The organism is Bacteroides bouchesdurhonensis, from assembly GCF_900155865.1.
GTDB classification, from domain to species: domain Bacteria; phylum Bacteroidota; class Bacteroidia; order Bacteroidales; family Bacteroidaceae; genus Bacteroides; species Bacteroides bouchesdurhonensis.
On sequence record NZ_LT707006.1, the window covers coordinates 2,729,618 to 2,787,288 of the forward strand.

Here is a 57,671-nt window from a genome sequence, read left to right on the forward strand (position 1 = left end):
TTTGGTAATTAATTAGTTCCTGATTGAGACGTCCGTTCTGTCCCATAATGCGAGTATCATTATTGGCATTATTGTAGAATAGAAGAAGAGTATCTCCGGGTTCTGCTATAGTGTGTATAGATAATTCGCAACCCTCGCTGTCTATGAATAAGGAATTAGTGTTAATGATGGGTATGATGATATGAAACCGTCCGGAAGAATCAGTTTTAATCTTATAGATATCTTCATTTTCATTAAAGAAATTAGGTATAGTAATTTCTACAGAAGTATTTTCAGGTGTATTACTTATATATCCGATAACTGTGACAGAATCCTGATGATATCCATTATCAATAAATGTATCATGATCTTCTATCGTAAAATCGGGTGCTGAAGAAAAACGTATAAATTTTCTTTTTCCTTTTTGAGTAGATGAGGTAATTGTACAGATACTATCTGCCTTACTATCAAAAGAAATATTTAATTTTAAAACATCTTCTCCTTTATTTAATGTAATTTCGGCTTTGTTCTTTATGAAGTTTAGGGATTGGTATTCCCAGAAATCGTTATTATATATAGCGAACTTCTCGAAGAAACCATATCTCCATTCTTTGCTTTCAGAATCATTCCAACACCCGATTAAACGTTTCATTTGAGGGGTTCCAAGAGTAAATGTGTTTTTCTGCGCTAATGTATTGCTGGTCAGGATAAAAACACAGATCAGCATATTTAGGATGTATTTCATATAGTAATGTTTGTAATGCTGACAAATATAGGATAAATATCTAACATATTTCTTGCTATACACGATTTATTGTCTTTTCTTTCTCTGTTATGAAAGAAATATTATAACTTTGCCGCGTTTTTATTAAACTGAATTCTATTTAATAACTTAAAATTAGAAGAAATGGCTGGTTATATATCAGATGACACAAGAAAAGTGACAACTCATCGCTTGGTAGAAATGAAACAAAGAGGTGAAAAGATTTCAATGCTTACTTCGTATGATTACACAATGGCACAGATCGTAGACGGTGCTGGAATGGATGTAATTTTGGTAGGTGATTCAGCTTCTAATGTGATGGCTGGTAATGTAACCACTTTACCTATCACTCTTGATCAGATGATTTATCATGCGAAGTCTGTAGTACGTGGTGTGAAACGTGCTATGGTAGTAGTTGATATGCCATTCGGCTCTTATCAAGGAAATGAAATGGGAGGATTGGCTTCTGCTATCCGCATCATGAAGGAAAGCCATGCCGATGCGTTGAAACTGGAAGGTGGAGAAGAAATCATTGATACAGTAAAACGTATTATTAGTGCTGGAATTCCTGTGATGGGACACTTGGGGCTGATGCCTCAATCTATTAATAAATACGGAACGTATACAGTACGTGCAAAGGATGATAGTGAGGCAGAGAAACTGATTCGTGATGCTCATTTGCTTGAAGAGGCAGGGTGTTTTGCCATTGTTCTTGAAAAGATTCCCGCTGCTTTGGCTGCTCGTGTCGCCTCTGAATTGACTATTCCTATTATTGGTATTGGTGCCGGTGGTGATGTAGACGGCCAGGTACTTGTTATTCAGGATATGCTGGGAATGAATAACGGTTTTCGTCCTCGTTTCTTACGTCGTTATGCAGACTTGTTTACAGTGATGACTGATGCAATCAGCCACTATATTTCTGACGTTAAGAATTGCGACTTCCCTAATGAGAAGGAACAATATTAAGATATATGGCAATAAAATTATGGACAGCTCATTTTATGCGGATCTGTATAGCTAATTTGCTATTGTTTGTGTCATTGTACGTGTTATTTCCCGTGCTTTCCATAGAAATGGCAGAACGTTTGGGGGTACCAGTGGCACAAACAGGAGTCATCTTTCTCTTTTTGACGTTAGGAATGCTTCTGATTGGTCCGTTTCATGCCTATCTGGTAGATGCTTACAAACGAAAATATGTGTGCATGTTTTCTTTTGCTGTGATGGTAGCAGCAACAGTAGGATATGCTTTCGTCACAAATATGACGGAGCTTATTTTGCTGAGTATGGTACAAGGAGTTGCTTTTGGGATGGCTTCCACTGCCGGAATTACATTAGCTATTGATATTACCAGTTCCTCTCTCCGAAGTACCGGAAATGTCAGCTTTTCGTGGATGGCACGATTGGGGATGATTATTGGAATTGCATTAGGAGTCTGGTTCAATCAAAACTATTCGTTTATCAATTTGCTTACTGTATCGGTTATTATTGGGATAGTTGGAATTTTAGTTACAGCAGGGGTATACGTACCATTTCGTGCGCCCATTGTTACGAAGTTATATTCATTTGACCGATTCTTGTTGCTTCGCGGATGGGTTCCAGTTATCAATCTGATTCTTATAACTTTTGTTCCGGGGTTATTGATTTCATTGGCGCATCCTTTTTTAAACGATTCCATACTAAGGCACATTGGTATATCCCTGCCATTCTTTACAGGTGTCGGAGCAGGCTTTATAGTATCTTTATTGTTTGCACGTTTGTTTTTCCTAAAAGAAAAAACTTTGCGGTTAGTTATCATTGGATTGGGATTGGAGACTCTTGCTTTTTCTTTGTTAGGAGCAGATAGAACTATTGGTATATCTTCAGTGCTGATGGGATTAGGACTAGGCTTTGTAATGCCGGAGTTTTTGGTTATATTCGTGAAGCTGTCTCATCATTGCCAACGAGGAACAGCAAACACTACGCATCTCTTGGCAAGTGAAATAGGAATTGCCTTAGGAATTGCTGCTTCTTGCGATATGAGTACAGATGAGATGCTTTTTATCGGGCAAATTGTTGCTGCAATAGCATTATTGTTCTTTGTTTTAATTACTTATCCTTATTACAAGAAGATGAAAGTAAGATAGGATCAAGATTTATATGTTGTCAAACCTATGCAAAGTATAAAAGCGGATGTAGATAACTGAATCTTCTTATTCATTAAATATAATAGACCTACAACTAAATAAAGGAATCGACGCGAATATAGTTGTGCCATCCTATTGTCACAAGTAATAGATATCAAGTTCCCGGAATTAACTCCTTAGATTTAGTTTCTACTTACTTGTTTTACTCCCTTAACGGTTCGTAATTTCTTGATAAGTGTTTCCAGACGTCCGATGTCACTTACCATAACCGTAAGAGTTCCGGAAAACAGTCCGTCATTCGAGTCAATACCAATTGAACGTAGGCTGATACCGTTTTCTTTGGAAATAATAGAAGTAATGTTGGTAACAATACCAATATCATCATGCCCTACAACACGTAGCGTAATAGGATATTGAGTACCTACTGATTTACCCGCCCAACGAGCTTTTACAATCCTGTATCCGAAACGTTCCCGCATTTGTGTTGCATTCGGGCAATCAGACCGATGTATCTTAATACCACCCGATACAGTCACAAACCCGAATACATCATCCCCATAAATAGGATTACAACATTTCGCCAATTTAAACTCAAGCCCTTTCAGATTCTGATCGATGACAAGCACGTCTTCTTTTGAGACCGTTTCTTCCTGAGCCGTTTGTAGGTTATAGCCCTCGGCACTACGGTAAACTATATCGTCATGTGAATCATTGTCCCGTTTCTGTTGTTCAATGTACTTATCAAGAATCTCATTAACATCCAGAGTCTCATCCGCTATCTGCTGATAGAACTCTGTCACATTTTTGAAACCTAACCGTTTGATAAGGCGCATCATCGTTGCCTCATCATATTCCATTTTACGATTCTTGAACTTACGTTCCAGCGTTTCTTTGGCAAAGTCATGCTGGCGTGCCACCATCTCTTTGAGTGCCTGACGTATCTTGGTACGTGCTTTGGAAGTAGTTACAATCGTCAGCCAGCCTTGTTTGGGCGTTTGGGTATTTGAAGTCATGATCTCTACCTGGTCACCACTATTCAGCTTTTGCTTTAATTGAACATTTTTACCATTTACTTTTGCACCAATACATTTACAGCCAAGTTTGCTATGGATATGGAAGGCAAAATCGAGTACTGTAGCTCCTTTGGCAAGTTTGAATAAATCCCCTTTGGGCGTAAATACAAAAACTTCATCCTCATAAAGATCCATTTTGAATTGGTCCATAACTTTCAGAGAGTCATTGTCGGCACTTTCCAAAGCTTCCCTTACAGAAGTCAGCCATTCATCCAGACCAGTCTCACCCTTGATACCTTTGTATCTCCAGTGTGCAGCAAGTCCCCGTTCTGCAATCTCGTCCATTCTGCGGGTACGGATTTGTACTTCCACCCATTTCCCTTCAGGTCCCATAACGGTGATATGCAATGACTCATAACCATTGCTTTTCGGAATAGAAAGCCAGTCACGCAGACGTTTCGGGTTTGGTTGATACATATCGGTAACAATGGAATATACTTGCCAACATTCCTGTTTTTCTTTTGCCGGATCCGGTTCCGAGTCCAGAATGATGCGAATAGCAAACAAGTCATAAATCCCTTCAAAAGGTGTTTTCTGCTTTTGAATTTTGTGCCAGATGGAATGAATTGATTTTGTTCTTCCTTTGATCTCAAAGTTCAGTCCTGCTGCTGATACCTTCTTTTTGATCGGTTCGATGAAAGAAGCAATGTATCTATCGCGTGAAGACTTCGTCTCGTTTAGCTTTTCCTTGATGAAATAGTAAGTATCCCGTTCCGTATATTTCAATGACAAATCCTCCAATTCGGATTTTAGCTTATACAGTCCCAGCTTATGGGCTAGGGGAGCATATAGATATGCTGCCTCATTGGCCACTTTGATACGGTCGTCCTCGTTTTTCGAATCTTTAATTTGGCGCATGATATTCACACGATCTGCTATCATGATAAGAATCACGCGCATATCTTCTGCAAAAGAAAGGAGGAGATTACGGAAATTCTCTGATTCAATAGCCGGACTTTTGGAATAAAGTTCGTTTGTTTTCACCAGTCCCTTGATGATACTTCCCACATCTTCTCCATATTCCGCATTGATTTCTTTCAACGTCAGAATATTACTTTTTACAATTTCGTGAAGCATGATACCAATCAGACACGAACCTTTCATGCCGATCTCTTCAGCTACGATGACTGCCGTTTGTAAATCTCTGATGATGGGATTCATCCCGAAGTTATTGCGTTGCAACCCGTTACATTGGACCGCTTTGATGAGATGTTTCTTTAGTTTTTGACAATCCTTCCAGGAAATACTATCTCCGGCAGATTGCAGCAATTGTCTGTAGAGTGAAAAAAGCTCCTTTCTTTCCTCTGGTGTAAAAAAGTCGTTCATATTCAATCCTGTTAATTCGACGTAAAATTAGTTTTTTTATTGGTTAATCGGTAAGAAGTAAATAACATTTTGTATTTTTGGGCATCAATTAATAAAATTAGGTATTATGATAACGACACAGGACAAAGAGTTGCTAGCCAAGAAAGGTATCACAGAAGAGCAGATAGCCGAGCAACTGGCTTGCTTTCGCAAAGGTTTCCCATATTTGAAATTGGATGCAGCAGCTTCCATAGAGAAAGGTATACTGGCTCCCGATGCAGAAGAGCGGAAGAAATATTTGTCAGCCTGGGACGAATATAAGAATGCTGATAAGACGATTGTGAAATTTGTTCCGGCTTCGGGTGCGGCAAGCCGTATGTTCAAGAATCTTTTTGAGTTTTTGTCCGCCGACTATGACGAACCTACTACTAAGTTTGAACAAACTTTCTTTAACGATATTAAGAACTTCGCTTTTTACGATGATCTGAATGTAGCCTGTCAGCGTACAGCCGGAAAAGATATCCCCGCTTTACTGGAAGCCGGAGAGTATAAGCCAATTGTAACTGCTTTGCTTGATGTTTCCGGATTGAATTACGGAGCATTACCTAAAGGACTGCTCAAATTCCACAAATATCCCGAAGGTGCACGTACTCCGCTGGAAGAACACCTTGCCGAAGGAGCCATGTACGCAGCCGGAAAGAGCGGCAAGGTCAATGTGCACTTCACCGTATCTGCAGAGCACCGCGAACTTTTCAAAATGCTGGTAGACGAGAAGGCTGAAGAATTTGCGAAACGTTACGGAGTGGATTATTACATTACTTTCTCCGAACAGAAACCCTCTACAGATACTATCGCAGCCGATATGGACAATCAACCTTTTCGTGAGAACGATAAACTATTGTTCCGTCCGGGGGGACATGGCGCATTGATTGAAAACCTCAACGATTTGGATGCAGATATTATTTTTATAAAAAATATCGATAACGTTGTTCCCGATAAACTGAAAGCTGATACTGTCACTTACAAAAAGCTGATTGCCGGTGTTTTGGTTACTCTTCAAAAGCAAACTTTCGAATATCTCAAATTACTCGATAGTGGTAAATATACCCACGAACAGGTAGTGGAAATTCTTCAATTCCTGCAAAAGAAACTCTTCTGCAAGAATCCGGAAGTGAAGAATCTTGAAGATTCTGAATTGGCTATTTACTTAAAAGAGAAATTGAACCGTCCAATGCGTGTCTGCGGTATGGTGAAGAACGTAGGCGAACCAGGTGGTGGCCCGTTCCTTGCATATAACAGCGATGGTACAATCTCTCTTCAGATTCTTGAAAGTTCCCAAATTGATATGGATGATCCTCAGAAGAAGGAAATGTTCGAGAAGGGTACACACTTCAATCCGGTAGATCTGGTATGTGCTGTTCGTGATTATAAAGGACATAAATTCGATCTGGTGAAATATGTAGATAAAGCTACGGGATTTATCTCTTATAAATCAAAAAATGGTAAAGAGTTGAAAGCCCTTGAACTTCCCGGTTTGTGGAATGGTGCGATGAGCGATTGGAATACCATATTTGTAGAAGTACCCCTTTCTACCTTTAATCCGGTAAAAACAGTCAATGATCTGTTACGCGAACAACATCAATAAAATGAATAATCAGCAGGGGAAGTGCACCCTGCTTAATTTGTTTATTCAAGTTTTACAAGTTATATTAGCCATCGATAAACTGTAATATATAACTGTATATTAGCAAAAGCAACTGTTGTACTGAACTTCGTAAGGGATCTCTTTTCTTTAAATGCAGAGAGAAATCATCAATAAGAGAGGAGATTCTTCGACAGGTTGAATGACATATAGGGCAACTTATGAAGCTTAAATTAGTTTATATTCAACGACATCAGCATATTAAAAGAGTATTATAGGATGAATCAAATAGAAAAGATCATTGATATTTCGACTTGGAACAGAAGAGAACATTTTGAGCACTTCAGTGCTTTCGATGATCCCTTTTTCGGAGTGACCGTTCATGTTGATTGCACCCGTTCTTATCAAGAGGCAAAAAACAAGGGTGTTTCATTTTCCTTGTTAATTCTACATCGAATTATAACGGCTGCCTATAAAGTAGAGGAATTCCGTTATCGTATTGAAGGAAACCGGGTGGTGTGTTATGATAGCCTTGTTCCTGAAGCAACGGTAGGTCGTGCCGACCACACATTTTCTTTCGCTTCTTTTGAGTATGATGTGGATGAACAAATCTTTATACGTAAAGCAAAAGCTGAGATGGAGCGATTGCAACAGACTACAGGACTCAATAAGGGCGGCACATTTCATCCGAATGCTATTCATTATTCTGCTGTTCCTTGGCTTATTTTTACGGATATGAAGCATCCTACCAATATGCGTTCGGGAGATAGTGTCCCCAAAATATCCACCGGAAAGTACTTTCGGCAAGGAGAAAGACTGATGTTGCCAATTTCTGTTACATGCCATCATGGGTTGATGGATGGCTATCATGTTGCACGATTTATTGAGATTCTCGATTTGTAAACTCTCAAGATTAAACTAGATGAGACACAAGATGTCAAGTTGGAAGGGCATTGCCCTTCGTTCTATACTTTGTTTTTTACCGGGTGCTGCTTTGTGGGGGAACGAAGTTCTTCACGATAGTTTGCCTGAATCTCCCGTACGTTCAGAAGTTTCTAATGTATGTTCGGAATCCTCGCATGATGGAAGTGGGCATTCTTTTGTATGTTGGGAACATTCGAAAGGTAAAAACTTTATCCATCGTTTGGGGATAGAAGCGCGTCCTTCGTATGTTATCCCGACCAATCCTTTCTTAGAAGGAGAGAATGAACGTTGGAAACCTATACAGAGTTCCATTGCCGCCCATTTGAAATACTCTTTCCAGTTTCGTCCCAATACTTGTGCCGATCGCATCTATGGAGGAGCCTATCAAGGTTTGGGAGTAGCCTACTATTCTTTCGGTGATAAGAAGCAACTTGGAGACCCCATTACATTCTACTTGTTTCAGGGTGCGCGGATAGCACATATTACTCCCAGACTTTCTCTTAATTATGAATGGAATTTCGGCCTATCTACCGGCTGGCAACCTTATGATAATAATTATAACTTCTATAATGGAGCAGTCGGTTCCCGGATGAATGCCTACATCAATGCAGGTATCTATCTAAATTGGACGCTTTCCCGTTATTTTGATCTGAATATTGGAGGAGATTTTACTCACTTCTCTAACGGTAATACTAAATTTCCGAATGCCGGTATTAACACGACAGGTGCTAAAATCGGACTTGTTTATAACTTTAACAGAGAAGAAGCTGACCTTACCCAATCATTGCCAAAGCCATCTATAGCCAGATTCCCGCGTCACATTAGTTATGATTTGGTTTTGTTTGGTTCGTGGCGTCGGAAAGGAGTGTATCTGGACGATGATAGGCAAATCGCTTCTCCAGGTGTCTATCCGGTAGCCGGATTTAATTTTGCCCCGATGTATAATGTTAGTTATAAATTCCGTACGGGAGTATCTTTAGACGGAGTATACGATAGCAGTGCAAATGTATATACAAAAGATGTCATCGTGGAATATGGAAGCAGTGCTTCTCCCCGTCGATTTTATAAACCGGGAATTCATCAGCAGCTTGCTTTGGGAGTTTCGGGAAGATTTGAATATGTAATGCCATACTTTACAATTGGTATCGGTTTGGGTACTAATGTTCTTGGCAGAGGAGACTTGAGAGGACTATATCAGGTATTGGCTTTGAAGATAGCTATTACTCGTAGTTCTTTCCTTCATATCGGTTATAATCTTCAGGACTTCCAGACACCTAATTATCTGATGCTGGGATTGGGTTTCCGTTTCCATAATAAATATCCCAAAGTACGCCATTAAGGAGATTGGGCAGTATATTAGTAAATGCTGTTTTTAACGGTAAAAGGAAATAATCTCATCGAAATATACTAATTTTGTAGCACTAATATAAAACACTCAAAATGATGAAGAAAATACTGTTACTCGGTTCCGGAGAACTAGGAAAAGAGTTTGTAATCTCTGCTCAACGTAAAGGGCAACATATCATTGCCTGTGATTCGTATGCTGGAGCACCTGCTATGCAGGTAGCTGACGAATGTGAGGTCTTTGACATGCTGAATGGCGAGGAGTTGGAACGTGTCGTAAAGAAACATCAGCCCGATATTATTGTACCGGAAATTGAAGCCATTCGCACAGAACGTTTGTATGATTTTGAAAAAGATGGCATTCAGGTTGTTCCTAGTGCTCGTGCCGTAAACTTTACCATGAATCGTAAAGCCATTCGTGACTTGGCTGCCAAAGAACTCGGACTGAAAACAGCTAAATATTTCTATGCTAAAACATTAGAAGAGCTGAAAGAAGCTGCAACAAAAGTTGGTTTTCCTTGTGTGGTTAAGCCCTTGATGTCATCTTCTGGCAAAGGACAATCATTGGTAAAGAGTGCTGACGAGCTTGAACATGCTTGGGAATACGGATGTAGTGGTAGTCGTGGTGATATCCGCGAATTGATTATTGAAGAGTTTATCAACTTTGATAGTGAAATTACTTTACTGACCGTTACTCAAAAGAACGGTCCTACCTTGTTCTGTCCCCCTATTGGACATGTACAGAAAGGCGGTGACTATCGTGAAAGCTTCCAACCTGCACACATTGATCCTGCACATTTGAAAGAAGCCGAAGAAATGGCAGAAAAAGTGACTCGTTCTTTGACAGGAGCTGGATTATGGGGGGTAGAATTCTTCCTGAATCATGAAAATGGAGTCTATTTCTCTGAACTTTCTCCCCGTCCGCATGATACCGGTATGGTGACTCTGGCCGGAACACAGAATTTGAATGAATTTGAACTTCATCTGCGTGCTGTACTCGGACTTCCCATTCCGAACATCAAACAGGAACGTATCGGAGCAAGTGCAGTAATTCTGTCTCCGATTGCCAGTCAGGAACGTCCTCAATATCGTGGGCTGGAAGAGGTAACAAAGGAAGAAGACACATATCTCCGTATCTTTGGCAAACCGTTTACTCGGATAAATCGCCGGATGGGAGTAGTACTTTGCTATGCTCCTCTAGGTGCCGATCTGGATGTTTTACGTGATAAGGCAAAAGGGATTGCTGAGAAAGTGGAGGTATATTAATACCTTACTATTTGACAGATACAGAACTTACGTTGCCAATTATTTCCAACCAGCAGGGTAATTCTTGTTATTTAATAACAACGATATTTTTACAAGTGTAACAGAAACGAAAAAGTGTTTCTGTTACACACATAAACAAAACGAAGAAGATATGATTATGGGAAAGTTGATCTTAACTCTTTGTATGATGTTTTTTATTAGTTCGATGTCTGCTCAACGCGCAGACATGAGAATTAAGGAGTTGTTAGATAAGGCTGATTATTTTACTCTGGAAGAAGAATATCCGTCTTTGAAAGATTCAGTGCAGACGGTTATTTTAAAACTTTTTGCTAAGACAATGATAGATTACAATTTCAATCTTATGCAACTAACACTTGAGGATATCAGAGAATTAGTAATCAATCATCAAAGGGAGCTAGGATTTGAAAATACAGCCAATCTTGTTTCTCTAACCAGTCTTTGTTACGGACGACTAGGTAATTACGCGAATGCAGCTGATAATCTGAAGAATTTTCTGGACCAAGTAAAATCAATGGGACTTAAAGACGGTTTATCATCTTTTGAAGAAATGTATGTCGGGTTTGATGAATTGCAAAAGTTTCCGGCTCCCAACATTTCTCGTCCCGAAAGAGATGTTGAAATCCCTATTTCCATAGAGCCATTCAAAGTCTCGAAATCTGTTGAGCCTACCGGAGTTCGTGGCACGCATTTATACCTTCCTGTAACTATACATGGCAAAGAATATAAGTTTATATTAGACACAGGCTCCTCCCATAGTTTCATTCCTGAACGGCTTGCAAAAGACATGAAATTGCACGTATTCAAAGACTCTGTTATTATTAACAAAAATACTGAAAATATCAGTTATGGTATGAATGCTTATTTGGACAGTATGCAAATAGGCGATATTACGTACAGAAATGTCATTGTATGTATTCCTAAGACTACTGTCGCAGTGGATAATATTGCTCAAGTAGATGCTATTTTAGGCTTGGATTTCATCCTGTTGATGAAAGAACTCCAGATATATCCAAAGGAAAAGAAGATTATTTTTCCTGTTAAATATACGTCACTCCCTGAAACTGGTCGGAATTTGATGCTGAGGATAGATAATCATTTGATACTAAAAGTATACGGAAGCAATAACGAACGTTTATTATTTCATTTAGATACGGGAAATACAAAAGCCGATTTATTCTATTCATATTATTCAGAACATAAAGCTGAGATTGACAGCAAAGCCGTAAAAAGTACAATTACCGGTGGTGGATTAGGTTATGTGGAGACAAAAGAAATACTCCATATCCCTTCCATATCCCTTAAGATTGGAGATATACCGGCTGAAATAAAAGACATTCGAGTAAATCCGGTAGCTGGTAACAATAAAATGCAAGATAGTGATATCATGCTACTGGACGGTGCTATGGGAATGGATCTAATTAATATTTTTCCAAAAATTGTCATTAATCTAAAGGATATGTTTATGTCATTTTGATTTCATTGATTTTTGATTTATATCTTCCCAGGCATTTCTATATCTTTGAAGGCAACGCACATTACATTATCAGTCGTTCCGTTGAATATATAAGGCCTCACAGAAGTTACATGCTGGGCATTCCCCGAACCGGATAAGTTGATGCGAGTTCAAAAAGCACAGGCATGCAACATACCTGATTTGTATAATGAACTAACACTATAAAAGTTTAAAGCGCATGATTAATTCATTGACATCTTTGCGATTTATATTCGCTATGATGGTTTTTCTGGCACATTGCTATGTAATTGACAGTTGTTTTGATATTCATTTTTTTAAAGAGGGATTTGTTGGAGTCAGTTTCTTTTTTGTACTAAGTGGTTTTATTATAGCCTACAACTATCAAAAGAGACTTGGTGAGAGAAAGATAATTAAACGTACTTTTTGGGTGGCACGTATAGCACGTATTTATCCTTTGCATTGGCTGACTCTGTTTATAGCTGCCATTATGGGTAATTATGCAATGGAATCAGGGGCTATGGACTGGTGCAAACATTTCTTTACTTCACTCATCTTGGTAAACGCTTACATACCCCAAGACAATTATTTTTTCTACCTCAACAGTCCTTCGTGGAGTTTATGTTGCGAACAGCTTTTTTACATTTGTTTTCCCTTTCTTGTACCATTGACCAAAAACTATAGAAAACTATTATGCATTTTTTTGATTAGTGCGATACTAGTTGTAGTCGGTATGTATTATACCCCAATAGAAAGCATCAAAGGATTTTGGTATGTTAATCCGATTACCCGGCTTCCGGATTTTATGGTTGGTATCTTATTGTTTCGGTTATACAGCTATTTAAAAAACAAAAATATCACTTCTTTTCAAGGGAGTATCATTGAATTTGTATCAATAGCTTTATTTTTTGTATTTTATCTCTATGCGGTTGAGATTCCTAAAGTGTATCGATATTCCTGTTACTATTGGCTTCCAGTTGCATTTATCCTGATTAGTTTTTCTTTGCAAAAAGGGGTTATTTCACATCTTTTGTCCAATCGCTTTTTAGTAATTGGCGGAGAAATAAGTTACAGTTTCTATCTAATTCACCTTTTGGTATTGTTGCCTTATGCAGAATGGCAAGAAGAAAGTGGCTTGCATATAGACTGGTATATTGCCGTTCCGGTTCTATTCTGTATCATTCTCTTATTGAGCCTACTTTCTTACTACTATTTTGAAAAGCCGATGAATAAACTAGTTAAAAAACTGTTGGATATACAACCGGTAAAATAACTTGTAGATCTTGCAATACTTTCCAATGTTTATTTGCAGATAGTTTTAGAGTAAGGATATACATCGGATATACTTGCGGTATGATAAGTCAAAAGAACATCTCAACTACTCTTTGCACGAAAAAAAAAAGAAAAGTGCCCAATAAACCTTTTGTGCCTAGATACAAAACTAGTTGCCTATCTTACTATTATTTCTATTAGCTAACTGATTAAACATGACCTATTCTGATGGAAACTAAATTCATGCTTATAGTTTCGTCTGTTATTTTAGTAGAAAAATAAAGTGTTAACTTTATAAGTGTAATATACATATGCTGTTTTTGGTCATTTTGTAGTATTTGTTGGGCTAACAATTGTTATTGAAGGACAATTTTTGAAAAAGAGAGGACAATGATTGAATTTTGTTCCTACATTTGCGAAGTTGTTTATCTAACTATTTTCTTAAGAAAGAAAATGGATAAATTGAACAAAAGCCATTTTCGGCTGTTTATTATTATAGTAAAAACAGGTAAAACGCGAAATGCATCGCTTGTCACGCTATACTTTAAAATAGTAAAACAGGAAAGAATAATATAAATAATAAGATTGCTTATGTCACAGATTATCGGACATATCTCTCAGGTCATCGGACCGGTGGTCGATGTGTACTTTGAAGGCACAGATGCGGAGCTAATGTTGCCAAGCATCCACGACGCATTGGAGATAAAGAGGCCTAACGGCAAAATACTGGTTGTAGAAGTTCAGCAACACATCGGTGAAAATACAGTACGCACTGTGGCAATGGACAGTACCGACGGTCTCCAAAGAGGTATGAAAGTACATCCTACGGGAGGACCGATCACCATGCCGGTAGGCGAACAAATCAAAGGTCGGCTGATGAATGTTGTCGGCGACTCTATCGATGGTATGAAAGATTTAAGTCGCGAAGGTGCATATTCTATTCACCGCGATCCACCTAAATTTGAAGATCTGACTACTGTACAAGAAGTACTTTTTACAGGTATCAAGGTGATCGACTTGCTGGAACCGTATGCCAAAGGTGGTAAGATCGGTTTGTTTGGTGGTGCAGGAGTAGGAAAAACCGTATTGATCCAGGAACTTATCAACAATATTGCCAAGAAACATAACGGTTTCTCCGTTTTCGCAGGAGTGGGTGAGCGTACGCGTGAAGGTAACGACTTGCTTCGTGAAATGATTGAGTCCGGAGTTATCCGTTATGGTGAAGCGTTTAAAGAGGGAATGGAGAAAGGTGACTGGGATCTCTCTAAAGTAGATTATAACGAATTGGAGAAATCGCAGGTATCACTAGTGTTCGGTCAGATGAACGAACCTCCGGGGGCACGTGCTTCGGTAGCATTGTCGGGACTGACGGTAGCGGAGTCTTTTCGTGACGCAGGAACTGAAGGCGAGAAGCGGGATATTCTGTTTTTTATTGATAATATTTTCCGTTTCACACAGGCAGGTTCGGAGGTTTCGGCTTTGTTAGGGCGTATGCCTTCTGCTGTTGGTTATCAACCTACACTGGCTACGGAAATGGGTGCTATGCAGGAACGTATCACTTCTACACGAAAAGGTTCTATCACTTCCGTACAGGCTGTGTATGTGCCTGCCGACGACTTAACCGACCCAGCTCCGGCAACTACTTTCAGTCATTTGGATGCAACGACTGTACTCGACCGTAAAATTACCGAACTTGGTATTTATCCGGCTGTAGATCCGTTGGCATCTACCTCTCGTATCCTCGATCCGCATATCGTCGGTCAAGAACATTACGACATAGCCCAGCGTGTGAAACAGATTCTTCAGCGCAACAAAGAATTGCAGGATATCATCTCCATCCTCGGTATGGAAGAACTTTCTGATGAAGATAAGATGGTCGTGAATCGTGCCCGTCGTGTGCAACGTTTTCTTTCGCAGCCGTTTGCCGTTGCCGAACAGTTTACGGGAGTTCCTGGCGTAATGGTGTCTATTGAAGATACCATCAAAGGTTTCCGGATGATTCTGGACGGTGGAGTGGACAATCTGCCCGAACAGGCATTCCTGAATGTAGGAACCATTGAGGAAGCGATAGAGAAAGGTAAGAAAATACTTGGGCAAGCAAAGAAGTAATTGAAATGTAGCTACGGACGACATGTTTCCTGTTATTCCGGTTCGTGTAGTCTGTGACTGCCTAAATAAAAAGATATGTTGAAGAAACTGCATTTGAGTATAGTGTCGCCCGAAAAGAGCATATTCGACGGAGATGTAAGTATTGTTACTTTACCGGGAACGCTCGGTTCGTTTTCTATTTTACCGGGGCACGCGCCTATCGTCTCGTCGTTACAGGCGGGGAGGTTAACTTATACTCTGGAGGAAGGCGGAGAAGAGTACACACTTGACATTCAGGGTGGTTTTGTGGAGATGAGCGATAATACGGCTTCAGTTTGTATTTCGTAAAAGGAGAAAACCCCAGTTGGGAAATGCTTCATTTTGAAGAGATGGCTCTTATGAGAACCAATCTTTTATAAAGAAAGTGTTGCATCACAGGAATGGAAAAGACGAGATGATAATTAGTACAGAAACATTAATTAATACTGCTTATATAGCTTTTACAGCTTATAATGCGAAAAACACAATGGCATGATGAATATTAGTAAGACTAAACGGAACTTTATAGGCTCTCTCACTTTGTTTACCGTACTTAGTGGAGGGATTGGAGCACTTATTTTGCATAAAGCTTTACCGGGACATTATTTCGGAGGTTATCCGTTAATACCGGTTTATTTTTATTTTTTTGGTTTGTTCTCTATCTTTATGTTCGATGCATGCCGGCGTCACGCTCCGCAGAAATTGGTGTTACTGTATTTGGCAATGAAGGTGATGAAAATAATTCTTTCGGTGATACTGCTATTGATTTACTGTATCGTGGTACGCCAGGAAGCAAAAGCCTTTATGCTAACGTTTATCTCGTTCTATCTGTTGTATCTGATATACGAAACATGGTTCTTCTTCTCATTTGAGGTAAACCTGAAACAGAAAAAGAAAAATAAAAAAGAAAATGAAACAGTTGGGTAATATAATAGCTCCGTTGATTCTGTTCTGCCTGATGACGGCGGGAATATCTGCCTTTGCACAGGCACAGGTCGGAACAGCTTTGCAAACACAAAGTGAAGTGAGTTCACAAGAGCAGAAAGAAAATACCGTCGATGTGAAAGGTATCGTATTCGGACATATAGGAGACTCTTACGAATGGCATATTACGACATGGGGTAAAACTCAGATAATAATGCCATTACCTATTATTGTTTATAGTAAAAATTCAGGTTGGCATATCTTCCTATCTTCTCGTCTTGAAGAAAACGGAGGTACTTACGAAGGACTTTCCATTGCTCCTGCAGGCAGTAAATATGAAGGTAAATTGGTAGAGTATAATGCAGCCGGAGACGAAGTCCGTCCATGGGATATTTCCATTACGAAGGTAACGTTTGCACTGTTGTTCAACAGTTTGCTGCTGCTGGTCATCATACTGTGTGTAGCTCACTGGTACCGTAAGCGTCCACGCGGTTCACTTGCACCGGGCGGTTTCATCGGATTAATGGAAATGTTTATCATGATGGTGAATGATGATATCATCAAGAGTTGTGCGGGTCCCAACTATCGCAAATTTGCCCCTTATCTGCTCACAGCGTTTTTCTTCATCTTCATCAACAATATAATGGGATTGATTCCCTTCTTTCCCGGAGGCGCGAATGTGACAGGAAACATTGCTATCACAATGGTACTTGCTGTTTGTACATTCTTGATGGTCAATATCTTTGGTACGAAACACTACTGGAAAGATATCTTCTGGCCAGATGTACCTTGGTGGTTGAAAGTGCCTGTTCCGATGATGCCATTCATCGAGTTTTTCGGTATCTTTACGAAACCGTTCGCCTTGATGATCCGTCTTTTTGCCAATATGCTGGCAGGACATATGGCAATGCTGGTACTTACCTGCCTGATCTTTATTTCGGCAAGCATGGGGCCTGCGCTGAATGGCACACTGACGGTAGCTTCCGTACTCTTCAACATCTTTATGAATGCACTCGAACTGTTGGTAGCTTTCATTCAGGCGTATGTGTTTACAATGCTTTCGGCAGTATTCATCGGGCTTGCCCAGGAAGGTGCGAAAGTGAAAGAAAATAAATAATAAACGAGAAAATAAACCATTTTAAAACAGAAAATTATGTTATTATCAGTATTGTTACAAGCAACTGCAGCAGCAGTAGGAGTAAGTAAATTAGGTGCAGCTATCGGTGCAGGTCTTGCAGTAATCGGAGCTGGTTTGGGTATTGGTAAAATTGGTAGTTCGGCTATGGAAGCTATTGCCCGTCAGCCGGAAGCGTCGGGAGACATCCGTATGAACATGATTATCGCGGCGGCTCTGATCGAAGGTGTGGCTTTGCTAGCTGTAGTAGTTTGTCTGTTGGTATTCTTCCTTTAAAAAATACAACAAATGTCATTACTATTACCCGATAGTGGCCTGTTGTTCTGGATGGTTGTCGCATTCGGAATTGTGTTTGTGATATTGGCCAAATACGGCTTTCCCATCATTATCAAGATGGTGGAAGACCGTAAGATCTATATCGACCAATCTTTAGAGGTGGCAAGGGAAGCCAATGCTCAGTTGTCTAAACTCAAAGAGGAAGGCGACGCTTTGGTAGCTGCTGCTAACAAGGAACAGGGACACATCTTGAAGGAGGCAATGGAAGAGCGTGACAAGATTATTCACGAGGCCCGTAAACAAGCTGAGAAAGCTGCTCAAAAGGAGTTGGAGTTGGTGAAAAAACAAATTCAGATTGAGAAAGAAGAAGCTATCCGCGATATTCGTAAGCAGGTAGCTATCCTTTCGGTCGATATTGCCGAGAAAGTACTCCGCAAAAACCTTGATGACAAAGAGGAACAAATGGGCATGATAGACCGTATGCTGGATGAAGTATTAACAAGAAATAAGAACTAAAAGATGGATGTCGGAATACTTTCAATGCGATATGCCAAGGCTATGATTGAATATGCACAGGAAAAAGATGTTGAGGACAGGGTCTATCAGGAGTTTGTCACGCTGTCGTACTGTTTCAGGAAACAGCCGGCATTGAGCGAGGCACTTGACAATCCTATTATCCCGTTCGAAGAGAAAGTGTCGTTGATCTGTACGGCTGCCGATGGAGAGGGTGAATCAAGCAGTGAGTTTGTCCGCTTCATCACAATGGTATTGAAAAACAAGCGTGAAGGTTATTTGCAGTTTATCGCTTTGATGTATATGGATTTGTACAGGAAACTGAAACATATCGGAATAGGAAGACTCATAACGGCTGTCCCTGTAAACAAGGAGACGGAGCACCGTATCCGTTCTACTGCAGCGCATATATTGCATTCAAAAATGGAACTGGAAACGGTAGTAGACCCGACGATCGAAGGTGGATTTATCTTCGATATTAATGATTACCGGTTGGACGCTAGCATTGCTACGCAGTTGAAACGAGTGAAACAACAGTTTATAGATAAGAATAGGAGAATTGTATAATGGCTGATAATATAAAAGTAAGCGAAGTATCCGAAATATTGCGCAAGCAGCTTGAAGGAATCAACACCAGCGTGCAGCTTGATGAAATAGGCACAGTGCTACAGGTGAGCGACGGCGTGGTGCGTATCTACGGACTTCGGAACGCTGAAGCGAATGAATTGCTGGAATTTGACAACGGTATCAAAGCAATCGTGATGAACCTCGAAGAGGATAATGTGGGTGCTGTATTGCTTGGTCCTACCGATCGTATCAAAGAGGGATTTATCGTGAAACGTACCAAGCGTATTGCCTCCATTCGCGTGGGTGAAGGAATGTTGGGACGTGTCATTGACCCGTTGGGTGAAGCGCTCGATGGTAAGGGAATGATAGGCGGTGAGCTCTACGAAATGCCGTTGGAACGTAAAGCACCGGGAGTAATTTACCGTCAGCCCGTAAACCAACCGTTGCAAACTGGATTGAAAGCGGTGGATGCCATGATTCCTATCGGTCGCGGACAGCGTGAGTTGGTTATTGGTGACCGTCAGACAGGAAAGACTTCCATTGCCATTGATACGATTATCAATCAGCGTAGCAATTTTCTGGCAGGTGATCCTGTGTATTGTATTTATGTTGCTATCGGTCAGAAAGGTTCTACAGTAGCTTCTATCGTGAATACACTCCGCGAATATGGAGCGATGGATTATACCATTGTCGTAGCTGCTACGGCGGGTGATCCGGCTGCTTTGCAGTATTATGCTCCGTTTGCAGGTGCCGCTATTGGAGAATACTTCCGTGATACCGGTCGTCATGCATTGGTAGTTTATGATGACCTTTCCAAACAGGCAGTCGCATATCGTGAGGTGTCATTGATCCTTCGTCGTCCTTCCGGGCGTGAAGCCTATCCGGGTGATATCTTCTATCTGCATTCCCGTCTGTTGGAACGTGCGGCAAAGATCATCAATCAGGAAGAGGTAGCACGCGAAATGAATGACTTACCTGAGTCACTGAAAGGGATAATAAAAGGAGGTGGTTCGTTGACTGCATTGCCAATCATTGAAACACAAGCAGGTGACGTTTCTGCTTATATCCCAACAAACGTGATCTCTATCACAGACGGACAGATATTCCTCGAAACGGATCTGTTTAATCAGGGCGTGCGCCCAGCTATTAATGTCGGTATCTCTGTATCTCGTGTGGGGGGAAATGCCCAGATCAAGGCAATGAAGAAAGTAGCCGGAACGTTAAAAATAGACCAAGCACAGTATCGTGAATTGGAGGCCTTCTCTAAGTTCAGTAGTGACATGGATCCTATTACGGCATTGACTATCGACAAGGGACGTAAAAATTCCCAATTGCTGATTCAGCCTCAATATAGTCCGATGCCGGTAGAACAGCAGATCGCTATTCTGTATTGTGGTACGCATGGATTGCTTCATAGTGTGCCTTTGGATAAGGTGCAGGACTTTGAAAGTAGTTTCATCGAATCTCTACAACTGAATCATCAGAAAGATGTGTTGGATGTTCTGAAAACAGGAGTGATCAACGATGATGTGACGAATGCGATTGAAGCAACAGCCGCTATGGTTGCCAAACAATATTTGTAATACGAAAAACTTTTAAATTAAAAAGTCTATGGCTTCACTGAAAGAGGTAAAAACAAGAATAAATTCGGTACAGAGTACCCGGAAAATCACTTCAGCAATGAAGATGGTTGCTTCTGCCAAGTTGCATAAAGCGCAAGCAGCTATCGAGAATATGTTGCCTTATCAGAAGAAGTTGAACAAGATACTGGCTAACTTCCTGAGTGCTGACCTTCCGGTGAAATCACCTTATGTGAATAAGCATGAGGTGAAGCGTGTTGCAATCGTTGTCTTTTCTTCGAATACTTCCCTTTGCGGCGCTTTCAATGCGAATGTTATCAAGATGTTGATGCAGACAATAGGCGAATTCCGTACGTTGGGACAGGATAATATTCTAATATTTCCGATAGGAAAAAAGGTGGAGGAAGCAGCAAAACGGATGGGTTTCTCTACACAGGAAACGCCTCCTATGCTCTCAGACAAACCATCGTATCAGGATGCTGCTGATCTGGCACATCATTTGATGGAAATGTACGTGTCAGGGGAAGTGGATTGTGTAGAATTGATCTATCATCATTTCAAATCGATGGGTGTACAGATCCTGTTGCGCGAAACATATCTGCCTATTGACCTTACTCGTGTGGTAGATCAGGATGAACAGCTGGAAGCGGAACGTGTGATTGTAAACGATTATATCATTGAACCGTCTGCTGAACAACTGATTGCCGACCTGATTCCGACTGTGTTGAGTCAGAAGATTTTTACTGCTGCTACGGATTCTAATGCCTCGGAACATGCTGCCCGTACACTTGCCATGCAGGTCGCTACGGACAATGCTAATGATTTGATACAGGATTTGACGAAGCAGTATAATAAGTCTCGCCAACAGGCTATTACAAATGAATTGCTTGATATTGTGGGAGGCTCTATGAAATAGACTCATTAGGTGTTATTCCGAATAAGGGCTTAGAGTGCTATTATTATATCTGGTGCTTATTCATTGAAAATAATAGTTTTTGTTCTTAAAAATCAAGGAGGTGTGTCAAAACTCAGGCACATCTCCTTTTTTTGATCTAAAACATTCATTTTCCTTTTTTGTCTATGCGGCTATTTTTTGCCTCATTAAACGATAAGTCGTTACATTCCCCGCATTTTGAGCCACACATGGTCTGAGAGCGATAAATATAGCGTGTACATTCTTTCCCTTTCTCGCTTTTAGCAGTTTTGCACACATTTTTTTGATATTAAATGCTATAGCAAAGAAGGCAAAGTCCATTGTAACCTTGTCTTGTCCCACATGCCGGAACCTTCTGTATGCCATGTTGTGTTTCATTTGTCCAAAAACTGCTTCCGGTTCTATACATCGCCTTCCCCTATGCCTGATGCCTTCTTCCGAGAGCAACCTTTCCCGTGCCTGCCGTTTGTATTGGTTTAACCGGTGGTTTACTTCTATAATACGGTTCCCCCGGGCTTTAAAGCAACTGCCACGCAAAGGGCACCCTTCACATCTTTGTGCTTTATACCGGGCACTTTCGGTGATGTATCCGCTCGCAGTCTTGTCACATCTGGTTCCTATACGGTTCATGTGCTGCCCCATAGGACAAACGTAATAATCCTCTTCCGCATTGTAATGGAGACTCTCCGTATGGAATGGATTGGGGGTATAACGGGGACGCCGTTCTTTATGGAAGTAGTTGTACTTGACAAAGGCTTCTATCCCATTATCTTGCATGAACCGGTAATTTTCTTCCGAGCCGTAACCGGAGTCTGCCACACCGACAGTTGGTAAGCGGTTATAGCGTTGCTCAAAGGAGTGGAAGAAAGGTATGAGGGTCAGTGTATCGGTTGGGTTTGGAAACAGTCGGAAGTCTATGAGGAATTGGTTCTCGGTACCTATTTGCAGATTATATCCGGGCTTTGTCTGCCCGTTTCTCATGGCGTCTTCTTTCATGCGCATGAAGGTGGCATCAGGATCGGTCTTGGAATAGGAGTTGCGTTCTCCAAGAGTATCAAGATGGTTGTCGTATTCCATCAACTTGTCACGGTACTCCTCAAGTTCCCGGACCTGTTTCTTCTTTTCCCGGATGACTTTCTTTTGTTCCTTGTCCTTTGTTACAGGTTGGTGTTCCAGTACCTCTTTAAGTTCATCCACTATATCTGAGAGCATGGCGGGAGTGAACTCTACGGGGGTGTCTTTGACGGAGTTCTCTTGGGCTATGGCTTCATCCACCTGCTCCAGGAGAATGCGGATCTTATCCATCAGCTTTGTACGGTTCTTTTCGACTGTCTTGCGCCAGACAAAAGTATATTTGTTGGCCCTGGACTCAATCTTGGTACCGTCGATATACTCTACGTCAAGGCTGATGAAACCTTTGTCGGCAAGGACAAGGACCAACTGCGTGAAGACGTTGTTGATTTCCTCCTTGACACGGTTACGGAAACGGTTGATGGTAATAAAATCCGGATGTTCATTACCGGAAAGCCAGATATAATGAATGTCACGTAGGAGAAGCTTCTCTATTTTGCGGCACGAATAGATATTGTTCATGTAGGCGTAAATAATCACCTTGAGCATCATTTTAGGATGATAAGGACAACGACCGGTTGCTTTATAAAGCTTCTTGAAATTGTCAAGATTGAGATTATCAACAACAGTATTAACTATGCGAACCGGATCGTTCGCTGCTATGTTTTCATCAATTCTTTGGGGAAAAAGAACTGTTTGGTTGGGAATGTAAGGACGAAAATGTAACTTTGCCATAACGAAAAACTTTATGCCTAAAGATACAAAAACTTTGGGTAATAACAAAGCCCGGGCTTGGGAAAGTCTGGGCTTTGTGCATAAAAAAAGGTTGGGCCAGCGTTTTGACACAACCTCTTGATTTTTTTGAGTTAAAATGAAGGAGAACTATCAATTGATAGATATTCTTATTAAAACAATTCTGTTTTTTTAATCTATTTTAAAAGGAGTACTTTTTTTACTTTTACCTCCTTCATTGAATGCTTCAATAGTAACGTAGTAAGGTGAATCGCGATCAAAAAAACCGAATTCAGCGTGATTGCCATATACCATTACAGCATTATTAATCTGTTTGGGAGTGCTTCCCCAACGTATTACATATCCCGTAGTAGATTGCTGTGAATCCCAAGAAAAGACAATACGGCGGCGATCCTTTTGGCGTTTAGCTTGAAAGTTGGATACTTTTTCAGGTTTTTTATAATTTGCCTCTCCAAACAAACGCATGTCTGCTATAGAAAAACGTCCTACCTGAAAGTCTTTGGTATTTCTTACTCGTACGAAACGTCCTTGTACACTGTTTTTTAGTGTGATAAGTTCATAAATTTGATCTTTAGTGTTTTTAGAACGATCAGTTAGCATTTCCCATTGGTTGCCATCTGTAGAATATTCAACAATGTACTGATATACAGGTGTATTTACATCGTGGCGATAGGACTGAAAACCTTCATCGGCAAAACATATCTGCAAAGCTGAAATTTTCATAATTTGTCCTAGATCCATTTGTAACCATTCATCTTTTTTACCGGTTGCAGCAGACCAGCTTGTTTTTATATTCTCGTCACTTGCTTTATCGGGCTCATAAGATGGATAAGAGGAAGAGGCCTTGGTAGGTTTGTTATATGAAAGTAGATTCATATTGGCGGATAAACTCTTTTTACTAAAATCAACTTTCTTATTGGGAAGAATGAACGGAAAGTCTGTATAGTCAGTGACACCGTGTGAATATCCATTGTTGTAAAAAGCAGGAAAAATACCAATTCGGCGTTCAAAGTGATCTTTAGCGGATATAATCATGGTTCCTACATACCAATCATTGCCATAACGATCTTTGAATGGATGACCATGTCCTGCACCAGTTATAAAACCTCCTGGTTTAATAGAAAAAGGAGCACCTTCTGCACATGTATAAGGACCTAACGGATTTTTGGAAATATAGACTCCTGTGCAATAAGTGGTGAATTCTGTTCCCGGAGCTGAATACTGCAAATAATAATAATCTCCATCTCGGGTAATACATGGAGCTTCGTTCCAGCCTTTTTTGTCTGTCATTTCATTCTTCTCGCCCGGCACTTCCCAACCTAAACGATTTGCATTGTGTGGAATTAGTTCGACTTCAGGAGTAATAGCCTTGAAACCATCTTCAGGGTCAATTTCAAAGCCTTTGATAGGAGCATTGTCCGAACATCCATAATAGAGGTATACTTCTCCCGTCATAGTCTTGGAAGAATGCCGGATCTCCGTAATCTTTAGATTTGGATTCGATCTCTTCCCATTGGTCATGTATTGGATCTGTGCTTTTAAAAATACGTTTTTCACCCATTCCAAGATAGTAGATGGCATCTTTGTAGACCAGAACAGCCGGTGCCCATGCTTCTACCGTTTTTAGATTCTTGCTCGCTACATAATCCCAGTTCTTCAGATCGGATGAATACCAATAGCCGGAAGAATGTGATGCAAATAGAAAATAACGATCTTTGTATAATACAATCACTGGATCAGCTGCTTCACGTCGGGAAACTCCATCTATTTGAAATCGATAACTTAAATTAAGAGGATTGGTAGTGATTCGACTATTCTGCATTTCTTGTGCCGATAAGTGATTACTTACAATTAAAATGGCTAAAAATATTATACTCTTTATCATATTTGTATTTTATGTGTTATATTCATAATTATTTGGATTCTCGGCAAAGTTACTTATCTCTGATAAATATTCTTTATATATTTATGACATTTATGTATTTTTGAAGGATAAAGGCATGAATAGATATAAAAATGTCTTGTAGTCGTACAATTGAAAGGTCATCAAAGGATTTAGTATTGCCACTTAGTTTACCCCTTATTATTTATTTCGTGACTGTATATACCTTGTGTTATCATTTTCCTATGCTATTTGATATGTAAATATAGCGGAGCACTCTCTTTTTGAATGTAGGGTGAGAGATTCTTCAATCTGAGCAGAATGACAGTTGCTATTATGTTATAAGTAAATAGTGAAGCTGTTTTCGTATAATTATTTACGTCCAAATTAGCACATGAAGACCTGTTTTCTTGTCTTTGATTTTATTGATTGGAATCTATTCTGTACCTTTACAGAAAATTTGAAATCATTATGGAAGATAATTCGGAACTGCAACTAGCTTGGCAGTTTATCGAAAACACAGGTACACATCTGTTTCTTACTGGGAAAGCAGGAACTGGAAAAACTACTTTTTTAAGAAGATTGAGAGAAAAGACCCCCAAACGTATGGTTGTATTAGCACCAACGGGGATCGCTGCGATTAATGCAGGAGGGGTGACAATTCATTCATTCTTTCAGCTTTCTTTTGCACCATTCGTACCGGAAACAACGTTTAATTCAGCTCAAATGCATTATCGTTTCAGTAAGGAGAAACGGAATATTATCCGAAGCATGGATTTACTCGTTATCGACGAGATTAGTATGGTACGTGCAGATTTATTGGATGCAGTAGATGCCGCATTAAGGCGTTATCGCGATAGAGAAAAGCCTTTTGGGGGCGTACAACTTTTGATGATAGGTGATCTACAGCAGCTAGCTCCTGTGGTGAAAGATAATGAGTGGGAATTGCTAAAAAAGCACTATGAGACTCCTTATTTTTTTGCGAGTCGTGCTTTGAGAGAGACAACTTATATGACGATTGAACTGAAAAAGGTATATAGGCAAACTGATTCCTTTTTTCTTTCTCTTCTGAATAGAATTCGTGAAAACAAAGCAGACGATGAAGTGCTGAACGAATTGAACCGCCGTTATCAACCCCATTTTCAACCCCGGAAAGAGGAAGGATATATTCGACTGACAACTCATAATTATCAGGCACAACAAGTGAACGACCGTGAACTGGCTTCACTTCCGGGACGTGCATATAGTTTTCGAGCTGAAATAGAGAATAATTTTCCCGAATATTCTTATCCTACGGACGAGATATTGACTATCAAGGATGGGGCGCAGATTATGTTCCTAAAAAATGATGCCTCTTTTGAAAAACGATATTATAATGGTATGCTTGGTGAAGTGGTAAAAGTCAATGACAAGGGAATACGAGTGCGTAGTAAAGAGAGTGACAACGAGTTTGATCTTTTACAGGAGGAATGGGCAAATTGCAAGTATGTGCTGGATGAGAATACGAAAGAGATTACAGAAGTGATTGAAGGAGTTTTCCGTCAATATCCTATCCGTTTGGCATGGGCAATCACAATTCATAAAAGTCAGGGCTTGACGTTTGAACGGGCTATAATCGATGCACGTAATTCGTTTGCGCATGGGCAGACGTATGTGGCTTTGAGCCGTTGTAAAACTCTGGAAGGTATGGTTTTGGAATCTCCGATCCGAAGAGATGCGATTATCAGTGATAGTGTTGTCGATAATTTTACAAGAGAGGTGAAACAGAATGTACCGGGAACGGCACAGTTGCATGATATGCAGAAAGCTTATTTTTACGATCTGGTAAGTGATTTGTTTAATTTCTATTCGTTAGAGCAGGCTTATAATCGCTTGCTTCGTTTGATAGATGAAGACTTGTATAAACTCTTTCCGAAGCAGTTGGCGGAGTACAAGGCGTTAGTTCCGCATATTAAGGAAAGGATTATGGACGTATCTCTCCGTTTTCGGAATCAATATACCCGTTTGATTCAAGAAAAAGATGATTACGCCACAGATGAGGAGTTACAACAACGCCTACGCTCCGGTGCTGTGTACTTTAAGAAAGAGATAGAGCCCGTTCTTGATTTATTTGAAAAGACAAATATGCCTCTTGATAATAAAGAATTGCGTAAGCAGTTGAACGAACGTTTGCAAGCGTTGGAAGATGCTTTATGGATCAAATTACCTTTGTTGGAGTATCTGTTTGAAAAACCATTTACAGTGACAGGCTATTTAAAACAAAAAGCGATAGTTATGTTAGATATAGAAGGAGATTCGTCCTCTTCCGGTTCTTCTTATGGTTCTTCTTTCAGAGCAGCGAAAGCTCCGAAGGAAAAGAGGGAAAGAAAAGAACGTATCCGCAACAATGCTGGAAAGGTTAAAGTGGACGTACCTACGGATATTTTGCATCCGGAGTTATATCGTTCTCTCGCGGAATGGAGAACGGCAAAAACGCGGGAGGTAAATTTACCAGCGTATATTATCATGCAACAAAAGGCATTGATGGGGATTGTCAATTTGTTGCCGGACACTCCGCAAGCGTTGGAAGCCGTACCATATTTCGGTGCGAAAGGTGTAGAAAAGTATGGGCTCGAGATTCTGGGTATTGTACGTAACTATATGAAGGAGCATCAACTGAAACGACCGGAAATCAAGTTTGTGACTGTAGACAATGAGACTAAGACCAATGAACAAGGAACTACTGGATCAGTGATGGCTGTGAAAAGTACAGAAGTTACGAGGGGAGAAAAAGGAGAGGGAAGAGCTGCCAAGAAGGATAAAGAAAAGGATGAAATGAAAGACACCAAGGAAATCAGTTACGAAATGTTCTGTCAAGGATTAAGTCTTGAGGAAATCGCTCAAATACGTGAATTGGTTCCGGGAACGATTGCCAACCATTTGGAATATTATGTCCGTTTAGGTAAAATCAAGGTGGAAGAGATTGTGGCAGAGGATCACATTCAGAAAATCCGTCATTATTTGGAGGCACATGGGTTCAATGGACTGGTGGCAATCAAGGCTGCTATGGGGGATGATGTTTCTTATTCGGATATTAAGTTTGTGTTGGCTGTTACTTCTTCTGATTAAATAAAGTTGATAAGGATTTGGCATGATAGTTTGTAAACGATGATGAAGTTTAATACTTAGAGGAGGTTTATAATATAGTCGTTTCACAAACTACCATACATTGTATAAGATAAGCTGTCATAGATAACAGAAGAAAACCAAGTATTGGGGCTATGTGTGTCAAATTAGAACTTATTAAAGACTCCAAGTGCAACCTGCACAAAAGAAGAGTAGAACGATCCGGCTACTTTTCATTATTTACCCCTTTCTTAGGGTATATGATACTGATGTTATATATACTTATTCAATGAGCAAATGCTACCATTCCCTAAGAATCTGTTTTAATTTTCGCGGTTGATAGTTAAGTAGTTTTTGAGCCTTTTCAATACTCATTCCGCTATTACGAGGACGTGGAGTGGACTCATTCATTTCTTTCGTTGTGACGGGATGAATAAGGTTATTATTCAGATTCATAGCTTCAGCTACTTGAAAGGCAATATCTGAAATTGCCAGATATTCGTCACCACAGATATGAAATATACCATTGTGAGTGCTTTCCATCAGCTTTTGAATTCCTACAGAAACATCTCCAACATAGGTTGGTGTCCGCCACTGATCGGATACCACACGAATTTCTTGTCCGGCTTTCAAACGATTCATTACTAGCTGAACGATATTACCATGTTGCCCAGGTAGTGTTTTTCCATACACGATCTCTACTCGGACGATGGCATAGTCCTGACATATCTCGCTTACTCTTTCTTCGCCTTTCCATTTGGTATATCCGTAATAATTTACAGGAGCCGGTGTGTCGTCTTCAGTATATAAATATTGGGGAGATAGGGATTCAGCTTGGTTTTCATAAGGATTAGTATCCTTTTTTGTTTTGAAATGCTTAGGTGTTTCGTATGTTTCTCCATCAAAAACAAAATCTGTTGAAAGATGGATGAAACGGCATTTATGATTTCTGCAAAGCTGTGCTAATTGTGCCACTGCTGTAACATTCATAAGAAAAGCTTCTTCATGATGAATTTCGCAATAGTCGGGAACAGATAATGCGGAGCAGTTGATGACTAGATCAGGGGATACTTCTTTAAAAAGATTACCTACAATTTCTTTGTTACGTATATCTATTACTTTGAAATGGTAATTTCGGGATGATTCATAATTTCCCTTATTATTGGCACAAATATCTGGGTGCAGGGAACATCCTGTAATTTTATATCTTGTCTGCTTCGATAAATCATTGAGTATCTGCCGTCCGGTGAACCCATTAGCACCGATGATTAATATATTCTTCATGGCTACTTCTTTTAGGGCAAAGATAGTGATTTGGGATCAACGTAAAAATCTGAGGGGTTAAAATTCTAAATTGTTATCTTTGCCTCCAAATTAATTGATTATGGAATTAAACGGTTATCGCCTTCTTCTTCCTGAAGGCACTTTGGATTACTTTGACCTTGTTGATGTGAAGGAAAGCGTGAATGAAGTTGTTATTTACCTTGAAGAGAAGAATATTGTTCCCCAGAAGTATTCCGATCAGGATACAGAAAGCAAAGGTTTCTATGATCCTGTTGTCGTTCAAGACTTCCCCCTTCGTGGCAAGAAGGTCTTCCTTAACATTCGTCGCCGTCGCTGGATATTAAAAAAGAGTAATGAGTATATCTGCCGTAACTGGCGTATGGTAGCCGAAGGCACTCGTTTGACGCAAGATTTTGCGTCTTTTTTAAAAGAACTATATTGATAACTATCCGATCAGTTGCAAGCTATTAGGGATTTTATATGGAGTTGACGGAGAATTATTGGAGCGTCAATACCGTAACCATCTAAGCGATTACCTTAATTGGGATCAACTAGTCCATGCAGAGGATTGGTTGTTGTTCGAAAAGAATATCGGTGCTTATATCTGCATTGACGAGGTGGCTCTCTCGCGTGGAGAACTCTATACTGTACTGATCAATAAAGAAGCTCACGGTGGTAAAGGTAGTATTATCGCTATCATTAAGGGTACGGATGTCTGTACAGTCACCTCTGTTTTGCTTAAGTTATCCCGTCGTCGCCGTTACCAGGTGCGTGAGATAACCTTGGATATGGCTCCTAATATGGAACAGATTGCCCGGACTTGCTTTCCTGCGGCCAAGCGTGTTACCGATCGTTTTCATGTACAGAAATTAGCTTATGAAGCCGTTCAGGAGATGCGTGTGAAAGCTCGCTGGGAGGCTTTGGATGAAGAATCCACTCAGATTGCTTATGCAAAGGCCTGCGGAAAGATGTATCATGCCCCTGTTTTCGCTAATGGAGATACAAGGAAGCAATTGCTGGCAAGAAGTATTTATCTGCTTTACAAGAAGGAGTCATTATGGACCCAGTCTCAAAGAATACGAGCTGAAATTCTCTTCAAGGAATATCCCGATATAAAGAAAGGATATTATCTGGCTATGCGGTTAGGTTTAATCTATCATCAGTGTAAGTTTAAGGATATTGCTTTGACAAGGCTTGCAAGGTGGTATGATGAAGTGGATAAGTCAGGTTTCCTCACATTTGGAAGGGTGGCACGTTCTATACAAACACACTATCTGAATATTATCAACTTCTTTGAAAGGAGAGCAACCAATGCTGCAGCAGAGTCGTTCAATGCTAAGATCAAAGCATTCAGAGCACAGTTTAGAGGAGTTAGGGATAAGGCTTTCTTTTTATACAGACTAACTAGGTTATATGCATAAAATGAAAATCCCTCAGGTTTTTACGTTGATCCGTGATTTGAATGTTTCTACAAACGTATGGACATAAAAAAAGGAGCAACGCCTTGCTCCAACCTTTGTTAACCTTAAATCTAATACTATGAAAAACACATTGCAAATGTACGGACTTTTGAGGTATTTGCAAATAATCCAAGAAAAAAAGTATGTTTGATAACATAGATTAAGAATTTGATTGGTCAATTCAATTTTTATTAAGATATTTTGCCTTGAATGTAATTCATTATACATGGAAGTGAGATCTGTAAAATAGGTATTTCTATCAGTAAAATATGTACAGCATATGTTATTGAAGTCGAGTAATTTTGTTTTGGCTTGGGAGAATCAATTAGTGCTAATTTTACAGGAGAGGCATGGCTTCAGCCTTTATCTTCAGGTGCAGAATATGATTGTAGTCTTTATAATGTTACTTTTGCACCTGGTACACGAAATAATTGGCATAGTCATGCAGTTGGTCAGATTCTGCTTTGTGCCGAAGGGGTAGTATTACTCTAAAGGTTGGTGAGAACAGTGCAGAATGGGGAGATCCTTTGACAGGTGAAGAGTATAATGTGGCTGTGAAATTGTCTTTCAAACATCCGGTATTCTAGCCGGAACCATGATATTAGTAAATAATGCTGCTCATATAAGTTGATTCTTTTACAAGAATCAGTCAATCTTATGTTTTTTATGGTTAGTTATGCCGTTTTCAAAGAGGAATACATCATTATTTACCGGAGTTTTGCTATATTTGCTCGGAAAAAGAATCAAAGGACTTATTTGTATGAAGGCATTATTTATTGGTGGAACAGGTACAATCAGTACTGATGTTGTAGCATTGGCACAGCAAAGAGGCTGGGAGATAACTTTACTTAACCGAGGATCAAAAAAAGTACCGGAAGGGGCAAGAAGTGTTGTTGCGGATATCCATGACGAGTTGGCTGTAGCAAAAGCTATTGAGGATGAAAATTACGATGTGGTAGCACAATTTATCGGTTATACGGCTGAGGATGTAGAACGTGATATTCGTTTGTTCCGGAATAAAACTAAGCAATATATTTTTATAAGTAGTGCCTCTGCCTATCAGAAGCCATTGGCTGATTATCATATTACAGAAAGTACTCCTCTAATGAATCCCTATTGGCAGTATTCGAGGGATAAGATTGCAGCAGAAGAAGTGCTATTATCTGCTTATCGGAAGAACGGTTTTCCTATAACTATAGTTCGTCCCAGCCATACGTATAATGGTGAAAAACCTCTTGTATGTATGCATGGTAATAAAGGGAACTGGCAGATTGTCAAGCGTATCCTTGAGGGAAAAACGGTGATTATTCCCGGAGACGGTACTTCGCTTTGGACATTAACTCATTCAAAAGACTTTGCTAAAGGATACGTAGGGTTGATGGGAAATCCTCATGCTATTGGAAATGCATTTCATATCACAAGTGATGAAAGTATGACCTGGAACCAGATTTATGAGACAATTGCTGATGCTTTAGGTAAACCTTTGAATGCTATGCATGTAGCCTCTGATTTTCTAGCAAGACATGGTGAGATGTATGACTTTACAGGTGAATTGTTGGGTGATAAAGTGAATACAGTGAAGTTCGATAATTCGAAGATCAAACGATTTGTTCCGGATTTTATCTGCACTATTTCGATGGCAGAAGGTCTGCGTCAATCGGTAGAATATATGCTTGCACATCCTGAAACTCAGACACCTGATCCGGAATTTGATTCCTGGTGTGATCGGATTATTGATGCACAACGTATAGCAGATGAGGCGTTTGAGACTTCTATAAAGTAGTCCTCTGATGCCACGTAATGAAATTAAAACTAGAGCTTTATTTAAAGACTCCGATGGTAAATTTACCGGAAAATTACCCAAGCCGGTTTTAATGAAATGTTATGATACTAAAGCAGTCTACCATTGACCAATGGTCTAAGTTCTAGTATATAAAAATGAGATTGAATTCTAAGTCCTCTCCAAGTAGAATTCAATCTCATTTTTATATAAATCCGGAAAGTTATAACTAGAAAGGAGCATTCCGTCCTTGTTGTACTTCCACCCTAATTCCGAAAGATCCGTTGGCTGATTTCAGTTCGAAGGCTCCGCGAAAGTTATTCCTTTGCCATGGCATAGCACTTCGGTTTGGAACCTTTCGACCGTCCTTATCATAATCTCCATAAGTATTGATTCGCATTCCGTTCTTCAATTTAAAAGATCCCATTTGCATATACTGTGGAGAGGATGATAATCCCCAGTCGTATCCATATCCAAATCTAGGATAGGAAGAGAAGGCGTTGGTGAATCCCTGAGTATAAATTGCATCCGTATTCATGCGAAAAATCCGGTTGTAGTCTTTAGTTACATTAGGCAATTCCATATTCAGTTTAGGCAATTCCGGAGATGATATATTCATCAGGTTCATGTCTAACAAGAAACCACCGAAATCCTTTACATTGGCTGAGGGAACACGTCGAATACTGTCAGATGGGATTTCCGACTGTGCAGAGGCGAGACCGACTGATAATATCAGTGAAAGAAATAGAATCAGTTTTTTCATTTCCGTAAAAGGTTGATACACGACAAATTTACATAAAATCTTCGGATATTCATCTTCGGATGAAAAAAGATCGCTATCTCTTTCACTATCATTTTAATCCATTAACTATATTAGAAACGTTAGTTTTGCATTATGTCGGCTATTTACTCGCTTTCCACGTCTGCGCATATTCGTCCAATACACGTTTAATGCTTTGTCCTATCTTTACATAGTCGGCTTCATTCAGGTTAGCAAGAGATACGCGGACACTCCACTTGGGTCCGGCAAAGCCACCACCGTTCAGCAAGACGAGAGATGTTTCATTGGCCAGACGGAAGACGACATCCAGTGGATTATACGTCTTCTGCAAATAAGCGACAAAGTCATCCCCATAGAATTTCTTCCCCCATACCAGCATATCAATCTCCGAATAATATCCGGCACGCAATGGATCTTCTATCAAAGAAAATCCGGTATTATCCCATAAGGCTTGCAAACGGCGGTGGATGATCTCTTGCATCTTAATTTTGTAGCGATCTTCTTTATCCAAAAGAGAGAAAGAAGCAAAAAGACTCATCTGCATTTGTTGCGGCAGAGAGAGTCCTGCTGTGTGATTCAATGCGATTTGTCGGCTGTCGGCAACCATACGATCGATAAATTTCATCTTTTCCGGGTGCAAGTCCAGACTAGAATAACGTTTGTTCAGAATCTCTTTCTGTTCTTCCGGCAGTTGGGCAATCATCTTGTCATAGATATTCTCTTCGTGCAATGCGATGACAGCGACACGCCATCCGGTAGCTCCGAAATATTTGGAGAAGGAATAAACACAAAGAGTATTGTGAGGCAATTCAGCCATGAGCGAACGGAAGTGAGGAATGAAGGTTCCATACACGTCATCGGTGATAATCATCAGGTTTGGATTATCATTCTTAACGATATTGACAATGCGTGCAGCAGTTTCCGGACTCAGCGCATAGCTAGGTGGATTACTTGGATTGGTGATAAAGAGTGCCTTTATTTTAGGATCTTTCAGGCGGTCGATATCCTCATCTTTATATTGCCAGGTATGCAGACCATCTGGTGTCATCTGGTCGGCTGCAATTTCAGTAACATCAAATTGGTAACGGCGCAATTCCGGTATCTCGATGTAAGGAGTGAAGACCGGAATCATTAGTGCAATAGAATCTCCTTGATTTAACAGGAAATTTTCCTGAAGCGAATCAAACAGATAGCACATAGCAGCAGTTCCTCCTTCGGTTGCAAACAAATCGAAGGTGCCTTTAGGGGGACGTCGGTCACAGAGTTCTTGTGCCAGATAATCTTGTACGATTTGTTCTGTGAAATGAAGAATACGGTCGGGGACAGGATATTGGTCACCAATGACAGACTCTGCCCATTCATGAATAAGAGTATCAGGGTCTACCGCATGTTCCATCAACATATAGTTGTACGTACCTTTCAATAACTGAGCTCCGGGAACTTTCTCATTATCTTTCAGGAAAGCTTCGAAACGGGCAGCTATTCCTACTTTTTGTGGGATACCGGCTACTCCTTCTTCCAGAGAAAAGACGCGGCGGCATTCGCAGAGTCCGAATTGTCCTAACAGGAAAAAGGCTTCACGCGGTTCGGTAGCAATCCAGTTAGGGTTTCCTCGTCCCGCATTAAGCATGGTGTGTGCCATTTTTTTGATACTTTCATCCGCCATATCGATCAGTTTGTTTTTCAGTTCGAAGGGGCTGATTGTTTCCATTTTCTTGGCAAAGCTTTTGGTTATTGCTGTACCAGTGGTTTTCTTTTCCATAATGTTTCTATTTTTTAGAGATGTTAGTTTGCTGGGATAAATTAGCTATGAGGATAATGTAATTAGCTATTAGCATAAATTATTTAGCTCATAGGATATATTTGCTAGGCTAAGACCTTGTGTTTAAGTAGGTAATGGCAAAGCAATCATAAATTTAATTTATCATTAAGTTTTTTCGACTCACTGTGAATATTAACGGATATGTCACATGAGCAATACGATAACGACTCCCCAGATAATGAGCAGTGTGTTACCAACGGCATAAGTGACAGTGTAACCCAAAGCTGGAGTATCACTTTCCACAGCGTCCTGAATAGCTCCTAATGCTGCTGTAGTAGTACGTGCACCGGCAGTACACCCTAGCGCTAAAGCCGGATGGAACTTGAATAAATATTTCGCCATCAGCAATCCGCAGATCAGAGGGATAGCGGTGGCAAGTGCTCCGACAATAAACAGACTAAAGCCTACTTCTTTGAACCCCGTTACGAAACTGGGCCCCGCAGCAATTCCGACTACAGCAATAAACATATTCAATCCGACATTATTCAGTACCCATAAAGAAGGTTCGGGAATTCCACCGAAAGTAGGATGTTTGCTGCGTAGCCAACCGAAAACGAGCCCGGCAATCAGCGCACCTCCACTAGTAGATAAGCCGATAGGCACTCCACCCAAATGTATGGTAAGCGCACCGATCAGACCACCAATTAAGATACCCAATCCGACGAAGATCATATCTGTCTGATTTGTAGGACGATCAACATATCCCATTTGTTTGGCTGCGGTTTCCACTTCATGCGGCAGTCCGGTTAGTTCGAGGATATCGCCAGAATCGACGACTGTTTTTGATAGTACAGGGACATTGATACCTGCCCGTTTGATACTGCGGATACTTACCCCATGCATAAACTTCTGTGCACGGATAGTGGCAATATTTTCCCCTGCAAAGGTATGGTGAGTCACCATGACGGGGAGAGTCTCAGCCGGGAAGTCAAGCAGTTGTGCATCAATGACTTCAGGACCTATCCAGTCTTCTTCACCGATCACGAACTCGCGTCGTCCGCTCAATACGATTTCGTCATTGGGTTGGAGCAGAAGAGTTGGATTTTCCTCTTTTACAACTCCATTCTGACGGACACGCTCTACAAATAAACGTTTATCATTTCGAGAAAAATAGTCTTCAAGTTCCTTAACCGTTTTTCCTTTGCCAAACCATTCATTCGCAATCTTGTAAGCACGAAATACAACCGGACGAAGGGCAGGAGAGAAGCCGGGTTCATCTTCTTCGGAGCTTCCCATTTTTGCTTCAAGTTCCCTGCAATCAGCTTTTACTTTCTCCAGTCCTCCCAACATTTTAGGACCGATGGAAGCAAGAAGCCATGCAGAACCTGCTGTTCCGAAAATATAAGTAACAGCATAAGCTACCGGGATCGCATTGATATAGCTTGCTTTCTGTGCATCACTGATACCCAACTGGTTAATAGTGTCTTCTGCCACACCGATAACGGCTGAGATTGTCTGCGAACCGGCAAGTAGTCCGGCAGCTTCACCTACGTTATATCCCATGATTTTTGCAAGTATCCATGGAGCTACAAGGCTGACAATACACATCAGAACGGCGAATCCGACCTGTGGCAAACCGTCCTTTTTCAATCCCCGAAAGAACTGTGGACCTACCTTATAGCCTACGGCAAATAAAAAGAGTAGAAAGAATACAGCTTTCATCGGACCGTCTACGGTGATATTTAGTTGTCCTACCAATACTCCAACCAGCAAGACGCTGGTAACTGTTCCTAATGAAAATTTCCCTATTTTCAGCTTACCAAGCCAGAATCCGGCGAAAAGAGTGAGAAAGATGGCAAGCTCGGGGTGTACCCTAAGTTGATTAATAATCCATTCCATAATGATGTTCTTGTTTAGGTTATGCTAGTAACAACATTATTTAATAAAAAGTGTTTGTAATTTGAAGCGGATTTTTGTGTGAGGATAGTATCTGAATTCTTGTAACTGTTTGATATTCGGTGGCATTGCCGAAGTTGTATAGAACATTATTCTTTGGCTTGTAAATCTCGGCATTTGTCTGTTAAGGAAAAATCGTTATCTTTGTGAAACATCATCATTTAAAAGTAGAAGCTATGCAATATATTTATAAATATCAATCTCCTATCGGAGGAATAACACTTGCCGGTAACGGTGATTGTCTCACAGGTTTGTGGTTTGACGGGCAGAAATACTTCGCTGCTACATTATCGGAAGAGAATGAAGAGAAGTCATTACCTATATTCGAACAAACTAAGGAGTGGCTAGATTGTTATTTCAGTGGTAGAAATCCTGATTTTACCCCTTCGCTGCATTTGGAGGGGACGCCTTTTCGCCTTGCGGTATGGGAGATATTGAGGAAGATACCTTATGGAGAAGTGATAACGTACAAAGATATAGCGGATGAAGTTGCCCGCCAAAAAGGAGTACAAAATATGTCGTCACAAGCTGTTGGTGGTGCAGTGGGACATAATCCTATTAGTATTATTATACCTTGTCACAGAATTGTTGGATGTAATGGCAGCTTAACGGGATATGCCGGAGGGATTGCAAAAAAGATAGGTTTGCTTAAATTAGAGCAGGTCAATATGGAGAAATACTTTGTACCTTCAACAGGGAGTGCGTTATAAAGTGCAACTTTTTCATTTCATCTACTCCTGTACGTCAAGATACTCCTGCCTGTCAAAACTTTGAATCAATGACTACAAACCTTTGTGATATCCACTGTGAATCCATCATCTGTAGGCATAAACTTACCTTTCTTTTTGAGAAATACTATCAATTCATCAATATCCATATCAGTTGCCGAACAAGTGTAGAAACGTTGTTCTTCACCAAACTTATGAATGATTGCCTCTTTTAAAGATGATTCTGAATAACTATTTCCTTCCATCATGTGAAGGACTTCATGTGCATGTAACTGTTCCATAATCTATTTTTTCTGCAAAGATACATCGGAGGTACAGTTTAAAACTGTAACATATGTGACAAAAGCAGAAAATTAGGATTTGTTATCTACTTCCTTCCCATCCAAGTCCACTTGTGCCAAATAGACTCCAACGGACCTTGTTTATGCTTCTTCAACCACCATTTGCAGAATTGCACCTGAAGGATAAATATAAAGAATCCGATAAGTAAACTAATCGTGTATCCGCAATAAGGAGCAAGATATAAGCCGAATGGAAAATAAATAATAGCTCCTATGATTGATTGAGAAATATAATTAGTAAGACTCATTTTGCCATAAAAGCGCAATCCGGAAACTTTTTTACTGAAAGCTTCCCTCTGATAGAGAAGAACGAAAGAAGCAACTAATACGAAAGTAAACGCTAATTTCTGCCACATATCAAATGCAGTACCCACTGTTTGCTTTATGATTTCATCGTTCTGCATAATCACCTCTTTCAAAGCATATAAAGGAGCAAAGGAAATAGCACCGATTATCAGAGCCTTCGTCCAGAAACGGAGATTCTTTTCTGTGGTGACAAACAATTGTTTCCTTCCGATATAGAATCCTAATAAGAATAATCCGGCTGTTTGCATGAAACGACCGGCATTTACTGCCCATAAAAAGCTAGCTTTTTGTCCCAGCGTAACATTACAACAGATAAAATCCCAGAAATTTCCTGTCTTCGTGACTTCGGCTACCTCACCGTACATAGCACCTACACCCAAATCCGGTAACTGATGTGCCGGGTTAATCAGGTTGGCAATGTAATGATACCATTCTATCGGCTGAATCAGAAAAAAGATAGCAGCAAAAAGAATCATTTTATCGCTCCAATTACGTGTAAGGAACAAAACAATTCCGACTACAACGAACAATAATAGAACGTCTCCTGCCGGAAAGAATGCAGCATTCAGCGTAGCAAATCCTGCCAGCAGAATCAATCTCCATAAGAAACGGTATCCAAAATCCTTTCCTTGTTTTTTCTGATTATTACTTTGGATATAAAATGTAAAGCCGAATAATAAAGCAAAAATGGCATAAGCTTTCCCCGCGAACAAAGCAAAGACTCCATGAAAAATTCCTTGATTCAATATATTGAGCCATTCGGGTGATTGCTCCGGATAGACCGGAAAAATGAAATGCTCCAGATTATGTACTAAAATAATTGCCATTACAGCAAATCCGCGTAAAGCATCTACTACTTCAATGCGAGGTGTCTTTGTCAATGGTTGATTCATGGTTGATCGAAATGATGTGTTATTGTGTTTTTTTATACGCTGGTAAAAGTACAGATTTTATCTAATAAACGAGGTAATACTTAAATATTTTTTCATAATATTCTTTCGGAAATGTTGTTTTCGGCTTAACAAGTATCTTATAAAATGAACGCGCAGGAGAATAACTTCTAAATTTCTCAATCTCGCTTTTTTGTTATACTTTTGTCAATTCAAAAATAAAACTAACCATATTCTATATGAAATCAGACATAGAAATAGCTCGCAGTATCGAGTTGAAGAAGATAAAGCAGGTTGCCGAGAATATTGGAATTCCTCGTGACGAAGTAGAAAACTATGGTCGTTACATTGCGAAGATTCCCGAACAACTGATTGATGAAGAAAAGATAAAGAAAAGCAATCTTATCTTGGTGACTGCTATCACCGCAACGAAAGCGGGTATTGGTAAAACGTCAGTCTCTATCGGCCTTGCCTTGGGACTAAACAAGATTGGTAAGAAAGCAATTGTAGCTTTGCGCGAGCCATCGCTTGGTCCTTGTTTCGGAATGAAAGGAGGAGCTGCCGGAGGCGGATACGCCCAAGTACTTCCGATGGAAAAGATCAATCTACACTTTACGGGAGACTTTCATGCAATCACTTCCGCTCATAACATGATCTCCGCCTTATTGGACAATTACCTGTACCAGAATCAGGCGAAGGGTTTCGGACTAAAAGAAATTCTCTGGCGGCGGGTATTGGATGTGAACGACCGTTCTTTGCGTAGTATTGTAGTCGGTCTGGGACCGAAGTCAAACGGCATTACGCAGGAATCCGGATTCGATATCACTCCGGCTTCGGAGATAATGGCGATACTTTGCCTGTCAAAAGACGAAGAAGATTTGCGCCGCCGTATTGAAAATATCCTGTTGGGATTCACCTATGACGACGAACCGTTTACAGTAAAAGATCTGGGAGTGGCAGGAGCTATCACCGTCTTGCTGAAAGACGCTATCCATCCCAATCTGGTACAGACTACCGAAGGAACTGCTGCTTTCGTACATGGTGGTCCGTTTGCCAATATTGCTCATGGTTGCAACTCTATTCTGGCTACCAAGCTGGCAATGTCATTTGGTGACTATGTGATTACAGAAGCCGGATTTGGTGCCGATCTGGGTGCAGAGAAGTTTTATAATATCAAGTGTCGTAAAAGCGGACTCCAACCTAAACTGACAGTGATTGTTGCTACTGCACAAGGTTTGAAAATGCATGGTGGTGTCAGTCTTGATCGCATCAAAGAACCCAATTTGGAAGGATTGAAAGAAGGATTGCGTAATCTGGATAAACATATTCGTAATCTTCGTTCGTTTGGTCAGACCATTATCGTAGCATTCAATAAGTTTGCCAGTGATACGGATGAAGAAATGGAAATGCTACGTGAGCATTGCGAACAGTTGGGGGTAGGCTTTGCTATCAACAACGCTTTTACCGAAGGAGGAGAGGGTGCTGTAGATATGGCTCGTCTCGTAGTAGATATGATTGAAAATAATCCTTCCGAACCTCTGCGTTTCACCTACAAAGAAGAAGATACTGTCCAGCAAAAGATAGAGAAAGTGGCTACTAATATTTATGGAGCAAGCGTCATTACTTATAGCAGCATTGCCCGTAGTCGTATCAAGTTAATAGAGAAAATGGGAATTTCTCATTATCCGGTTTGTATTGCTAAAACACAATATTCATTTTCTGCCGATCCGAAGATTTATGGGGCAGTGAATAATTTCGAGTTCCATATCAAAGACATTGTCATTAATAATGGAGCAGAAATGATCGTTGCCATTGCCGGAGAAATACTCCGTATGCCGGGATTACCTAAAGAGCCGCAAGCACTGCATATTGATATTGTAGATGGTAATATTGAAGGATTGAGCTAAAAAGCTGGAGTAAGTAAATCCGAAGAAAGTCCAATTAGTAATATAAATGCCTTTCTAAATAGGTTATAAGATTAAATCCCCGTCTTTCCATTTTTTTCAACTTGGAAAGACGGGGATGATTGTATATAGAGTCCGGTGTGTTATGGCTTACTATTTTGACACACCTTCTATTTTTGCGTGTTGTAGAAGAAAAACGTAAAACGCATCAAATAGTTTATTCTCTAAGTGTTAATTTATAAAAAACATGGTCTGCACTTCTCGCGAAGGGCAGACCATTTCATCCTATGAACCCCTGGACGTTTCCAAGGTATTCCAAAAATATATTTTAATCCTTAAATAGAGGATATTTCTTCATTGTCTCATTGACACGTGCGCGTACTTGTGCGATAACCTCTTCGTTCTCTACGTTCGACAGAACAGTTTCGATCATTTCAGCAATCTCCAACATCAAGTCTTCTTTTGCACCACGAGTAGTGATAGCAGGAGTACCTAAACGGATACCCGAAGTTTGGAAAGCAGAACGGCTATCAAACGGAACCATGTTCTTGTTTACTGTAATATCAGCGGAAACTAATGCTTTCTCTGCCACTTTTCCTGTAAGGTCCGGGTATTTGCTACGCAGGTCTACTAGCATAGAATGGTTGTCAGTTCCACCGGAAACGATGGTGAAACCACGGTCGATCAATGCCTGTGCCAATACAGCAGCATTCTTTTGTACTTGTTTTGCATATTCCTTGTATTCAGGTTGCAGAATTTCACCGAATGCTACTGCTTTTGCAGCAATAACGTGTTCCAGCGGTCCACCTTGTACACCAGGGAATACGGCAGAATCCAATAATTGAGACATCATTTTGATCTCACCCTTCGGAGTTTTCTTTCCCCATGGATTAGGGAAGTCTTTACCCATCAAGATGACACCGCCACGAGGTCCGCGGAGTGTTTTATGTGTAGTTGAAGTGACGATGTGTGCATATTTAACCGGGTTCTCAAGCAGTCCGGCAGCGATCAGTCCGGCAGGATGAGCCATGTCGATCATTAGGATAGCACCCACTTTATCAGCGATTTCGCGCATACGTTTGTAGTCCCATTCGCGAGAGTAAGCAGAGCCGCCACCGATAATCATTTTCGGTTTTTCGCGCAAAGCTACTTCTTCCATTTGGTCGTAATCAACACGTCCTGTTTCCTGATTCAGGTTGTATTCGCAAGGTGTGTAGATAATACCGGAAGTGTTCACTAAAGAACCGTGAGAAAGGTGACCACCATGTGCCAGGTTCAATCCCATGAATTTATCACCTGGATTCAACACAGCCAAAAATACGGCAGCGTTGGCTTGTGCACCTGAGTGAGGCTGTACGTTTGCCCATTCTGCGCCGAAAATTTCCTTCAAACGATCGATAGCAATTTGTTCGCTTTGGTCTACAACTTCACAACCTCCGTAGTAGCGTTTGCCGGGATAACCTTCTGCATACTTGTTAGTCAGGCAAGAACCCATTGCTTGCATAACTTGGTCACTTACAAAGTTTTCAGATGCGATCAGCTCGATACCTTTCAGCTGACGTTGGTGCTCTTTTTCGATGATGTCGAAAATTAAGTCGTCTCTTTTCATTCTTTTGTATAAGTAAGATTTAATATTCTAATTCGAGATACTTTATTTAAGCGCACAAAGTTAGTGAAAATAAATAAAGAACAAAATATAATTAGTGAAGAATTAAAGGAATAGATTGTGGAAAATTGATAATAGATATGAGGGGAGTGCTTTCTTTTTATTACTAAATAGGGACTTTGTTCTTAACATTATTCAGTTTCAATGAATGTAGTCAGTTGCTCATCTTTGCATAAAGCTCCCTCTTCAATATGTCCGTCTGATTATAGGATAAATCCGAGAGAAAAACTGAGTGCACTGTCCCGTCGTTTGAATATAATAGTACTGACTCCTGTGCTACCGTCAGAATTGATATTATCATATGTGATAGATTTTGATATATTTCTCACCCCCTGCTCGTAACGGAAATCGAAAAAGATTCGGGATATATTAACTCCCACGCCAACTACCACGCTGGCATTGAACGGATGTAGTTTCTCATGAATACCTTTCTGGTCGAAGTTACTGAAGGTGATTTCATTCTGTTTTCCCCATAGGTAACGTATTTTCGGACCTGCAAAGATGGACATACCGTAAGGTCCTTTTTTCACAACGTTATATCCGTAGAGAATTGGAAAATCAATGCTGTGAAGAACGGATTTGACTGAAGCATAATCAGGCTCGATATCGGGATGTTGCGAGCCGAGCTTATCAAAAGTGATTTCGCATTTACCAACATTGTATGATACTTCCGGTTGGATAAAATGTTTCTTCATGTTGATTCGCATAAAAAGTGAACCGAAGTATCCGATCTTATAATTATTTTGAAATTCGTCAATGGTCACATCTTTAATCTTCAGCTCCGACACCATGAACATGGTGGAGTTGAATCCTGCCTTAATGCCGAAATTTATCTTTTTGGTATTTGGACGTTCTACGTTACCTGTATTGCCATCCTTGCCGAAAGCCGTACAAGTTACGGTCAGCAGACAAAGAATCAGTATTGTACGCAGTATAACCATCCTATGTGATTTTTAAAACTTCTTATTTATTTTTCTTTTCCACACTCCATCCGAACTTTCCTATTTTCTCGCCCAAATCATAATATCCTCCATGTACATAAACCAACGGATTTGCTTCTGCCAGTTCCAATTTCCCTGTTTTAGGATTCAAGTTACGATCGTCGGCACGAACATTTACTACATCAGCGATAAACATATCGTGCGAACCGAGTGACACGATTTCTTTTACCCGACATTCAATGCAAAGAGGAGACTCTTCGATGAGCGGAGCATTAATCACTGTACAGGGACCGGGAGTCAGTTTCGTCTCTTCAAACTTATGATAATCTTTTCCGGAACGGACTCCGCACCAATCTGTAGCAAACGCCATGTCTTTCGTCGTCAGATTAATGACAAACTCCATGTTTTTCTTAATAATCTCATAAGAATGACGTTCCGGACGTACGGATATATAACACATGGGCGGGTTTGTGCAAATCGTACCCGTCCATGCTACTGTGATAATATTATATTCACTTTCTTCTTTTCCGCAACTGACTAATACGGCCGGCAACGGATAAATCATTGTTCCTGGTTTCCAGTCTTGTTTCAATTTAATAAAGAATTAAGAATGATGAATGAAGAACATCAAAGGATTGTGATATCCTCACGCTTCTGTTCTTTTTCGCAATAGTGGCATTTTACCACACAATTATCTTTATCTATCACATGAAACAGAGTAGCCATTGGCTCGTTGTTCGTGATGCACTTTGGATTGGCGCATTTCACGATACCTCGCAATTCATCCGGCATTTTCACTTCTTTCTTTTCAACGACTTCATAGTCGCGGATAATATTCAGTTTCACGTGTGGTGCAACAACGGAAATACGATTAATTTCTTCATCGCAGAAGAACTTATCAGCAATCTTAATGATTCCTTTTTTACCTAACTTTTTGCTGTCAAGGTTGAATCCGATGGTAATGTTACTCTTCATCTGCTCTACCCCAAGCAACTGAACAACGGTAAAGAGTTTTTCAGAAGGGATATGGTCAATCACTGTCCCGTTCTCTAAGGCAGCTACTTGTAGCTCTTGTTTATTTTCGCTCATAGTAAAATATCATTTTTAACGTCCTCTAATGTGATACCCAATACGTCGCAAAGGATAGCCTCACGTGCATACAGACCATTCTGTGCTTGTTGGAAATAGTATGCTTTCGGATTATCGTCCACGTCATAAGCAATCTCATTCACGCGGGGAAGCGGATGCAGGATTCGCAAGTTCGGACGTGTATGTTTCAGCATCTTGTTACGTAAGATATACACATTCTTTACTCGTTCGTATTCCATTAAATCAGTAAAACGTTCGCGTTGCACACGAGTCATATAAAGAATATCCGCATTGGCAATCGTCTCTTCTGTGAAGTCGGTGTGCTCTATGTATTTGATCTGATGTTCTTGGCAATAAAGTTTATATTCTTCCGGCATTTTCAGTTCTTCAGGGGCAATGAAATGGAACGTCGGGTTGAAGTGACGCATTGCCATTAGCAAAGAGTGTACGGTACGTCCGTACTTCAGGTCACCTACGAGGAAAATATTGAGATTCTCCAGTGTGCCTTGTGTTTTGTAGATAGAGTAGAGGTCTAGCATCGTTTGAGATGGGTGCTGGTTGGCTCCGTCTCCTGCATTGACAATAGGCACAGGAGCTATTTCGCTGGCATACCGGGCAGCTCCTTCAAGGTAATGACGCATAACGATGATGTCTGCGTAGTTGCTCACCATCATGATGGTATCTTTTAATGTTTCTCCTTTTGAAGAGCTGGTTACTTTGGGATCAGTGAAACCGATGACACGTGCACCGAGGCGATTGGCTGCTGTCTCAAAACTCAGACGGGTGCGGGTGGAAGGTTCAAAGAACAGGGTTGCCACTACCTTACCTTGCAATAACCGGCGGTTAGGGTTCATTTCAAACTGCTTCGCCATTTCGAGCATGTAAAGTATCTTTTCTTTCGAATGTTCGGCAATGGTTACTAAACTTCTGTTTTCCATTTTGTTATTTTTATATGTGGATAGAACTTGTTTTACCGAGGCGTAAAGGTACGAAGAATTTATGAAATACGCATAGAACAAACCTAATAATTCTTGAAAAAAAACTTGTTTTTATTCCTCTTTTCGGATGTGTTTTTGCGGGTTAATAAAAGTTAATAGATGAGTGGCTACGAGTTACTTACGCCGTAGTTACAGCGTAACCATGTGTCAAATAAAGTGTTAAAGAGCGTGATAACTATTTGATAATCAATATAGGTTAGCTCTAAGCGCGCGTAATAAAAATAAGATAAAAAAGAAAAAGACGGAGAGAAAAAGAGAGAAGAAGCCGACGCCGACGGGATGTTTTTAAGGAAGAGAAAAATGGGAGAAAAACGGGATATGAGAAATATCTCTTTGAGAGGCGGAAAATGGCAGCTTTGCTTTTATTCTCGAACCCATGGGTCGGAGATCTCTGAGCCGTAGGCTAACAGTCCGTTAGGTGCGGGCTGAGCAACTGCCAGCCCATGGCTTACTGTTGTTTACCCCCGGGATGAAATAGAACTCTATACCTGAATGATTTTTATTGAATGTTAGTAAGACTGAAATAATTGTCGAACTTGTTGGCTAAGTGCAGGAATTTAACTATCTTTGCAACTTTAATAAATGCGCTTTTTTTAAGTTAAAAACATGATTCGAAAAATAATAATTGCTCTTTGGATCTTATTTGCACTCGTTGTGGTGGCTGTTGCTACTGTCTTTATTTCCATCTCAGAAGGTTGGATAGGATATATGCCCCCTGTAGAGGAATTGGAAAATCCGAACTATAAATTTGCTACGGAAATCTTCTCGGAAGACGGGAAGGTGATGGGAACATTTTCGGTGGAAAAAAATAATCGTGTGTATAGCAGCTATTCTGACCTGTCACCGCATATCATCAACGCATTGATTGCTACGGAAGATGTCCGTTTTCCCAAGCATTCCGGTATTGATGCAAAGGCTCTTACCCGAGCAATTATAAAACGTGGATTATTGGGTCAGGAAAGTGCAGGTGGAGGTAGCACTATTTCGCAGCAGCTTGCTAAACAGCTTTTTACAAAAGAAGTGGCGAGCAATACGTTACAGCGTCTTTTGCAAAAACCGATCGAGTGGGTCATTGCTGTGAAACTGGAACGTTACTACACGAAAGAAGAGATTCTCACGCTGTATCTTAACAAGTTTGATTTTCTAAATAACGCTGTAGGTATTAAAACCGCAGCATACACGTATTTCGGCTGTGAACCAAAGGATTTGAAGATTGAACAGGCAGCTATGCTGATAGGAATGTGTCAGAACCCGTCACGATATAACCCTGTGTCCAGGAATCAAAAAATACGTGATAATTCTTTGGGACGTCGTAATGTGGTTCTTTCACAGATGTGCAAGGCCGGATACATTACCACAGCAGAACGTGACTCTTTGCAGGCTCTTCCGTTGAAATTGACTTATAATCGTGTAGACCACAAAGAAGGATTGGCAACCTATTTCCGTGAATATCTCCGCATGATTATGACTGCTTCAAAACCTGATAAGAGTAACTATCGTGGTTGGCAAATGCAAAAATTCTATGAAGATTCTATCGCTTGGGAGACAGATCCGTTGTACGGCTGGTGCAAGAAAAACAAAAAGAAAGACGGCACAAACTATAACATCTACACTGACGGGTTGAAGATTTATACCACAATTGACTCACGTATGCAGCAATATGCTGAAGAAGCAGTCAGTGAACATTTGGGTGAAACTCTGCAACCTCAGTTCTTCAAAGAGAAGGTGGGTAGTAAAAATGCACCGTATGCCAGAGCTTTGCCTGCGTCGAAAGTAGAAGACTTGCTGAACAGAGCTATGAAACAGAGCGGACGCTACAATGTAATGAAGGGGGCAGGAGCTTCCGAAGAGGAGATTCGCAAAGCATTCAATAAACCGGAAGAAATGACGGTTTTCTCTTGGGCGGGACCAAAAGATACTATTATGACTCCGATGGACTCTATCCGTTATTACAAACATTTCTTGCGTACAGGTTTCATGTCGATGGACCCAATGAACGGTCATGTAAAGGCTTATGTGGGGGGACCTGATTATGTTAATTTCAAATACGATATGGCAATGGTCGGACGTCGTCAGGTGGGTTCTACTATCAAACCGTATTTGTACACATTGGCTATGGAAGATGGATTTTCACCTTGTGATCAGGTACGTCACGTAGAACAAACATTGATCACTGAAACTGGAGAGCCATGGACACCGCGTAACGCCAACAACAAGCGTTATGGAGAAATGGTAACCTTGAAATGGGGACTAGCCAACTCGGATAACTGGATCTCGGCTTATTTGATTAATAAAGTCACTCCACAGGCATTGGTACGATTAATTCACAGCTTTGGTGTACGCAATAAAGATATTCCAGCGGTATATTCACTCAGTCTCGGAGCTTGTGAAATCTCTGTCGGCGAGATGGTAAGTGCTTACACTGCATTCGTCAATAAAGGAGTACGGGTGTCTCCATTGTTTGTTACTCGTATTGAAGACAGTGAAGGTAATGTGATAGCTACATTTACTCCGCAAATGAATGAAGTTATTAGTCTTTCGAGTGCCTATAAAATGCTGGTTATGTTGCGCGCTGTTATCAACGAAGGAACCGGTGGACGTGTCCGCCGTTATGGAATTACTGCCGATATGGGTGGTAAAACAGGAACAACCAATGATAACTCCGATGCTTGGTTTATGGGGATTACCCCATCGCTGGTATCCGGTTGTTGGGTAGGAGGAGATGAACGAGATATTCACTTTGGTGCTATGAGCAACGGGCAAGGTGCTGCTGCTGCATTGCCTATCTGGGCTAAATACATGAAGAAAGTATATGATGACCCGAATCTGGGATATAGCCAGAAACAAACGTTTGATCTGCCTGAAGGGTTTGACCCCTGTGGGGATGATTCGGAACTTCCGGATGAAGGATTCATTGAAGAAAGCGGATTGGATGACTTGTTTAATTGATAATGGATAATAACCCCACTCATCATCAGTGTATAATTTGCATAGGAAGCAATTACCACAAAAGGGAGAACTTGGCTTTTGCACGGCAGAAGTTGTCGGAGCTGTTTTCTACTATTTGTTTTGCACCAGAGCAGGAAACCAAACCATTGTATTTTAAAAATCAGACGTTATTCTCCAATCAGGTTGCTGTATTCTTTTCCAACGAAAGAGAGGAGGAGGTAATAAAAATACTGAAAGAGATAGAACGTTCTGCCGGAAGACAACCGGGAGATAAAGAAGAAGAAAAAGTATGTCTCGATATTGACCTGCTTTTATATGATAACCGAATTTTAAAACCGGAAGATTGGGAACGGGAATATGTGCAACAATCATTACCTAGTCTCCATTTTCCATTACGTATAAAATAGATGAAATTTCTGGGAATTATACCTGCCCGTTATGCATCCACCCGTTTTCCTGCAAAACCGTTGGCTATATTGGGTGGCAAAACAGTGATACAGCGTGTATATGAACAAGTAGCAGGTGTGCTGGATGATGCTTATGTAGCTACTGATGACGAACGTATCGAAGCTGTGGTAAAAGCCTTTGGAGGAAAAGTTGTGATGACCTCTGTCGATCATAAGAGTGGTACGGACCGTTGTTACGAAGCTTGTATGAAGATTGGCGGTGACTTTGATGTAGTAGTCAATATACAAGGAGACGAACCTTTTATCCAGCCTTCGCAATTAGACGCTGTAAAAGCCTGCTTTGAAGATCCAACTACACAGATTGCTACATTGGTGAAACCGTTTACCGCAGAGGATGCATTTGCTGCTTTGGAGAATGTGAACTCTCCGAAAGTAGTGGTCAATAAGAATTGGAATGCGTTGTACTTCAGCCGTTCTATCATCCCTTATCAGCGTAATGTCGACCAAGCAGATTGGTTGAAGAACCATATTTATTACAAACATATCGGTTTGTATGCTTACCGAACAGAAGTATTAAAAGAGATCACCGCTTTACCGCAATCCTCTTTGGAACTGGCTGAATCGTTGGAGCAACTCCGTTGGTTAGAGAATGGGTACAAAATAAAGGTGGGAATCAGTGAAGTAGAAACTATTGGCATTGATACTCCTCAAGATCTTGAACGCGCAGAAGAATTTCTGAAAAACAGATTATAAACATGGATCGTACGATACAACCTGAAATACAAGCCATGAAGGACTTTAGCATACTTCCTCCTGTCCGGACTACTTTGCCGAATGGTATTCCATTGGCTGTGATCAATGCAGGAGAACAGGAAGTGGTGCGTATGGATATTCTTTTTGCCGGAGGACGCTGGCATCAGTCTCAGAAGTTACAGGCATTGTTTACTAACCGGATGTTGCGTGAGGGTACACGTAAATATACAACTGCCACGATTGCTGAAAAACTGGATTATTATGGTTCATGGCTGGAACTCTCCAGTTCGTCGGAGTATGCCTATCTTACGATATATTCGTTAAATAAGTATGTAGCTGAAACGTTGGAAGTGGTGGAATCCATGATTAAGGAACCCCTCTTCCCTGAAAAAGAGTTGAACACTATTTTAGATACTAATATACAGCAATATTTAGTAAATAGTTCGAAGGTTGATTTTCTGGCGCAACGTAGCCTGATGCAAGCACTCTACGGAGAACAGCATCCATGCGGACAGATTGCTGTGGAAGAAGATTATCGTGCTATCAAACCGGAAGTGTTGCGTAGCTTCTACCAAGAATATTATCATTCGGGCAATTGTTCCATCTTCCTGTCGGGCAAAGTAACCTCGGAGATTATCCGGCGGGTAACGGATGCATTCGGATATCCTTTCGGAATGTATCAGCAGAGGGCTGTTCGACCTGAGTTTTCTTTCACTGCCATTCCTGAAAAACGAGTTTTTACAGAGCGGGAAGATGCTTTGCAAAGTGCTGTGAAAATGGGTTGTACTACTATCACCCGTACACATCCTGATTACTTGAAGTTGCGAGTTCTGATGACTTTGTTCGGAGGATATTTCGGCAGTCGCCTAATGTCTAATATTCGTGAAGAGAAGGGATATACTTACGGTATTTCGGCAGGAATCATGTCGTATCCGGATAGCAGTCTGTTGGGTATCTCAACGGAAACTGCCAACGAATATGTGGAACCGTTGATACAGGAAGTTTATCATGAAATAGACAGATTGCATCAAGAACCTGTTACTTTGGAAGAGCTTACAATGGTACGTAACTATATGCTGGGAGAGATGTGCCGTAATTATGAATCGCCTTTTTCATTGTCGGATGCATGGATATTTATCGCTACGTCCGGTCTGGATGATGAGTATTTTTCCCGTTCTTTGCAGGCTGTCAATGAGGTTACGACGCAGGAAATTCAGGAATTGGCACAACGTTATTTGTGCAAAGAGACATTAAAAGAGGTCATTGCAGGTAAAAAGTTGTCATAAATTGCTTTCCGATAGGGTAGTTTTTGGCAGAGAAATTGTATCTTTGTCCAAATTGTAATTTTAAGCATAATAGCACATCAATGAGGAAATATCTATATACTACACTTTTTCTTGTTCTTATTGCCCAAGGGGGAGTGATGGCTCAAGACACAATCAGCACTAACAAAGGAGGCGGATTTTTTGAGAAACTGAAAGGCACATTCTCATCGGAATTAAAAATCAGGAACTATACATTCAAAGACGGTAGCATATATACCGGAGAAATGAAAAGCCGTAAACCAAATGGTAAAGGAAAGACGGTTTTTAAGAACGGTGATGTTTATGAGGGGGAATATGTGAAAGGTAAGCGCGAAGGTTATGGCATTTATTCTTTTCCTGATGGAGAAAAATATGAAGGGCAGTGGTATCAAGACCAGCAACATGGAAAAGGTATTTATTACTTTATGAATAACAACCGCTACGACGGCATGTGGTATCAGGACTACCAGCAGGGTGAAGGCACCATGTATTATCATAACGGCGACTTATACGTAGGGCATTGGGCAAATGATAAGCGTGAAGGTGAAGGTACTTACACCTGGGCAAATGGTGCCCAATATACCGGCCAGTGGAAAAATGATAAGAAAAATGGTAAAGGTACTATGGTCTGGGATGACAGCTCGAAGTACGAAGGTGATTGGAAAGATGATGTTCGTCATGGAAAAGGAGTTTTTGAATATATCAATGGAGATAAATACGAAGGTGACTGGAAAGATGATATCCAGCATGGGAAAGGTACTTATCATTTTCATACAGGCGATCGTTACGAAGGTTCTTATCTTTTGGGAGAGCGTACGGGAGAGGGAGTCTACTACCACGCCAATGGTGATAAATATGTAGGAAACTTCAAAGATGGTATGCAGGATGGTAAAGGTACATTTACCTGGGCGAACGGTGCTGTTTATGAAGGAGAGTGGAAAGATAATAAACGTCAGGGCCATGGTATGTATAAGTGGAGCAATGGAGACGTTTATGAAGGTGAATGGAAAGACAATCGTCCAAATGGCCAGGGTACTCTCAATACCATTTCCGGAATGCAATATAAAGGTAATTTCAAAGATGGGCTGGAAGATGGTCAGGGCGTACAAGTTGATAAGGATGGAAATCGCTTTGATGGCTTCTTTAAACAAGGAAAGAAAGACGGTCCTTTCGTTGAAACGGATAAGGATGGAAAGCTAATCAAGAAGGGTAATTACAAGAATGGAAGATTAGCGAATTAGTATTTGTATAATAAGAAGATTACCATAAAAGAGTCTAATGGAGATTGTGCTTCATTAGACTCTCTTTTTTTGTTATACTTTTTAATAAATGAGTGATACTGTTTTAAGAAGGAGGATAAAGTACTAAAGAAAGTTGCTATAAACAAAAGAGGTCAAAACGCTGTCACAACCTCTTATTAGTTATCCTGTAATTGATTTGATTACTTCTTTTTCCATAGGCTATTAATAAATAAGTTCCTTTCTATTAAGACCTAACTTCTTTTTCTTTAATGGAAAAGTTATTTTCTATTTGGCATAAACTATAAATGCAGGTTTTGATTTTATAAACGCAAGTTTCGTTTTTATAAATGGAACTTGCGTTTATAAGAACGGAACTTGCGTTTATAGATTTTCTTTAATAATCAAAAGTTTATTATTAAAGAAAAAGAAGTTTGTCCTTACTAGAGAGGAATTTATCTGTTCATACTTTAGCAATCAAGTAGTATAGCTAATAGCTCATAGAAAATATCTATTGAAGTAATGGTAATAGGTGATAGATCGGGTGATAGGTTGATAGAGGAAATGATGTCTTTTGTTTGGAGGAGATAGGATAAAGAAAAAAAATGAGAATTAACTTCAAAATTCTTGAATATAGAAAAGGTTGTGTCAGCGTTTGACACAACCTCTTGTCTTATCAAGTCTTTAGCTTCTTAGATAATGTACTGTGAACTGATAGACTCATTGCTTACAACTCGTCTGATCGTTTCAGCAAACATATCAGCAATACTTAATTGTTTAACTTTTGCACATTTCTTAGTATAAGGAATACTGTCAGTAAATACCATTTCAGTCAAGCCTGATTCCTGTACACGGAAAGAAGCAGGGTCAGACATTACGCAGTGGCTGGCGATAGCGCGTACAGACGCTGCTCCGGCTTCCATCATAATGTTTGCAGCTTTGGTGATTGTTCCTGCGGTATCTACAATATCGTCGACCAACACGACATTCTTACCTTTTACGTCACCAATGATTTGCATAGAAGCAACTTCATTTGCTTTTTCACGTGATTTGTTGCAAAGTACCAAAGGTACGCCTAGATATTTAGAGAAAGTGCTGGCACGCTTTGAACCTCCTACGTCCGGTGTAGCAATCACCAGTTCGTCTAATTTCAAAGACTGAATATATGGGAGGAATACGGCAGAAGCATACAAATGGTCAACCGGAATATTAAAAAATCCTTGGATCTGATCTGCATGCAAATCCATAGTGATCAAACGGTCGATACCTGCTACTGCAAGCAGATCAGCTACCAGTTTAGCACCGATAGATACACGTGGTTTGTCTTTTCTGTCCTGACGAGCCCATCCGAAATAAGGGATGACAGCTACAACTGTTTTTGCTGACGCACGTTTGGCAGCATCAATCATCAGGAGAAGTTCCATTAAATTGTCTGAATTTGGGAAAGTAGATTGGACTAGGAATACATTGGAACCACGAATCGATTCTTCGTAAGAAACTGCAAATTCACCATCTGCAAAATGGGTGATGTTCATATTTCCTAGAGGACAATTTAGGCTTGCGCAGATTTTCTCTGCGAGATATCTCGAGTTCGTTCCCGAGAATACCATAAAGGGTGCTTTTTCGCTCATTGTGTAATAGTTGTTACCTATTTGTTAATTTGCCTGCAAAGGTAGGAATTTCTCTTATCATTTTGAAAGACTTACTACAGAAAAAATAATTTTCCCTCCAACTTATCGGAAATATTCGTAGATTTGCGTATCAATAGTTGGATGATTGTTAATGGAAAACCGATAATGAATGATGGGAAAGGATTCTTTAAGTAATAATAGAGAGCTAATGATGGGGAATGAAAGGTGTCGTAATTCATTTTCAATGGTGCCTTTTTCGTTATCCGTTATTTTCTTTCCGTTGAGTTTCCTGTTATTGCTTTCCGTCTTTTTCTCATGCACCGATATGGTTCCTACCAAAGAAGTGCGACTGATCGATTCATTGAATGGTAAAGCTTATGCTTACCGTTATAGAAATCTGGACTCCTCCTATAAATATGCAGATCAGGCTTATCGGAAAATAAGTTTATATAAATCAGGAAAAGCAGAAGCGTCGAATAATCTTGGTTTTTGTGCTTTTATGAATATGGATTTCGAACGTGCCGAAGCTTACCATAAGGAAGTATATAAATTGACCAAGAATGAATTGGAATTACTGATTGCCGATATCGGACTGATGAAGATATGCCAGCGTACGTCTATGAATAAAGAGTTTTATGACTACCGTAACAGTGCCCTTCGGCGTATGAAGCGTATACGGGAAGAAAGTGATCTTTTTGCCGACCGACACGAAACACTTCGTCTGAATTATGCGTTTACGGAATTCTTTATCGTCTCATCCATTTATTACTATTATCTCCAGCAACGTCAAGAAGCGATGACTTCTCTTGATAGCATTACGGAGGAGGCATTAGAGGATACGAACCAATTACTTTATTATCATTATATCAAAGGTTCAGCCTCGCTTGTCGAAGCGGATACTCCGGAAGAAAGAAAATTGAATGAATTTGAAGAACTTTATACGACGTGGAAATTGGCTGTTCAAAGTAATCATCCTTATTTTGAAGGTAACAGTTTACAGGCAATGGCTAACATGATGGCTTCTCCCACTAATTTTGAGTTCTTTCGCACGAGAAGAATACATGGGCTAGAACAGTTTGGCTTTCCGGTAGATACATTGTTACCTTTCCGTATGGCTCAGGTGGCACTTGAGAAATTCCGCGACTATAAAGATTTATATCAGATTGCCGGAGCTTATGTAACTATCGGTAAATACCTGAATGAGCATGGATGTTATTCAGAAGCATTGGATACGCTTACGAAAGCACTGGATTGTGTGAATCATCATCATATACGTTATTATCACCATGAGGTGGATTCATTAGATAACCTGCTTCCTTATGCAGAAGGGGATACTATTTTTACTGGAGTTCCATGGTTTGGGCATGAGCATGTAAAGACCGTTCCGGAATGGATTTCACGTATTAGGGAACAACTGAGTGTCTCATATGCCGGACTGGGAGTGAAGTATGCATCAAATTATAACCGGAATGTATATTTGGATATTCTGAAATATACCCGTCAGGATAAAGAACTTGAAAGTCGAAGGCTTTCATTAGAAGCAGATTCCAAGCAAATGACAATCGTGTTGTTTTTGGTTATTGCGGGACTGATATTGGTGATTATTCTTTGCTGGTTCTTCAATAAACGATCCAAAGTGAGAAATCAAGTTGATGTAGCGCGTTTGCAACATATTCTGTCTCTCTGTCGTGATATCACTTCATCTATTCCAATGAATGTTCCGTTAATTCAAGAGGGAATCGATCAATTATTCGGGAAGGGACGTTTAACCTTGGAAGTTCATGAAGAGAAAAAAGCTTCACTTGTACCTTTACATCGGCTACATCATGATGAGAAGGCTTTGGTACATTTGCTAGAGCCTTATATAGAATGGGCGGCTGATAATGAACAAATGCTGGAAGCACTAAGTGAAGAGCGAATGCAGCTAGAGAAACAGCGATATGTTTACGAGCAACATATTGCCAGCAACAAACGGCAAAATCTTATAAAAAAAGCGTGTTTGGCAATTGTGGAGGGTATCAATCCGTTTATTGACCGTATATTAAATGAGGTACATAAATTGACGGAAAGAGGGTATATTGACAATGAAGAGATAAAGAAAGAGAAGTATCAGTATATCGATGAGTTAGTTACAACGATCAATGAATATAACGATATTCTTGCTCTTTGGATTAAGATGAAGCAGGGTACACTTAGCTTGAATATTGAAACGTTCAGCCTGAATGAACTGTTTGATCTGTTGGGTAAGGGCAGGAGAGCTTTTGAAATGAAAAAGCAGAAATTTGAAATAGAACCTACTAAGGCTATGGTAAAGGCCGATCGTGCATTGACCTTGTTTATGATCAATACATTGGCTGAAAATGCTCGTAAATATACTTCTGAAGGCGGGACTATTAAAGTATATGCCACTACTACAGAAAACTATGTTGAGATTTCTGTCGAAGATAACGGTCGTGGAATCTCTGCTGAGGATATATCTCATATCATTGGTGAAAAGGTATATGATTCACGTGCTATCGGTATGAAGGAAGCTACCGATCCGGAAGAACTGAAAGAGAATAAAGGAAGCGGATTCGGATTAATGAATTGTAAGGGAATCATAGAGAAATATAAGAAAACAAATGAACTGTTTCATGTTTGTTTATTTAATGTGACGAGTGAGCCTGGAAAAGGAAGCCGCTTTTATTTCCGTCTTCCTACGGGAGTTCGTAAAGTAATTGGCGTACTACTTTGCTTGTTGCTACCTACTTGGATAGGATCTTGTATGTATGATCCGATTCCTCCACTATTACAAGGAAATGATTCGATTGTGATAGTGACTGATTCTGCTTATAATGTATTGTTAGATGAAGCTTCTGTTTATGCGGATATTGCTTATGAAGCAAATAAAGATGGGCGGTATGCGGATGCATTACATTATATTGATTCAGCGATTGTATTGCTGAATGAACATTATTGGGAGTACGCAGATTCATTGCATTCGAAACGATATATGAAACTGATTGGTGAGGGAACCCCTGCTGAGATTCAGTGGTGGAATGATTATTTTGATTCGGACTATCATGTTATTCTGGATATAAGGAATGAAGCGGCAGTTGCTTTTCTGGCATTGAATCAGCTGGATGGATACAACTATAATAACTCTGCATATACTGATTTATATAAATTACAAGGAGAGGACCAATCACTGGAAGGGTATTGCCGTCAGTTGGAACGTTCGAATACAAACAAAACGGTGGGTATCATTCTGTGTGTAATCTTATTGGTGGCTTCTTTGATTGGTTATTATTTATTGTATATGCGGAAGCGGGTGCAAAATCGGTTGAACCTGGAGCAGGTGCTTGAGATTAATCAGAAAGTATTTGCCGCTTCTTTACTTAGACCACAGGAGAATGCCGAAGCTCTTCAACGAGAAGAAGATACTTTGAAAGAAATTCCGCAACGCATCGTAAA

The 57,671-nt window shown here is 40.3% G+C and carries 47 protein-coding genes (2 of these 47 running past the window's edge); 30 read left to right on the plus strand and 17 right to left on the minus strand.

Annotated elements, in window-relative coordinates; genetic code table 11:
• Window positions 1-724: the beginning of a TlpA family protein disulfide reductase gene (locus tag CZ225_RS11420; protein WP_083714630.1), read on the minus strand. 1,331 nt of this gene lie to the left of the window's left edge; only the first 724 of its 2,055 coding nucleotides appear in the window; it begins with the start codon at window positions 722-724; its stop codon lies beyond the left edge, outside the window.
• 162 nt (window positions 725-886) lie between these two features.
• Here CZ225_RS11420 and panB point away from each other — a divergent pair, with 162 nt between their 5' ends.
• Together panB and CZ225_RS11430 are read left to right on the plus strand one after the other, a co-directional pair.
• Window positions 887-1,708: a 3-methyl-2-oxobutanoate hydroxymethyltransferase gene (gene panB, locus CZ225_RS11425; RefSeq protein WP_077154141.1), complete on the plus strand. Its 822-nt coding sequence runs from the start codon at window positions 887-889 to the stop codon at window positions 1,706-1,708.
• A gap of 5 nt (window positions 1,709-1,713) precedes the next feature.
• Complete coding sequence (locus tag CZ225_RS11430) at window positions 1,714-2,865, plus strand: MFS transporter (RefSeq protein ID WP_077154142.1); 1,152 nt, start codon at window positions 1,714-1,716, stop codon at window positions 2,863-2,865.
• A 182-nt stretch (window positions 2,866-3,047) separates the two neighbouring features.
• Here CZ225_RS11430 and CZ225_RS11435 read toward each other — a convergent pair whose 3' ends face one another.
• On the minus strand, window positions 3,048-5,264 hold the full coding sequence (locus CZ225_RS11435; RefSeq protein ID WP_077154143.1) for a RelA/SpoT family protein: 2,217 nt from the start codon (window positions 5,262-5,264) through the stop codon (window positions 3,048-3,050).
• 106 nt (window positions 5,265-5,370) lie between these two features.
• Between CZ225_RS11435 and CZ225_RS11440 the strand changes: the two genes are divergently transcribed.
• From CZ225_RS11440 to CZ225_RS11515, 15 genes are all read left to right on the plus strand, one after another.
• Window positions 5,371-6,888: a DUF4301 family protein gene (locus CZ225_RS11440; RefSeq protein WP_077154144.1), complete on the plus strand. Its 1,518-nt coding sequence runs from the start codon at window positions 5,371-5,373 to the stop codon at window positions 6,886-6,888.
• Between the two features lie 276 nt (window positions 6,889-7,164).
• Window positions 7,165-7,788, plus strand: coding sequence for a chloramphenicol acetyltransferase (locus CZ225_RS11445; protein WP_077154145.1), 624 nt, complete (start codon window positions 7,165-7,167; stop codon window positions 7,786-7,788).
• A 19-nt stretch (window positions 7,789-7,807) separates the two neighbouring features.
• Entirely contained in the window at window positions 7,808-9,148 is a 1,341-nt protein-coding gene (locus CZ225_RS11450) for an acyloxyacyl hydrolase (RefSeq protein ID WP_077154146.1), read from the plus strand.
• A gap of 104 nt (window positions 9,149-9,252) precedes the next feature.
• The gene (gene purT, locus CZ225_RS11455; RefSeq protein ID WP_077155795.1) at window positions 9,253-10,419 is read left to right on the plus strand and encodes a formate-dependent phosphoribosylglycinamide formyltransferase; all 1,167 of its coding nucleotides are present in this window, start codon (window positions 9,253-9,255) and stop codon (window positions 10,417-10,419) included.
• 157 nt (window positions 10,420-10,576) lie between these two features.
• Window positions 10,577-11,914, plus strand: a complete 1,338-nt coding sequence (locus tag CZ225_RS11460) for a retropepsin-like aspartic protease (RefSeq protein ID WP_077154147.1) — start codon at window positions 10,577-10,579, stop codon at window positions 11,912-11,914.
• Window positions 11,915-12,131: 217 nt separating this feature from the next.
• Window positions 12,132-13,184, plus strand: coding sequence for an acyltransferase family protein (locus CZ225_RS11465; protein WP_077154148.1), 1,053 nt, complete (start codon window positions 12,132-12,134; stop codon window positions 13,182-13,184).
• 590 nt (window positions 13,185-13,774) lie between these two features.
• The gene (atpD, locus tag CZ225_RS11475; protein ID WP_077154150.1) at window positions 13,775-15,292 is read left to right on the plus strand and encodes a F0F1 ATP synthase subunit beta; all 1,518 of its coding nucleotides are present in this window, start codon (window positions 13,775-13,777) and stop codon (window positions 15,290-15,292) included.
• A gap of 75 nt (window positions 15,293-15,367) precedes the next feature.
• Window positions 15,368-15,619 carry a F0F1 ATP synthase subunit delta/epsilon gene (locus tag CZ225_RS11480; RefSeq protein ID WP_200800548.1) on the plus strand — a complete coding sequence of 84 codons (252 nt, stop codon included), beginning with the start codon at window positions 15,368-15,370 and terminating at the stop codon, window positions 15,617-15,619.
• Between the two features lie 183 nt (window positions 15,620-15,802).
• Window positions 15,803-16,237: a hypothetical protein gene (locus CZ225_RS11485; RefSeq protein ID WP_077154151.1), complete on the plus strand. Its 435-nt coding sequence runs from the start codon at window positions 15,803-15,805 to the stop codon at window positions 16,235-16,237.
• On the plus strand, window positions 16,221-17,351 hold the full coding sequence (gene atpB, locus CZ225_RS11490; protein WP_077154152.1) for a F0F1 ATP synthase subunit A: 1,131 nt from the start codon (window positions 16,221-16,223) through the stop codon (window positions 17,349-17,351). The genes CZ225_RS11485 and atpB overlap by 17 nt, the downstream gene beginning before the upstream one ends.
• Window positions 17,352-17,387: 36 nt before the next feature.
• Window positions 17,388-17,645: an ATP synthase F0 subunit C gene (atpE, locus tag CZ225_RS11495; RefSeq protein ID WP_004308863.1), complete on the plus strand. Its 258-nt coding sequence runs from the start codon at window positions 17,388-17,390 to the stop codon at window positions 17,643-17,645.
• 12 nt (window positions 17,646-17,657) lie between these two features.
• Window positions 17,658-18,161, plus strand: a complete 504-nt coding sequence (gene atpF / locus CZ225_RS11500; protein ID WP_077154153.1) for a F0F1 ATP synthase subunit B — start codon at window positions 17,658-17,660, stop codon at window positions 18,159-18,161.
• A 3-nt stretch (window positions 18,162-18,164) separates the two neighbouring features.
• The gene (locus CZ225_RS11505; protein WP_077154154.1) at window positions 18,165-18,725 is read left to right on the plus strand and encodes a F0F1 ATP synthase subunit delta; all 561 of its coding nucleotides are present in this window, start codon (window positions 18,165-18,167) and stop codon (window positions 18,723-18,725) included.
• Window positions 18,725-20,308 (plus strand): F0F1 ATP synthase subunit alpha, encoded by a 1,584-nt coding sequence (gene atpA, locus CZ225_RS11510; protein ID WP_077154155.1) that lies wholly within the window; start codon window positions 18,725-18,727, stop codon window positions 20,306-20,308. The genes CZ225_RS11505 and atpA overlap by 1 nt, the downstream gene beginning before the upstream one ends.
• Window positions 20,309-20,336: 28 nt before the next feature.
• Complete coding sequence (locus CZ225_RS11515) at window positions 20,337-21,221, plus strand: F0F1 ATP synthase subunit gamma (protein ID WP_077154156.1); 885 nt, start codon at window positions 20,337-20,339, stop codon at window positions 21,219-21,221.
• Window positions 21,222-21,383: 162 nt separating this feature from the next.
• Here the strand turns inward: CZ225_RS11515 and CZ225_RS11520 are convergent, their stop codons facing one another.
• The 3 genes from CZ225_RS11520 to CZ225_RS24350 form a co-directional block, all read right to left on the minus strand.
• Complete coding sequence (locus CZ225_RS11520; protein ID WP_077152662.1) at window positions 21,384-23,045, minus strand: IS1182 family transposase; 1,662 nt, start codon at window positions 23,043-23,045, stop codon at window positions 21,384-21,386.
• A 189-nt stretch (window positions 23,046-23,234) separates the two neighbouring features.
• Complete coding sequence (locus CZ225_RS11525; RefSeq protein WP_234983044.1) at window positions 23,235-24,518, minus strand: discoidin domain-containing protein; 1,284 nt, start codon at window positions 24,516-24,518, stop codon at window positions 23,235-23,237.
• Window positions 24,457-24,948, minus strand: a complete 492-nt coding sequence (locus tag CZ225_RS24350) for a glycoside hydrolase family protein (RefSeq protein WP_234983045.1) — start codon at window positions 24,946-24,948, stop codon at window positions 24,457-24,459. Before CZ225_RS24350 ends, CZ225_RS11525 begins: the two co-directional genes overlap by 62 nt.
• A gap of 468 nt (window positions 24,949-25,416) precedes the next feature.
• Between CZ225_RS24350 and CZ225_RS11530 the strand changes: the two genes are divergently transcribed.
• The gene (locus CZ225_RS11530; RefSeq protein ID WP_077154157.1) at window positions 25,417-28,053 is read left to right on the plus strand and encodes a helix-turn-helix domain-containing protein; all 2,637 of its coding nucleotides are present in this window, start codon (window positions 25,417-25,419) and stop codon (window positions 28,051-28,053) included.
• A 297-nt stretch (window positions 28,054-28,350) separates the two neighbouring features.
• Here CZ225_RS11530 and CZ225_RS11535 read toward each other — a convergent pair whose 3' ends face one another.
• Window positions 28,351-29,334 carry an SDR family oxidoreductase gene (locus CZ225_RS11535; RefSeq protein WP_077154158.1) on the minus strand — a complete coding sequence of 328 codons (984 nt, stop codon included), beginning with the start codon at window positions 29,332-29,334 and terminating at the stop codon, window positions 28,351-28,353.
• A 100-nt stretch (window positions 29,335-29,434) separates the two neighbouring features.
• On the opposite strand from CZ225_RS11535, the gene CZ225_RS11540 reads away from it, so the two are divergent.
• From CZ225_RS11540 to CZ225_RS11560, 4 genes are all read left to right on the plus strand, one after another.
• Entirely contained in the window at window positions 29,435-29,776 is a 342-nt protein-coding gene (locus tag CZ225_RS11540; RefSeq protein WP_077153136.1) for an ISAon1 family transposase N-terminal region protein, read from the plus strand.
• Between the two features lie 10 nt (window positions 29,777-29,786).
• Window positions 29,787-30,755, plus strand: coding sequence for an ISAon1 family transposase (locus CZ225_RS11545; RefSeq protein WP_449374844.1), 969 nt, complete (start codon window positions 29,787-29,789; stop codon window positions 30,753-30,755).
• 351 nt (window positions 30,756-31,106) lie between these two features.
• Window positions 31,107-31,286, plus strand: a complete 180-nt coding sequence (locus tag CZ225_RS24355) for a cupin domain-containing protein (protein WP_234983046.1) — start codon at window positions 31,107-31,109, stop codon at window positions 31,284-31,286.
• A 268-nt stretch (window positions 31,287-31,554) separates the two neighbouring features.
• On the plus strand, window positions 31,555-32,577 hold the full coding sequence (locus CZ225_RS11560; RefSeq protein ID WP_077154160.1) for an SDR family oxidoreductase: 1,023 nt from the start codon (window positions 31,555-31,557) through the stop codon (window positions 32,575-32,577).
• 226 nt (window positions 32,578-32,803) lie between these two features.
• Here the strand turns inward: CZ225_RS11560 and CZ225_RS11565 are convergent, their stop codons facing one another.
• From CZ225_RS11565 to aspT, 3 genes are all read right to left on the minus strand, one after another.
• On the minus strand, window positions 32,804-33,337 hold the full coding sequence (locus CZ225_RS11565) for an occludin (protein ID WP_077154161.1): 534 nt from the start codon (window positions 33,335-33,337) through the stop codon (window positions 32,804-32,806).
• 139 nt (window positions 33,338-33,476) lie between these two features.
• Entirely contained in the window at window positions 33,477-35,117 is a 1,641-nt protein-coding gene (gene aspD / locus CZ225_RS11570; protein WP_077154162.1) for an aspartate 4-decarboxylase, read from the minus strand.
• A 204-nt stretch (window positions 35,118-35,321) separates the two neighbouring features.
• Window positions 35,322-37,016, minus strand: a complete 1,695-nt coding sequence (gene aspT, locus CZ225_RS11575) for an aspartate-alanine antiporter (RefSeq protein WP_077154163.1) — start codon at window positions 37,014-37,016, stop codon at window positions 35,322-35,324.
• 233 nt (window positions 37,017-37,249) lie between these two features.
• Here aspT and CZ225_RS11580 point away from each other — a divergent pair, with 233 nt between their 5' ends.
• Window positions 37,250-37,783, plus strand: coding sequence for a methylated-DNA--[protein]-cysteine S-methyltransferase (locus CZ225_RS11580; protein ID WP_077155798.1), 534 nt, complete (start codon window positions 37,250-37,252; stop codon window positions 37,781-37,783).
• Window positions 37,784-37,848: 65 nt separating this feature from the next.
• Here CZ225_RS11580 and CZ225_RS11585 read toward each other — a convergent pair whose 3' ends face one another.
• Window positions 37,849-38,082 carry a YecH family metal-binding protein gene (locus CZ225_RS11585; RefSeq protein ID WP_077154164.1) on the minus strand — a complete coding sequence of 78 codons (234 nt, stop codon included), beginning with the start codon at window positions 38,080-38,082 and terminating at the stop codon, window positions 37,849-37,851.
• An 86-nt stretch (window positions 38,083-38,168) separates the two neighbouring features.
• Entirely contained in the window at window positions 38,169-39,341 is a 1,173-nt protein-coding gene (locus tag CZ225_RS11590; RefSeq protein ID WP_077154165.1) for a DUF418 domain-containing protein, read from the minus strand.
• Between the two features lie 236 nt (window positions 39,342-39,577).
• On the opposite strand from CZ225_RS11590, the gene CZ225_RS11595 reads away from it, so the two are divergent.
• Complete coding sequence (locus CZ225_RS11595; RefSeq protein ID WP_077154166.1) at window positions 39,578-41,245, plus strand: formate--tetrahydrofolate ligase; 1,668 nt, start codon at window positions 39,578-39,580, stop codon at window positions 41,243-41,245.
• Between the two features lie 325 nt (window positions 41,246-41,570).
• Here CZ225_RS11595 and glyA read toward each other — a convergent pair whose 3' ends face one another.
• From glyA to pyrB, 5 genes are all read right to left on the minus strand, one after another.
• Window positions 41,571-42,851: a serine hydroxymethyltransferase gene (gene glyA / locus CZ225_RS11600; RefSeq protein ID WP_077154167.1), complete on the minus strand. Its 1,281-nt coding sequence runs from the start codon at window positions 42,849-42,851 to the stop codon at window positions 41,571-41,573.
• Between the two features lie 260 nt (window positions 42,852-43,111).
• Window positions 43,112-43,849, minus strand: coding sequence for a porin family protein (locus CZ225_RS11605; RefSeq protein WP_077154168.1), 738 nt, complete (start codon window positions 43,847-43,849; stop codon window positions 43,112-43,114).
• A gap of 22 nt (window positions 43,850-43,871) precedes the next feature.
• On the minus strand, window positions 43,872-44,441 hold the full coding sequence (locus CZ225_RS11610; protein ID WP_077154169.1) for a flavin reductase family protein: 570 nt from the start codon (window positions 44,439-44,441) through the stop codon (window positions 43,872-43,874).
• 35 nt (window positions 44,442-44,476) lie between these two features.
• Window positions 44,477-44,938, minus strand: coding sequence for an aspartate carbamoyltransferase regulatory subunit (gene pyrI, locus CZ225_RS11615; RefSeq protein WP_077154170.1), 462 nt, complete (start codon window positions 44,936-44,938; stop codon window positions 44,477-44,479).
• A complete protein-coding gene (gene pyrB, locus CZ225_RS11620) occupies window positions 44,935-45,876 on the minus strand; it encodes an aspartate carbamoyltransferase (protein ID WP_077154171.1) in 942 nt (313 codons plus the stop codon). The genes pyrI and pyrB overlap by 4 nt, the downstream gene beginning before the upstream one ends.
• A 666-nt stretch (window positions 45,877-46,542) precedes the next feature.
• Here pyrB and CZ225_RS11625 point away from each other — a divergent pair.
• From CZ225_RS11625 to CZ225_RS11645, 5 genes are all read left to right on the plus strand, one after another.
• Window positions 46,543-48,885 (plus strand): transglycosylase domain-containing protein, encoded by a 2,343-nt coding sequence (locus tag CZ225_RS11625; RefSeq protein WP_077154172.1) that lies wholly within the window; start codon window positions 46,543-46,545, stop codon window positions 48,883-48,885.
• Window positions 48,886-48,887: 2 nt separating this feature from the next.
• Window positions 48,888-49,292, plus strand: a complete 405-nt coding sequence (locus CZ225_RS11630; RefSeq protein WP_077154173.1) for a 2-amino-4-hydroxy-6-hydroxymethyldihydropteridine diphosphokinase — start codon at window positions 48,888-48,890, stop codon at window positions 49,290-49,292.
• Complete coding sequence (gene kdsB, locus CZ225_RS11635; RefSeq protein ID WP_077154174.1) at window positions 49,293-50,045, plus strand: 3-deoxy-manno-octulosonate cytidylyltransferase; 753 nt, start codon at window positions 49,293-49,295, stop codon at window positions 50,043-50,045.
• 2 nt (window positions 50,046-50,047) lie between these two features.
• Complete coding sequence (locus tag CZ225_RS11640) at window positions 50,048-51,331, plus strand: M16 family metallopeptidase (RefSeq protein ID WP_077154175.1); 1,284 nt, start codon at window positions 50,048-50,050, stop codon at window positions 51,329-51,331.
• 80 nt (window positions 51,332-51,411) lie between these two features.
• The gene (locus tag CZ225_RS11645) at window positions 51,412-52,590 is read left to right on the plus strand and encodes an MORN repeat-containing protein (protein WP_077154176.1); all 1,179 of its coding nucleotides are present in this window, start codon (window positions 51,412-51,414) and stop codon (window positions 52,588-52,590) included.
• Window positions 52,591-53,279: 689 nt separating this feature from the next.
• Here CZ225_RS11645 and CZ225_RS11655 read toward each other — a convergent pair.
• Complete coding sequence (locus CZ225_RS11655) at window positions 53,280-54,218, minus strand: ribose-phosphate pyrophosphokinase (protein ID WP_077154177.1); 939 nt, start codon at window positions 54,216-54,218, stop codon at window positions 53,280-53,282.
• A 325-nt stretch (window positions 54,219-54,543) separates the two neighbouring features.
• Between CZ225_RS11655 and CZ225_RS11660 the strand changes: the two genes are divergently transcribed.
• Window positions 54,544-57,671, plus strand: partial view of a DUF5113 domain-containing protein gene (locus CZ225_RS11660; RefSeq protein WP_077155799.1) — the 5' portion only. Its footprint extends 1,108 nt past the window's final position; only the first 3,128 of its 4,236 coding nucleotides appear in the window; it begins with the start codon at window positions 54,544-54,546; its stop codon lies off the right edge, out of view.

Bases quoted from the DNA above. Each gene is read 5' to 3' on its own strand.
- CZ225_RS11625 (WP_077154172.1), top strand. From the start codon at position 46,543: ATGATTCGAAAAATAATAATTGCTCTTTGGATCTTATTTGCACTCGTT.
- CZ225_RS11525 (WP_234983044.1), bottom strand. From the start codon at position 24,518: ATGACGGGAGAAGTATACCTCTATTATGGATGTTCGGACAATGCTCCT.
- atpF (WP_077154153.1), top strand. From the start codon at position 17,658: ATGTCATTACTATTACCCGATAGTGGCCTGTTGTTCTGGATGGTTGTC.
- CZ225_RS11480 (WP_200800548.1), top strand. From the start codon at position 15,368: ATGTTGAAGAAACTGCATTTGAGTATAGTGTCGCCCGAAAAGAGCATA.
- CZ225_RS11440 (WP_077154144.1), top strand. From the start codon at position 5,371: ATGATAACGACACAGGACAAAGAGTTGCTAGCCAAGAAAGGTATCACA.
- kdsB (WP_077154174.1), top strand. From the start codon at position 49,293: ATGAAATTTCTGGGAATTATACCTGCCCGTTATGCATCCACCCGTTTT.
- CZ225_RS11505 (WP_077154154.1), top strand. From the start codon at position 18,165: ATGGATGTCGGAATACTTTCAATGCGATATGCCAAGGCTATGATTGAA.
- CZ225_RS11585 (WP_077154164.1), bottom strand. From the start codon at position 38,082: ATGGAACAGTTACATGCACATGAAGTCCTTCACATGATGGAAGGAAAT.
- CZ225_RS11605 (WP_077154168.1), bottom strand. From the start codon at position 43,849: ATGGTTATACTGCGTACAATACTGATTCTTTGTCTGCTGACCGTAACT.
- CZ225_RS24350 (WP_234983045.1), bottom strand. From the start codon at position 24,948: ATGATAAAGAGTATAATATTTTTAGCCATTTTAATTGTAAGTAATCAC.
- CZ225_RS11465 (WP_077154148.1), top strand. From the start codon at position 12,132: ATGATTAATTCATTGACATCTTTGCGATTTATATTCGCTATGATGGTT.
- CZ225_RS11595 (WP_077154166.1), top strand. From the start codon at position 39,578: ATGAAATCAGACATAGAAATAGCTCGCAGTATCGAGTTGAAGAAGATA.
- pyrI (WP_077154170.1), bottom strand. From the start codon at position 44,938: ATGAGCGAAAATAAACAAGAGCTACAAGTAGCTGCCTTAGAGAACGGG.
- atpD (WP_077154150.1), top strand. From the start codon at position 13,775: ATGTCACAGATTATCGGACATATCTCTCAGGTCATCGGACCGGTGGTC.
- CZ225_RS11640 (WP_077154175.1), top strand. From the start codon at position 50,048: ATGGATCGTACGATACAACCTGAAATACAAGCCATGAAGGACTTTAGC.
- CZ225_RS11515 (WP_077154156.1), top strand. From the start codon at position 20,337: ATGGCTTCACTGAAAGAGGTAAAAACAAGAATAAATTCGGTACAGAGT.
- CZ225_RS11655 (WP_077154177.1), bottom strand. From the start codon at position 54,218: ATGAGCGAAAAAGCACCCTTTATGGTATTCTCGGGAACGAACTCGAGA.
- CZ225_RS11430 (WP_077154142.1), top strand. From the start codon at position 1,714: ATGGCAATAAAATTATGGACAGCTCATTTTATGCGGATCTGTATAGCT.
- atpA (WP_077154155.1), top strand. From the start codon at position 18,725: ATGGCTGATAATATAAAAGTAAGCGAAGTATCCGAAATATTGCGCAAG.
- CZ225_RS11630 (WP_077154173.1), top strand. From the start codon at position 48,888: ATGGATAATAACCCCACTCATCATCAGTGTATAATTTGCATAGGAAGC.
- CZ225_RS11540 (WP_077153136.1), top strand. From the start codon at position 29,435: ATGGAATTAAACGGTTATCGCCTTCTTCTTCCTGAAGGCACTTTGGAT.
- glyA (WP_077154167.1), bottom strand. From the start codon at position 42,851: ATGAAAAGAGACGACTTAATTTTCGACATCATCGAAAAAGAGCACCAA.
- CZ225_RS11530 (WP_077154157.1), top strand. From the start codon at position 25,417: ATGGAAGATAATTCGGAACTGCAACTAGCTTGGCAGTTTATCGAAAAC.
- CZ225_RS11435 (WP_077154143.1), bottom strand. From the start codon at position 5,264: ATGAACGACTTTTTTACACCAGAGGAAAGAAAGGAGCTTTTTTCACTC.
- CZ225_RS11645 (WP_077154176.1), top strand. From the start codon at position 51,412: ATGAGGAAATATCTATATACTACACTTTTTCTTGTTCTTATTGCCCAA.
- CZ225_RS11580 (WP_077155798.1), top strand. From the start codon at position 37,250: ATGCAATATATTTATAAATATCAATCTCCTATCGGAGGAATAACACTT.
- CZ225_RS11485 (WP_077154151.1), top strand. From the start codon at position 15,803: ATGATGAATATTAGTAAGACTAAACGGAACTTTATAGGCTCTCTCACT.
- CZ225_RS11565 (WP_077154161.1), bottom strand. From the start codon at position 33,337: ATGAAAAAACTGATTCTATTTCTTTCACTGATATTATCAGTCGGTCTC.
- atpE (WP_004308863.1), top strand. From the start codon at position 17,388: ATGTTATTATCAGTATTGTTACAAGCAACTGCAGCAGCAGTAGGAGTA.
- atpB (WP_077154152.1), top strand. From the start codon at position 16,221: ATGAAACAGTTGGGTAATATAATAGCTCCGTTGATTCTGTTCTGCCTG.
- aspD (WP_077154162.1), bottom strand. From the start codon at position 35,117: ATGGAAAAGAAAACCACTGGTACAGCAATAACCAAAAGCTTTGCCAAG.
- aspT (WP_077154163.1), bottom strand. From the start codon at position 37,016: ATGGAATGGATTATTAATCAACTTAGGGTACACCCCGAGCTTGCCATC.
- CZ225_RS11520 (WP_077152662.1), bottom strand. From the start codon at position 23,045: ATGGCAAAGTTACATTTTCGTCCTTACATTCCCAACCAAACAGTTCTT.
- CZ225_RS11445 (WP_077154145.1), top strand. From the start codon at position 7,165: ATGAATCAAATAGAAAAGATCATTGATATTTCGACTTGGAACAGAAGA.
- panB (WP_077154141.1), top strand. From the start codon at position 887: ATGGCTGGTTATATATCAGATGACACAAGAAAAGTGACAACTCATCGC.
- CZ225_RS11590 (WP_077154165.1), bottom strand. From the start codon at position 39,341: ATGAATCAACCATTGACAAAGACACCTCGCATTGAAGTAGTAGATGCT.
- CZ225_RS11460 (WP_077154147.1), top strand. From the start codon at position 10,577: ATGGGAAAGTTGATCTTAACTCTTTGTATGATGTTTTTTATTAGTTCG.
- pyrB (WP_077154171.1), bottom strand. From the start codon at position 45,876: ATGGAAAACAGAAGTTTAGTAACCATTGCCGAACATTCGAAAGAAAAG.
- purT (WP_077155795.1), top strand. From the start codon at position 9,253: ATGAAGAAAATACTGTTACTCGGTTCCGGAGAACTAGGAAAAGAGTTT.
- CZ225_RS11450 (WP_077154146.1), top strand. From the start codon at position 7,808: ATGAGACACAAGATGTCAAGTTGGAAGGGCATTGCCCTTCGTTCTATA.
- CZ225_RS11535 (WP_077154158.1), bottom strand. From the start codon at position 29,334: ATGAAGAATATATTAATCATCGGTGCTAATGGGTTCACCGGACGGCAG.
- CZ225_RS11560 (WP_077154160.1), top strand. From the start codon at position 31,555: ATGAAGGCATTATTTATTGGTGGAACAGGTACAATCAGTACTGATGTT.